The sequence below is a fragment of the Clostridium yunnanense genome (assembly GCF_016595795.1).
Lineage (GTDB): Bacteria > Bacillota > Clostridia > Clostridiales > Clostridiaceae > Clostridium_AR > Clostridium_AR yunnanense.
In genome coordinates, this window is the sequence record NZ_JAENHN010000059.1 from 1 (window position 1) to 57,671 (window position 57,671).

57 protein-coding genes and 1 pseudogene are annotated in these 57,671 nt (G+C 32.0%); 42 read left to right on the top strand and 16 right to left on the bottom strand.

Annotated features, from left to right (window positions below; all coding sequences use genetic code 11):
* Positions 1 to 331 precede the first annotated feature (331 nt).
* From JHL18_RS21110 to JHL18_RS21135, 6 genes are all read left to right on the top strand, one after another.
* Entirely contained in the window at positions 332 to 2,032 is a 1,701-nt protein-coding gene (locus JHL18_RS21110; protein WP_200272911.1) for a molecular chaperone HscC, read from the top strand.
* A complete protein-coding gene (locus JHL18_RS21115; RefSeq protein ID WP_200272913.1) occupies positions 2,032 to 3,936 on the top strand; it encodes a hypothetical protein in 1,905 nt (634 codons plus the stop codon). The genes JHL18_RS21110 and JHL18_RS21115 overlap by 1 nt, the downstream gene beginning before the upstream one ends.
* Before the next feature lie 437 nt (positions 3,937 to 4,373).
* On the top strand, positions 4,374 to 5,573 hold the full coding sequence (locus JHL18_RS26090) for a 3'-5' exonuclease (RefSeq protein WP_243278082.1): 1,200 nt from the start codon (positions 4,374 to 4,376) through the stop codon (positions 5,571 to 5,573).
* Between the two features lie 176 nt (positions 5,574 to 5,749).
* On the top strand, positions 5,750 to 7,120 hold the full coding sequence (locus JHL18_RS21125) for a S41 family peptidase (RefSeq protein ID WP_200272915.1): 1,371 nt from the start codon (positions 5,750 to 5,752) through the stop codon (positions 7,118 to 7,120).
* Between the two features lie 209 nt (positions 7,121 to 7,329).
* Positions 7,330 to 8,133, top strand: a complete 804-nt coding sequence (locus JHL18_RS21130; protein ID WP_200272917.1) for a hypothetical protein — start codon at positions 7,330 to 7,332, stop codon at positions 8,131 to 8,133.
* A gap of 26 nt (positions 8,134 to 8,159) precedes the next feature.
* Positions 8,160 to 9,062, top strand: a complete 903-nt coding sequence (locus tag JHL18_RS21135) for a CPBP family intramembrane glutamic endopeptidase (protein ID WP_200272919.1) — start codon at positions 8,160 to 8,162, stop codon at positions 9,060 to 9,062.
* A gap of 126 nt (positions 9,063 to 9,188) precedes the next feature.
* Here JHL18_RS21135 and JHL18_RS21140 read toward each other — a convergent pair whose 3' ends face one another.
* Positions 9,189 to 10,235: a beta family protein gene (locus JHL18_RS21140; RefSeq protein WP_200272921.1), complete on the bottom strand. Its 1,047-nt coding sequence runs from the start codon at positions 10,233 to 10,235 to the stop codon at positions 9,189 to 9,191.
* A gap of 171 nt (positions 10,236 to 10,406) precedes the next feature.
* On the opposite strand from JHL18_RS21140, the gene JHL18_RS21145 reads away from it, so the two are divergent.
* Positions 10,407 to 11,270 carry an RCC1 domain-containing protein gene (locus JHL18_RS21145; RefSeq protein ID WP_243278084.1) on the top strand — a complete coding sequence of 288 codons (864 nt, stop codon included), beginning with the start codon at positions 10,407 to 10,409 and terminating at the stop codon, positions 11,268 to 11,270.
* A 305-nt stretch (positions 11,271 to 11,575) separates the two neighbouring features.
* Here JHL18_RS21145 and JHL18_RS21150 read toward each other — a convergent pair whose 3' ends face one another.
* The 4 genes from JHL18_RS21150 to JHL18_RS21165 form a co-directional block, all read right to left on the bottom strand.
* Positions 11,576 to 12,358: a class I SAM-dependent methyltransferase gene (locus tag JHL18_RS21150; protein WP_200272923.1), complete on the bottom strand. Its 783-nt coding sequence runs from the start codon at positions 12,356 to 12,358 to the stop codon at positions 11,576 to 11,578.
* A gap of 63 nt (positions 12,359 to 12,421) precedes the next feature.
* The gene (locus JHL18_RS21155) at positions 12,422 to 12,667 is read right to left on the bottom strand and encodes a YoaP domain-containing protein (RefSeq protein WP_200272925.1); all 246 of its coding nucleotides are present in this window, start codon (positions 12,665 to 12,667) and stop codon (positions 12,422 to 12,424) included.
* An 88-nt stretch (positions 12,668 to 12,755) separates the two neighbouring features.
* A complete protein-coding gene (locus tag JHL18_RS21160) occupies positions 12,756 to 12,983 on the bottom strand; it encodes a hypothetical protein (RefSeq protein WP_200272927.1) in 228 nt (75 codons plus the stop codon).
* A gap of 281 nt (positions 12,984 to 13,264) precedes the next feature.
* Complete coding sequence (locus tag JHL18_RS21165) at positions 13,265 to 13,606, bottom strand: hypothetical protein (RefSeq protein ID WP_200272929.1); 342 nt, start codon at positions 13,604 to 13,606, stop codon at positions 13,265 to 13,267.
* Between the two features lie 611 nt (positions 13,607 to 14,217).
* Between JHL18_RS21165 and JHL18_RS21170 the strand changes: the two genes are divergently transcribed.
* From JHL18_RS21170 to JHL18_RS21195, 6 genes are all read left to right on the top strand, one after another.
* Positions 14,218 to 14,580 (top strand): DUF2089 domain-containing protein, encoded by a 363-nt coding sequence (locus JHL18_RS21170; protein ID WP_200272931.1) that lies wholly within the window; start codon positions 14,218 to 14,220, stop codon positions 14,578 to 14,580.
* Between the two features lie 21 nt (positions 14,581 to 14,601).
* A complete protein-coding gene (locus JHL18_RS21175) occupies positions 14,602 to 14,970 on the top strand; it encodes an SHOCT-like domain-containing protein (RefSeq protein WP_200272933.1) in 369 nt (122 codons plus the stop codon).
* Positions 14,971 to 15,039: 69 nt separating this feature from the next.
* Positions 15,040 to 15,300, top strand: coding sequence for a hypothetical protein (locus JHL18_RS21180; protein ID WP_200272935.1), 261 nt, complete (start codon positions 15,040 to 15,042; stop codon positions 15,298 to 15,300).
* A 418-nt stretch (positions 15,301 to 15,718) separates the two neighbouring features.
* The gene (locus tag JHL18_RS21185; RefSeq protein ID WP_200272937.1) at positions 15,719 to 16,288 is read left to right on the top strand and encodes a bifunctional transcriptional activator/DNA repair enzyme AdaA; all 570 of its coding nucleotides are present in this window, start codon (positions 15,719 to 15,721) and stop codon (positions 16,286 to 16,288) included.
* A 5-nt stretch (positions 16,289 to 16,293) separates the two neighbouring features.
* A complete protein-coding gene (locus JHL18_RS21190) occupies positions 16,294 to 16,764 on the top strand; it encodes a methylated-DNA--[protein]-cysteine S-methyltransferase (RefSeq protein WP_200272939.1) in 471 nt (156 codons plus the stop codon).
* A complete protein-coding gene (locus JHL18_RS21195) occupies positions 16,751 to 17,353 on the top strand; it encodes a DNA-3-methyladenine glycosylase family protein (protein ID WP_200272941.1) in 603 nt (200 codons plus the stop codon). The genes JHL18_RS21190 and JHL18_RS21195 overlap by 14 nt, the downstream gene beginning before the upstream one ends.
* Before the next feature lie 178 nt (positions 17,354 to 17,531).
* Here the strand turns inward: JHL18_RS21195 and JHL18_RS21200 are convergent, their stop codons facing one another.
* Genes JHL18_RS21200 through JHL18_RS21210 form a run of 3 tightly spaced genes read right to left on the bottom strand, consistent with a single transcriptional unit; the run spans position 17,532 to position 18,505 of the window.
* Positions 17,532 to 17,777, bottom strand: coding sequence for a DUF2178 domain-containing protein (locus tag JHL18_RS21200; RefSeq protein ID WP_200272942.1), 246 nt, complete (start codon positions 17,775 to 17,777; stop codon positions 17,532 to 17,534).
* A 9-nt stretch (positions 17,778 to 17,786) separates the two neighbouring features.
* On the bottom strand, positions 17,787 to 18,308 hold the full coding sequence (locus JHL18_RS21205) for a hypothetical protein (RefSeq protein ID WP_200272944.1): 522 nt from the start codon (positions 18,306 to 18,308) through the stop codon (positions 17,787 to 17,789).
* A 2-nt stretch (positions 18,309 to 18,310) separates the two neighbouring features.
* Complete coding sequence (locus JHL18_RS21210; protein WP_200272946.1) at positions 18,311 to 18,505, bottom strand: helix-turn-helix transcriptional regulator; 195 nt, start codon at positions 18,503 to 18,505, stop codon at positions 18,311 to 18,313.
* A gap of 315 nt (positions 18,506 to 18,820) precedes the next feature.
* On the opposite strand from JHL18_RS21210, the gene hcp reads away from it, so the two are divergent.
* On the top strand, positions 18,821 to 20,467 hold the full coding sequence (hcp, locus tag JHL18_RS21215; protein ID WP_200272948.1) for a hydroxylamine reductase: 1,647 nt from the start codon (positions 18,821 to 18,823) through the stop codon (positions 20,465 to 20,467).
* Positions 20,468 to 20,946: 479 nt separating this feature from the next.
* On the opposite strand, the gene JHL18_RS21220 is transcribed toward hcp, so the two are convergent.
* Positions 20,947 to 21,534, bottom strand: a complete 588-nt coding sequence (locus JHL18_RS21220) for a TetR/AcrR family transcriptional regulator (protein WP_200272950.1) — start codon at positions 21,532 to 21,534, stop codon at positions 20,947 to 20,949.
* Between the two features lie 235 nt (positions 21,535 to 21,769).
* Here JHL18_RS21220 and JHL18_RS21225 point away from each other — a divergent pair, with 235 nt between their 5' ends.
* The 14 genes from JHL18_RS21225 to JHL18_RS21285 all read left to right on the top strand — a co-directional run bounded on the left by JHL18_RS21225 (position 21,770) and on the right by JHL18_RS21285 (position 39,067).
* Positions 21,770 to 22,672 carry a ketopantoate reductase family protein gene (locus JHL18_RS21225; protein ID WP_243278085.1) on the top strand — a complete coding sequence of 301 codons (903 nt, stop codon included), beginning with the start codon at positions 21,770 to 21,772 and terminating at the stop codon, positions 22,670 to 22,672.
* Between the two features lie 374 nt (positions 22,673 to 23,046).
* Positions 23,047 to 23,835, top strand: a complete 789-nt coding sequence (locus JHL18_RS21230; protein ID WP_200272951.1) for an AraC family transcriptional regulator — start codon at positions 23,047 to 23,049, stop codon at positions 23,833 to 23,835.
* Between the two features lie 167 nt (positions 23,836 to 24,002).
* Positions 24,003 to 25,124, top strand: coding sequence for a glycoside hydrolase family 88 protein (locus JHL18_RS21235; protein ID WP_200272953.1), 1,122 nt, complete (start codon positions 24,003 to 24,005; stop codon positions 25,122 to 25,124).
* A gap of 888 nt (positions 25,125 to 26,012) precedes the next feature.
* Positions 26,013 to 31,670 carry an InlB B-repeat-containing protein gene (locus JHL18_RS21240; RefSeq protein ID WP_200272955.1) on the top strand — a complete coding sequence of 1,886 codons (5,658 nt, stop codon included), beginning with the start codon at positions 26,013 to 26,015 and terminating at the stop codon, positions 31,668 to 31,670.
* On the top strand, positions 31,670 to 32,533 hold the full coding sequence (locus tag JHL18_RS21245) for a hypothetical protein (RefSeq protein WP_200272956.1): 864 nt from the start codon (positions 31,670 to 31,672) through the stop codon (positions 32,531 to 32,533). Before JHL18_RS21240 ends, JHL18_RS21245 begins: the two co-directional genes overlap by 1 nt.
* Positions 32,534 to 32,543: 10 nt before the next feature.
* A complete protein-coding gene (locus tag JHL18_RS21250; protein ID WP_200272958.1) occupies positions 32,544 to 33,599 on the top strand; it encodes a mechanosensitive ion channel family protein in 1,056 nt (351 codons plus the stop codon).
* A 26-nt stretch (positions 33,600 to 33,625) separates the two neighbouring features.
* Positions 33,626 to 34,507 carry a mechanosensitive ion channel family protein gene (locus JHL18_RS21255; protein ID WP_200272960.1) on the top strand — a complete coding sequence of 294 codons (882 nt, stop codon included), beginning with the start codon at positions 33,626 to 33,628 and terminating at the stop codon, positions 34,505 to 34,507.
* A 312-nt stretch (positions 34,508 to 34,819) separates the two neighbouring features.
* The gene (locus tag JHL18_RS21260) at positions 34,820 to 35,200 is read left to right on the top strand and encodes an RrF2 family transcriptional regulator (protein WP_200272962.1); all 381 of its coding nucleotides are present in this window, start codon (positions 34,820 to 34,822) and stop codon (positions 35,198 to 35,200) included.
* Positions 35,201 to 35,347: 147 nt separating this feature from the next.
* Positions 35,348 to 35,977, top strand: a complete 630-nt coding sequence (locus JHL18_RS21265) for a class I SAM-dependent methyltransferase (protein ID WP_200272964.1) — start codon at positions 35,348 to 35,350, stop codon at positions 35,975 to 35,977.
* A gap of 203 nt (positions 35,978 to 36,180) precedes the next feature.
* Positions 36,181 to 36,309, top strand: a complete 129-nt coding sequence (locus JHL18_RS26390; protein WP_274600989.1) for a hypothetical protein — start codon at positions 36,181 to 36,183, stop codon at positions 36,307 to 36,309.
* 224 nt (positions 36,310 to 36,533) lie between these two features.
* Entirely contained in the window at positions 36,534 to 37,103 is a 570-nt protein-coding gene (locus JHL18_RS26095) for a hypothetical protein (protein ID WP_243278091.1), read from the top strand.
* 53 nt (positions 37,104 to 37,156) lie between these two features.
* The gene (locus JHL18_RS21275; protein ID WP_200272966.1) at positions 37,157 to 37,891 is read left to right on the top strand and encodes a DUF429 domain-containing protein; all 735 of its coding nucleotides are present in this window, start codon (positions 37,157 to 37,159) and stop codon (positions 37,889 to 37,891) included.
* A 234-nt stretch (positions 37,892 to 38,125) separates the two neighbouring features.
* On the top strand, positions 38,126 to 38,581 hold the full coding sequence (locus tag JHL18_RS21280) for a GNAT family N-acetyltransferase (RefSeq protein WP_200272968.1): 456 nt from the start codon (positions 38,126 to 38,128) through the stop codon (positions 38,579 to 38,581).
* Between the two features lie 135 nt (positions 38,582 to 38,716).
* Positions 38,717 to 39,067 carry a DUF2200 domain-containing protein gene (locus JHL18_RS21285; RefSeq protein ID WP_200272970.1) on the top strand — a complete coding sequence of 117 codons (351 nt, stop codon included), beginning with the start codon at positions 38,717 to 38,719 and terminating at the stop codon, positions 39,065 to 39,067.
* A 174-nt stretch (positions 39,068 to 39,241) separates the two neighbouring features.
* Here the strand turns inward: JHL18_RS21285 and JHL18_RS21290 are convergent, their stop codons facing one another.
* Both JHL18_RS21290 and JHL18_RS21295 read right to left on the bottom strand, forming a co-directional pair.
* Entirely contained in the window at positions 39,242 to 39,793 is a 552-nt protein-coding gene (locus JHL18_RS21290; RefSeq protein ID WP_200272972.1) for a Uma2 family endonuclease, read from the bottom strand.
* A gap of 149 nt (positions 39,794 to 39,942) precedes the next feature.
* Entirely contained in the window at positions 39,943 to 40,572 is a 630-nt protein-coding gene (locus JHL18_RS21295; RefSeq protein ID WP_207753081.1) for a CYTH domain-containing protein, read from the bottom strand.
* A gap of 322 nt (positions 40,573 to 40,894) precedes the next feature.
* Between JHL18_RS21295 and JHL18_RS21300 the strand changes: the two genes are divergently transcribed.
* The 3 genes from JHL18_RS21300 (at position 40,895) to JHL18_RS21310 (ending at position 43,728) form a co-directional block, all read left to right on the top strand.
* Positions 40,895 to 41,212 (top strand): PadR family transcriptional regulator, encoded by a 318-nt coding sequence (locus tag JHL18_RS21300; protein WP_200272976.1) that lies wholly within the window; start codon positions 40,895 to 40,897, stop codon positions 41,210 to 41,212.
* Complete coding sequence (locus JHL18_RS21305) at positions 41,212 to 41,778, top strand: DUF2812 domain-containing protein (RefSeq protein WP_207753082.1); 567 nt, start codon at positions 41,212 to 41,214, stop codon at positions 41,776 to 41,778. The genes JHL18_RS21300 and JHL18_RS21305 overlap by 1 nt, the downstream gene beginning before the upstream one ends.
* Before the next feature lie 525 nt (positions 41,779 to 42,303).
* Positions 42,304 to 43,728 carry a VanZ family protein gene (locus JHL18_RS21310; RefSeq protein WP_200272980.1) on the top strand — a complete coding sequence of 475 codons (1,425 nt, stop codon included), beginning with the start codon at positions 42,304 to 42,306 and terminating at the stop codon, positions 43,726 to 43,728.
* 93 nt (positions 43,729 to 43,821) lie between these two features.
* Here the strand turns inward: JHL18_RS21310 and JHL18_RS21315 are convergent, their stop codons facing one another.
* The gene (locus JHL18_RS21315) at positions 43,822 to 44,739 is read right to left on the bottom strand and encodes an SDR family oxidoreductase (protein ID WP_200272982.1); all 918 of its coding nucleotides are present in this window, start codon (positions 44,737 to 44,739) and stop codon (positions 43,822 to 43,824) included.
* A 109-nt stretch (positions 44,740 to 44,848) separates the two neighbouring features.
* On the opposite strand from JHL18_RS21315, the gene JHL18_RS21320 reads away from it, so the two are divergent.
* The 7 genes from JHL18_RS21320 (at position 44,849) to JHL18_RS21350 (ending at position 51,539) form a co-directional block, all read left to right on the top strand.
* Complete coding sequence (locus JHL18_RS21320) at positions 44,849 to 45,811, top strand: helix-turn-helix transcriptional regulator (protein ID WP_200272984.1); 963 nt, start codon at positions 44,849 to 44,851, stop codon at positions 45,809 to 45,811.
* 507 nt (positions 45,812 to 46,318) lie between these two features.
* Positions 46,319 to 47,287 carry a mannose/fructose/sorbose PTS transporter subunit IIA gene (locus tag JHL18_RS21325; RefSeq protein WP_200272986.1) on the top strand — a complete coding sequence of 323 codons (969 nt, stop codon included), beginning with the start codon at positions 46,319 to 46,321 and terminating at the stop codon, positions 47,285 to 47,287.
* A gap of 52 nt (positions 47,288 to 47,339) precedes the next feature.
* Positions 47,340 to 48,146: a mannose/fructose/sorbose family PTS transporter subunit IIC gene (locus JHL18_RS21330; RefSeq protein ID WP_200272988.1), complete on the top strand. Its 807-nt coding sequence runs from the start codon at positions 47,340 to 47,342 to the stop codon at positions 48,144 to 48,146.
* Positions 48,147 to 48,163: 17 nt separating this feature from the next.
* Complete coding sequence (locus JHL18_RS21335) at positions 48,164 to 49,075, top strand: PTS system mannose/fructose/sorbose family transporter subunit IID (protein ID WP_200272990.1); 912 nt, start codon at positions 48,164 to 48,166, stop codon at positions 49,073 to 49,075.
* Positions 49,076 to 49,370: 295 nt separating this feature from the next.
* Positions 49,371 to 49,745 (top strand): DUF956 family protein, encoded by a 375-nt coding sequence (locus JHL18_RS21340; RefSeq protein WP_200272992.1) that lies wholly within the window; start codon positions 49,371 to 49,373, stop codon positions 49,743 to 49,745.
* 222 nt (positions 49,746 to 49,967) lie between these two features.
* Positions 49,968 to 50,648: a DUF5680 domain-containing protein gene (locus JHL18_RS21345; RefSeq protein ID WP_200272994.1), complete on the top strand. Its 681-nt coding sequence runs from the start codon at positions 49,968 to 49,970 to the stop codon at positions 50,646 to 50,648.
* A gap of 21 nt (positions 50,649 to 50,669) precedes the next feature.
* The gene (locus JHL18_RS21350) at positions 50,670 to 51,539 is read left to right on the top strand and encodes a methionyl aminopeptidase (RefSeq protein WP_200272996.1); all 870 of its coding nucleotides are present in this window, start codon (positions 50,670 to 50,672) and stop codon (positions 51,537 to 51,539) included.
* A gap of 145 nt (positions 51,540 to 51,684) precedes the next feature.
* Here JHL18_RS21350 and JHL18_RS21355 read toward each other — a convergent pair whose 3' ends face one another.
* Positions 51,685 to 52,302 carry a HutD family protein gene (locus JHL18_RS21355; RefSeq protein WP_200272998.1) on the bottom strand — a complete coding sequence of 206 codons (618 nt, stop codon included), beginning with the start codon at positions 52,300 to 52,302 and terminating at the stop codon, positions 51,685 to 51,687.
* 397 nt (positions 52,303 to 52,699) lie between these two features.
* Between JHL18_RS21355 and JHL18_RS21360 the strand changes: the two genes are divergently transcribed.
* Both JHL18_RS21360 and JHL18_RS25740 read left to right on the top strand, forming a co-directional pair.
* Entirely contained in the window at positions 52,700 to 53,239 is a 540-nt protein-coding gene (locus tag JHL18_RS21360; RefSeq protein ID WP_200273000.1) for a hypothetical protein, read from the top strand.
* Positions 53,240 to 53,417: 178 nt separating this feature from the next.
* Complete coding sequence (locus JHL18_RS25740; protein WP_207753083.1) at positions 53,418 to 53,900, top strand: hypothetical protein; 483 nt, start codon at positions 53,418 to 53,420, stop codon at positions 53,898 to 53,900.
* A 161-nt stretch (positions 53,901 to 54,061) separates the two neighbouring features.
* Here the strand turns inward: JHL18_RS25740 and JHL18_RS21365 are convergent, their stop codons facing one another.
* Positions 54,062 to 54,931 (bottom strand): SDR family oxidoreductase, encoded by an 870-nt coding sequence (locus tag JHL18_RS21365; protein ID WP_200273002.1) that lies wholly within the window; start codon positions 54,929 to 54,931, stop codon positions 54,062 to 54,064.
* Positions 54,932 to 55,284: 353 nt separating this feature from the next.
* Between JHL18_RS21365 and JHL18_RS21370 the strand changes: the two genes are divergently transcribed.
* Positions 55,285 to 55,626: a winged helix-turn-helix transcriptional regulator gene (locus JHL18_RS21370; protein ID WP_200273004.1), complete on the top strand. Its 342-nt coding sequence runs from the start codon at positions 55,285 to 55,287 to the stop codon at positions 55,624 to 55,626.
* A gap of 229 nt (positions 55,627 to 55,855) precedes the next feature.
* Here JHL18_RS21370 and JHL18_RS21375 read toward each other — a convergent pair whose 3' ends face one another.
* Positions 55,856 to 56,059, bottom strand: coding sequence for a hypothetical protein (locus JHL18_RS21375; protein WP_207753084.1), 204 nt, complete (start codon positions 56,057 to 56,059; stop codon positions 55,856 to 55,858).
* 411 nt (positions 56,060 to 56,470) lie between these two features.
* Between JHL18_RS21375 and JHL18_RS21380 the strand changes: the two genes are divergently transcribed.
* The gene (locus tag JHL18_RS21380) at positions 56,471 to 56,980 is read left to right on the top strand and encodes a ClbS/DfsB family four-helix bundle protein (RefSeq protein WP_200273008.1); all 510 of its coding nucleotides are present in this window, start codon (positions 56,471 to 56,473) and stop codon (positions 56,978 to 56,980) included.
* 230 nt (positions 56,981 to 57,210) lie between these two features.
* Here JHL18_RS21380 and JHL18_RS21385 read toward each other — a convergent pair.
* Positions 57,211 to 57,465, bottom strand: a pseudogene (locus JHL18_RS21385) (GyrI-like domain-containing protein); the annotation flags it as partial.
* Between the last annotated feature and the right edge of the window lie 206 nt (positions 57,466 to 57,671).

Genomic DNA, 57,671 nt, shown 5'->3' on the forward strand with positions numbered 1-57,671 from the left:
TATTTGCATGCATATTTTCCGATTACTTTCCTTATTCCGATTGCACTTCCAAAGCTAATTGCTAAAAAAGAAGCTATCACGTTGTGTAATAGCTTCTTTAATCACTCTTAACTTAATGACATTGAGTGACCATCTTCAGCAACTTTTTTATTTCCATTGGAACTAAAATTACACTATTTATTAATTTATACAAGGTAGAGTGCTCTTGAAAAATATGTTACAATATGTATATTATAGTCTAAAGTTGTGATTTTAATGGAAATTATAATTTAGACGAAAAATTGCTTAGAAATAATGTAAATATATTAGAGAATTGGAAGGGGAAGATTTTATGCCTGCAATAGGAATTGACTTAGGAACAACAAATAGTCTTGTGGCTTATTGGACTGAGGATGGGCCTAGAATAATACCAAATATACATGGGTCAAACCTTACGCCATCTGTGGTTGGGGTTGATGATAATAATGAAATACTTATAGGAGCAGTTGCAAAGGAAAGGCTTATAACTCATCCGCATATGACTGCGTCTGTATTTAAACGATATATGGGAACAAATAAAGAGTACAAGCTTGGTAAATATTCATTTACACCAGTGGAATTATCCTCATTTATATTAAGAGCTTTAAAAGAGGATGCGGAAGCTTTCTTTGGAGAAGAAGTGAAGGAAGCAGTTATAAGCATACCTGCTTATTTTAATGATACCCAAAGAAAGGCAACAAAACAGGCAGCAGAGCTTGCAGGCCTTAAGGTGGAAAGGCTTATTAGTGAACCTACTGCAGCAGCTATAGCCTATGGTCTTCATCAAGAAGAGGAGGAAACTCAATTCATAGTTTTTGACTTAGGTGGAGGAACCTTTGATGTATCTATATTAGAATTATTTGAAGGAGTAATGGAGGTTAGATCCATATCAGGAGATAACTTTTTAGGAGGAGAGGATTTCACAAATCTTTTAGTGTCTTATTTTATAGATAGTGAAAAGCTTGAAGTGGAAGCTTTAAGTTCAATGGAGAAATCCGCACTTTACAAACAGGCGGAGATTTGCAAGAGAGCAATTGGTGAAAACAATTCGGGAACTATGACTTTTACTTTCGGTGATAAAACCTATGAAAAAGTTATAAATAAAGATGAATTTGATAAATTAGCAACTCAGCTATTATTTAGATTTAGAAATCCTATTGAACGTGCTTTAAGGGATGCGGAGCTTAGTCCTAGCGAAATGGATGCGGTAATTCTTATAGGTGGAGCAACTAGAATGCCTATAATAAAATCTGTAGTTAGTAAGATGTTTGGAAAGCTGCCATATACAAATATAAATCCTGATGAAGCGGTTGCTTTGGGAGCTGCAATTCAGGTTGCCTTAATGGAGAGAAATGAGGCTTTAAAAGAAATGGTACTTACTGATGTATGTCCATACACTCTTGGAGTAGAAACTAGTACTAGGCATAGTGATGGAACTATAGAATCAGGATACTTTCTCCCAATCATTGAGAGGAACACAACTATCCCTGTAAGCCGAGTAAAATCCCTTGTTACCATAGTGGATAATCAATCCATAATGCAGATATCTGTTTATCAAGGTGAAGGCCGTAAGATTAACGAAAATCTATGGCTTGGAGAATTTGAGATAAATCTTCCAAAAGGTCCAGCAGGAAAAGAAGCGGTTGATTTAAGATATACCTATGATATCAATGGGCTTCTAGAAGTAGAAGCAAAGGTACTATCCAGTGGTGAAGTTAAAAGCGTAGTTATTGAGAAGAATAAAGGAACTATGACAAAGAAAGAAATTGAAGAAAGATTAAAGGCCTTGAAGGATATAAAAATCCACCCTAGAGATAAAATGGAGAATAAACTTCTGCTTGCAAAAGGAGAGAGGTTATATCAAGAATCTTTACGAGATAAACGTCAATATATAGCAAGCTTGCTTAAAGACTTTGATGGAGTTTTAGCAAGTCAGGATGATAAAGCTATAAAAAAAGCAGCAAAGGAACTAGAAGGAAAATTAAACCAACTGGAAGGGTGGCTTGATTATTAATGAGCATGTGGCAGGTGCTTGAAATCGAACCTACTGGAGAAGTGAAGGAAATAAAGAGAGCTTATGCAAAGAAATTAAAAAAAACTAATCCAGAAGATGATCCAGAAGGATTTCAGGTCCTTAAAGAAGCATATGATAGTTGCTTAAGATATGCTAAAAATCATAAGAAGAATATAGGATATAACGATTTATCCTTAAGAGGTGAAGATTTAGACACTGTTCGTTCTGAAGCGTTCAATGAAAATGACAATGGTGATATTTATAATGAAAGCAATAATCAAAGATTTGTTGATTTAAAAATAACAAATGAAGAGGACAACTTAGACGATTATAACTATAAGACACCTCCTCGCATCAATATAAAAGAGGAGGAAGTTAATCTTGGCGAGCAAATTGATGTTTTCTTTGAAAAGGTACAGGCTTTATATGACGATTTCGTTAAGCGCGTTGATCTAAAGTATTGGAAAGAACTTTTAAATGATGAAGTAATGTGGAAATTCGAACTTAGGAATCAACTTGGTGATAGAATGGCGGATTTTTTAATAGAGAATTATTACCTGCCAAGAGATGTATTTAAGTTGCTTGGTGAGAGTTTCCAAATCGATGAAGAAAAATGGCATACTCATTATGATTATCCAAGGGAGATAGTAAACTACATATTTTTGCAGTTAAGTAATGAGGACAGAATTACAAGATATAACTATTTGGATGACAATGCAAATGTTGATTTTAGTAAGTACGTAAAATATAGAGAAGATGCTTTTATCGCATTAATGAACAATGAACTGGGCAATGCAAGGAAGTTCATTGTGCTTGCAGAAGAGATATATGATAAAGATCCATATTTAAAAATCATGAATAGTGAATATTATATTAGGGTTAATGATGATAGCACTGCTCGTGATAACTTTAATGCTGCGAGAGAGTTAGCAAAAGATGACATTGCAATATATTTATATCAAGCGAAAACCTATACTTATGCTAAGAAAATCGATAAAGCTATAAAAGTTTATAGATTCTTAGTGAATGGTAATCCAGAGGATTTAGGCTTAAGGGAACTGTTAGGAAAAAGTTATATTGAGAATTCAGATTTTGTTAATGCAAGTAAAGTCTTTAGAGAGACTTTGCAAGTAGAACCAGAAGATAGAGTTGCTAGAGATTATCTAACTAGAATACTTCGTTATGCGAGAAATGAAAATAATTCTAAAATTATAAGTCGTGATTTAAAGAAAGAATGCAAAAACATAGAGAAAGCTTTAAGTGCAAGGAAAATAGAGAGAGATTTAAAAGCAAAAAAGTTAGATAAAGATTTAAAAACAAAGAAATTAGATAAAGACTTAAAGGCAAAAAACATTAATGTTAAATCAGGGGAAAAATCTACAAATGGACGATTTTCATATCGCCTATTTGGATATTTGGCTTTGATAGCTGGAATTATAAAGGCTCTATTTGTTATTGGAAAAAATGTATCTTCTGAAACTATGGGCAATATAATAGTATTACTAATATTAGCAGGTATTATGTATCCTTGCTTTAAGTATTTCAAAAAGGCAAGATCTAGAGATATACAAGGTAAAAAAAGATTCTTTTATATATTTTTAAATATAGTTGTAGCAATAGTGGCATTAATAGATGGGTTTCTTTTAATAATTGGTGTGCTAGATTTAATGGGTCCAATTGGAAAAAATGAATCATCTTCTAGTAGTGGAGTTATAATAGTATTACTAATATTAGCAGGTATTATGTATATTTGCTTCAAGTATTTCAAAAAGGCAAGAACCAGAAATATACAAGGCAAAAAAAGATTGTTTTATATATTTTTAAATATAGCTGTAGCAATAGTGGCGTTAATAGATTTCTTGTTTTTAATAGTTGGTGTGCTAGATTTAATGGGCTTAGCTTAAATATATAATACTTCAAGCCTTGGAAAGTAAAGTATCAAAAAGTCAATTTGGTGATTTAAAAGTCACAGGATTGGCTTTTGTATTTATAAGTTAGTTATTTTTAAAAGCATAAGTGTGATTTTTGCAAGATTCTATAATATAGGCTCTTATTTTTAACATTTAGCAATCACCAAAGAAGGCAAAGTCATGAAATCAAGCTTATCTTTTTGTGAAAAATCAAGCTCGTAGCGGGGAGAACACTAAGGTAATACTAGGTAGGAATAGAAACAATATTAATTTGATATGTGGTGGTTTCTACCATATAATAATTATATTAATAAGAATAATGAAAGTTAAGATGATTAAGAATTAGAAGGGTTCTATTACGAAAATTAAAGTTAACCTTAGGCATGGATAACTTAGTATTTGAAGTTGGAAACCTATAAAGGAGAAAATATATGATAGAAACTAAAAGAGAATGGAAGACTTTTGAATCCATGGAGGAAGAACTTGAGAAACTTAGAGACTGGCATTTAATATCTCCAAAAGCTTCGGAAGTAAAAGCCTTTTATTATAAAGGTGCTTATACAGACAAGCATATAGAATGTAAGGTTGCTGGATATGTAGATGATAATGAACTAGTGCTTTATGTTGATGGAAAGCTTCATAGTATTCATCCAGATTATTTCTTGGACATGCAGAAAAAAGATTTTTCACTATATGGTTCAATTGAAGAACCGGGATTAGATAAAAATAAAAAAATAGATGAAACTAAAAAAGATAAAAAAACAGATGAAAGTAAGTTGAGTAATAAAAAAGCGGAGAAAAAAGAGCGATTTATAGTAGTTGATATAGAAACACCTCATAGCTTTTCTCCAAAAGACGGAATAAGGGAAGTAGCAGCTACAGTCGTTGAAGATTATGAAGTTATAGACAAGTTACACTTAGCAATTATTACTGATGAAGAAGAATATAAAAAAGGTTATGGCGCAGGCCTCGAGAATATCGAGGAAAACGAAGCTTTAAGAGAAGAATTCAAAAATTTCCTTCTTAAATATAAGTATCCACTAGTAGCTCATAATGCTAGCTTTGATAAAAGTTTTCTTGATTTCTGGAACTGGGTAGATAAAGATCAGGTATTTTATTGTAGCATGAATACAATAAGAAAGATGGAAAAGTTAGATAGTTATAAGTTAAAGGATTTATTAGAACATTACGGTATAAAAGATGGCCAAGAGCATACTGCAATGCAAGATGTATTAGATTTATTAGAACTCTTGAAAAAACTAAAACCTAAAAAATGGAGCAAATTAGGTGGAAATACTAGTGCTAGTGAAACAAAACCTAAAAGAAGTTTCATGTTTGATAAAGAAGAAAGAGAAGAAAATAAAGCTAGGCTTGAACGAGCTAAGGAAAACATCATAGAGGATATATTACATAGTAAAAACATAGTATTTACGGGAGAGACCGTGAAAGACAGAGTAGAGCTTTCAGAACTTGCTATTATGTATGGTGGAAATGTAAAAAGTGGTGTAAGCAAAAAGACAAATATTCTAGTTGTAGGCGAGAATCCAGGAAGTAAACTCAGTAAAGCACAGGAGCTTGGAATTGAAGTACTGTCTGAGGAAGAGTTTTTAAATCTCATAAATAATAAATAATACAGACAAAGATAGAGTAGAAATACAGCTAATTAAATAAATACACATAAAAAGCAGTTAAAGAAAGTCTCTTTAGCTGCTTTTTTATATATTGCATACAATAATCAACATCGTATTGAAAATTATGGTAAAATATATATATTATAAATCCATAAATGATTATATAAATTTTCAAAGTGGAGTTGGTTATTACGAAATTTAAGTTAGGCAATATAAAAATTAATAAAATATATCTAGTTCTTATAACAGCAATTATTTTAACAGCAATAATATTTACTATTGAGGCTGTTAAGTTTAAAAAAGCTGATAAAGCTGTGAGTAAAGATTACCCTGCTAACAAAGTAATTAAGGACTTATCCCAAGAGGAAAAAATAGAAGACTTTAATTATTTATATAAAGTGATAGAAGAGAACTATCCCTTTTTGGAAGTTAATAAAAGAGTGAATAATATAGATTGGGAGAAAAATAAAGAACTGTATATTCAAAGGGTAAAAGAAACTGAAAATGATACTGACTTTTTTATGGTTTTGCAAGGAATATTAAATGATTTAAATAATGCACACACCTCTATGTATAAAGTAAATGCTGAAGAAATAAAGGATCTTTTAAAAAAGAAAGATGAGATAGATAAAGAAAAACATAAATACAACTGGCATGAAAGAAATACACTTGATATATTACAGAACAAAACCTTTCTAGAAAGAAACAATATAGATGCTAGTAATAAAAATCTCGATGATAATAAATCCAAGGATAATGGAAAGCAGGAAGCAAGAGAAAGTACTCATGGCGATAATATTATCGCTAAAGATATAGTTGAAAATAAGGTTGGCTATATACGGATAAAGTCCTTTGATGATAGTAGTATGGAAGAGGATGAGAAGGCTCTTAACAAGTATTTAGAAAAAGTAAGTGATTACAAAAGCCTAATAATTGATATAAGAGGAAACAGAGGTGGAACGGATGCTTATTGGAAGAAGGTTTTATTTCCAAGGATTATTAATAAACCATTTTCCAGTACAACATATAGCTTTTATAGGGATGGCGACATTTCAAAAGAGTATTTAAGATACACTTATGGTGATGACTTAAAAGGGGTAGGCGTAGTAAACAAGGATTTAATAAGCAAGCTTCCTAATCTTCCTAAAGAAGTATTGAGTGATTTTAAATATTACGAGACTGATGAAGATGAGATTAGTCCTAAAGCTTCAATAAATTATAAAGGAAATATATATTTACTAGTGGACAAATCAGTATATTCTGCGGCAGAATCCTTAGCGGTTTTTTGCAAACAAAGTAAACTAGCTACTTTGGTAGGAGAAAAAACTAAAGGTGGAGCCAATGGAATCGGTCCAACCACAGTAATGCTGCCTAAAAGTGCGTTTTTATTCGAATTTGAGACAGCTCTTGGTACGCATTTAGATGGAACCTGTGATGAAGAGTTTAACACTGAACCGGATGTTTATGTTAAGGATTCAAGTATAAATGAGGATTTGCAGATAGATAATTGTATTAATGAGGTACTAAGATTAGAAAAAATCAATTAAAATTAAACTTAAAATAATGCTTTCAATTAAAGTATGAAGTATTATTTTAATAAATCACAATAATATGTAGCATGGCTATAAAGATGTATCAGTTCAACCGGAGATCTATTTTTAAAACTCTTACTGATTTTTGTGAGATGATTTTAAAAATAATAGATTATTACAAAGGGTACATTTATAGATATAAAATGCGGAAGAAGGATGAATTTATGTTCAATATTGAAGCAATAGTAGAGTATTTATTACCATATGCGTTAAAGTTTGAGGAATTGTATAACTATGATATTCCAAAGGATAAGGATCTTATGTTGTTAAAAGAAAAGGGCATAATTAGCTTTGAGCAATGTCAAGAGCTGCAGCAGATGGAAAGTAGTTTTGAGAAAAATGCAGAACTAAAATTGATGGTATCTTCTGGTTTAAATAAGATGGATTCGATTCAAGATAGAAAGCTAGTTTATAAATGGATAGTATCTACCTGGGGTGGGATAAACTCAATTAATGTTGAAAAGCTAAACTCTTCAGTAGAGGATTTTCTAAAGAAAAGGGCAGAGGGAGCTAATTACTCCAAAATAGAAAGCAGAGCAAGTGTAACAAAGGTTTTAAGTTTTATTGATCCTGAGAAATACATTATTTACGATACAAGAGTGGCATATTCTATTAACTGGATACTTCTAAAAACTAATGCTTCTGAGATGTTCTTTCCTATGTCAGAGGGAAGAAACTCAAAGCTTACAGGAGTAAATATTGAAACTCTAATAAGGCTGTCTAGAGCTAGTGAGTATTTAAATAATTTAGAGGATAAAAAAGTTATGAGTAAAGTTGATAAGAAAGTATTTATAGAAGATGCTTTGGCTTATCCAATGCTTTGTGACTTGATATCTGATATTAATGATAAACTTTGGAATGATGACAGGAGAAAGTATCCTTTCTATACGGAAATGCTTTTGTTTGCAATAGCTGACAATATAATATTTGAGGATATTTTGAAGACTTGCTGCATAAGTTTTGCTTAAAAATATTGAAGGGTATAACAGTTTTTATGGAGAAGATAAATTTTAAATTAAAGAAAAACACATTGTTTACAAAGGCTCATAGCAAAAAGATCAAATATAATATTATTACTATAATCATCACCTATTTTTGTTTATGGCTGGTAGGATTATTTCTAGGACGTTTGATTTATAATGGACTACTTGCATTAGTAACTGATAAAGCAAGTGACGTGCAAAGTTACATACAAGTAATTAGAAAGATTGTAGTATGTGGTGTGCAGATTACATTGTTTTTTATATGGGTTAAGTTTGTTGAGAAAAGGCCTATAAAGACAATGGGGTTTAGTGCAGAGCGTCCTGCATTAAGCTATATATGTGGCGTGGTTGCTGGCTTCTTATCAATTCTAATAATAACTGCCTTATTAATAATTTTTAAGGTTGTACAAGTAAAAGGAATAAATACAAGTTTTTCACCCTTACTATTTATATTAATAGTTATTTCATGGATGGTTCAAAGTTCAGCGGAGGAGATTGCTATAAGAGGCTGGCTTATTCCTAGCTTAGGCAATAAAAGCACTCCATTTACCTCAATAGTTATTACTTCAATAATCTTTGGAATACTTCACTTATTTACTTCAGGAGTAACGATATTATCTTTTATAAATCTTATTTTATCAGGAGCTTTCTTTGCACTCATTGCCATATACTATAACAATATTTGGGGAGTTCTAGGTTTGCATTTTATGTGGAATCTTACTTTGGGAAATATCTTTGGATTTCCAGTGAGCGGTTTTTATGGTTATGGAGAAAGTATATTGCTTACAGAAGCGACTTCGGCAAGCTTTCTTACTGGGGGCACTTTTGGGCCAGAAGGTGGATTTATTGCGACGGTTATTGTGCTAATTGGGATCTTTGTCATGGGGTTTAAACTTTATTGTAAATATAAGTAGAGATCACTTAGATATTTAATTTAAAGAACTAATATGAGCAGGAAAATGTAATTTTATGATTATAAGATGAATTTGGAGCATGGATGAATATGTTTAAATATATTCATCCATGCTCCAATTTATATTCTATAAAACCTCATCCATTGATTTTATATAGTGACATATAGTTAGTGTCTTCCATCTAGGGGCATAATTGATTTTCACTTTCCCCTGTAGCATTCTCTCGATTAAGGTGCAGCCATAGCAGGAGTACTTATGATTTTTAGGGATACTTGCCCAGTAAGATGAAAAAGTGTATTTAGGTAATACCATGGTTTCAAAGGATCTAACTTTTTTGTAGAGACCCTTATATCCAATGTAATTGTTTGATAATGCAGAGTAGTGGATATATGCTGGGCTTGAAACGGGGATGTTTTCTAAATTAGAAACCTTTATGCCTGCGAAGTCACCAAAAGCATCAAATTTATATTTTGGGCTATTATATAAAACTATAAGATCAGTACTTGCGTCCTGTATAATCTGATTGTCTATAAGTTTAGTGTTTGTTAATTTATCAGGAAGTGCTGAATGCAGTATTACAGTGGTATATCCTAGTGTATTTTTCAACGTATTAATTTCTGAATACATGTGGAGTAGAGATGGATTATTATGTTTTTGCTGAAAGATATCAAGTAGAACAATATCTTGTGGTTTCAAAACTGTTTTTAATTCATCAATTATTGAGTTGTTATAAGGTACAAAAATTCTAAATGCAAGCTTCTTGTAATTAGGTCTTAGTAATCTTACTTGCTCTACAATAAGTTCTTTAATATAAGGAGTATTAGGATTATAAGATACTACAGGTACTAATCTTCCAGGGCAAATATCTGATAACAAATTTAAATAAATACATCTCATAATCTGATTTTCATAAATATGAGAAAGAAATTCGCTAACAGAACTCTTTGTTCTTTTAGATAATTTAATATACATAGGAATGTCGACAAAAAAAGGATTGGTCATATTATTAAATAATTGCTTACTAAAGGCTTTAAGATCTAATTTTGAATTCTCACGAGGCTTATCTGATACTAACTCAATAAGTGGCATTACTTTAGTTGATGTCTTTTGATATTTCAGTGCATCTCTCTCAGCTGTCAAACTTCTTAGCACAGGTACATATTTAAAAGTCATAGCAGTTCCTTACACAATTATTTCCTTAATGTAATATGCTGCTTAAATCATAAATATGCTATAATAATAAATACAATTATGAGAATAAAATAGAGCCATATTCAAAATATAAAGAATTAACTTGTTATATATGAGGGTTAATATAAAAAAACAAAGATCTAAAGAGACTTAATGATGAAGAATGTAAGAGGTAGTTACATGAGTGATGTAAGAAAGACCATAGCGGCAGGTCATCGCCATACTATTGGTATTAGATCAGACGGAACGGTTATGGCTAAAGGTGATAATAAATGTGGACAATGTGATGTAAGCAGCTGGAGCGACATTGTTTCGGTGGATGCAGGTAATGTTCATATGGCGACGAACACGGGCAATTCTCATACAGTGGGACTTAAGTCTGACGGTACTGTGGTGGCTGTAGGGTGGAATAAGCATGAGCAATGTAATGTTGATGACTGGCAAGATATAGTTGCAGTTGCAGCGGGTTGGCGTCGTACTGTTGGACTTAAACAAAATGGCACGGTGGTTGCAGCAGGTCGAAATAATGAAAGTCAATGTGAGGTAAGTCACTGGACTGATATTGTCGCAGTAACAGCAGGGGATTGGCATACAGTTGGACTTAAAGCAAATGGCACAGTTATGGCTGTGGGTAATAATAGATATGGTCAAGGCAACGTAAGTGACTGGACAGACATAGTAGCAGTAGCTGCAGGGTATCTTCATACGGTTGGTCTTAGAGCCGATGGTACAGTGGTTGCTACAGGTAAAAATAATGAAGGTCAATGTGATGTAAGGGATTGGAACGATATTGTAGCTATAGCCGTGGGGAGTAGTCATACCATAGGTCTTAAAGCTGATGGGACTGTTGTGGCTGTAGGCTGGAATGAGTATGGACAGTGTAATGTTAGTAGCTGGCGATATATAGTGGCAGTTGCAGCTGGATGTGCTCATACCGTAGGTCTTAAAGCTGACGGCACTTTTGTTGCTGTAGGAGATAATGAATATGGTCAATGCGATGTAAGCATATATAGATAAACCAGTTCCAAATAGAATCTATATTTGATAAGCCTATTACCATTTATAGTTATCAAAATTATTATTTAGTTTTATTACATAGAACTGGATTATCTATTCCGCTGAACTGATAAACTACTTCAGTCATTAAACCCCAAATAAAGCTTTCGATGGTTCTACGAAGCTTTATTTGGATAAATTCTAATATGAAGTAGTTTATCTATAGATGTACCACTTCGAACCGAAAATTATTTTTGAAGATCTCACGGCTTCTGGTAGGAGAATTTACAAATAATATATTTTATTACGAAGTGGTTCATCTTTAATTATGGTTTTCTCGCAAGCTGTAAATCAATGGTATCATAAATTGTGATTTGACCGCCTAGAGTATCAATAGCTTCTTCAATTTCTGAAAAGAATTTTTTTCTAGTATTTTGTTCAATTGCAATATGGTCGGAATAAGTACCGAGAAGTGATATGTATTCTTTTGCGCCAAAAGACCTTGTTCTATGATATAATTTGTAGCTTATATCAACAAATCCGTATTTCTGTGCTATATCTGCACGTTTTTTTGCATTGTCCTTACTGTACTCATTAGGAGCAACACCATCAGGCATATATACAGAATAGATTTTTTGTAATGCTTCGTGAATTTCTTCTCTGCCTTTATCCTTATATGGATGGTTAGCGAAACGAGCAAAGACTCCGCCACTTTTTAGCATTTCATAAACCTTTTTGTATCCGATTTCTTCTGGTACCCAGTGAAATGCAGATGCAGAATAAATTAGATCGTATAAATTATTGTCGCACACAAAATCTTCAAATTTAGTTGTTACAGTTGAAAATTTAGGGAACTCCTTGAATTTTTCACGACATAATTGAGCCAAGTTTTCACCATATTCCACAGCAGTTAATTTACACCCAGTTTTTAAAATTGGTAGTGTTGCCTGTCCTCCGCCAATACCAATTTCGATAACATTACTGGATTCATTAATTGGGATATACTTAAAAATATCTTCGTACAGCTCCGAAACATATCCTGGTCGCATTTTTTCATACCTTTCGGCTTCTGTATTAAACGTCCATTCCAACCCTTTGATTATTGACATAATTACACCTCCATAATAAATACTCTTTTATTGGCAATCAGATATAACTCCATTTAAAACTACCTAAACTTGTCCGCTTTTTAGAATTCCTATATATCTTTGTTTATCAAAAATCCTATGTGTTAAGAACTTACCATCTACTATAATATTAAAAGTTCCATATGGAGATGGCGAATTTTGAGCCTCTATATGATTATCAATTTTATGTAACCTAATATCCAAGCTACATTCCTTTGCCGCTTCAGTAATATTCTTAATTGGACATTGGTCAGAATAAAGTACCGTTATTCCTTTTCCATTTATAATCATCTCCTTGCTATATAAATCAATCTTTTATGTTAACTAACCGTTGCGTCATAAATTACTACTGAGAACTATCATTATACTTATATTAATATTATCTTAAAAAAACACGAATTAGCCCTGATATTGCAGTTATTGACATTCCTAATACTTCTAATCTTTGATTTTTAACAAGGTTTAACATTATATCTTCAGGAACAAAATCCATTTCATCCATTTGATCTAATTTTTTTGATATTTTCCGTAGTTCTATAAATGAAACTAACATTAAAATTAGACCTAACGCAGTAGTAACAAAAGTAATAATTATCCACTTATTCACGATGTTTTTATTCCTCCTATGTTGTATTACTTTTTAAATACTTATACCACTCTGATTTAATTACTTGTAATTATACCATTAAAAACCAATTAAACCCAAGATATAATATAGTTAGTTGAAAATTATAACATTACTTTTTTACTTCTACACTGAATTCTCAAAGGGTATTGTTCATATTTTAAAATTGATCTGTTATATGTCATTATTCTTGCATTGAGACATAAAAAAACGCATTATTCATTTCTGAATAATGCGTTTTTTTATATTTTTCTAGTTTTTGATTATTGATTAATTCTTGATTGGTTTTTTGAAATCAATAGCAATATCCCAGAAAGTACAAATAATATTGATGTTACTATATAAAAAGTCCCAAATACTAAACCAATAATGGCATCTACTATTAGAATTATTCCTGATTTTTTCGAATTCTTTTTTGAATTTATAGACATCATAATTCCTAAAACTGCTAATCCAAAAATGACAAAAGAAAATACAATCATACTATATGAGGCTAAATCATTAATTTTATGCAAAGTAGTTATGCCTCCATACAGTACTAAAATCGAACTAATAACACCTATGACGCCTCCTATAATTCCTAAAATAGTCCCTAACTTTTTCATAAAAAATCCCCCTAATGATGTAATTAAAAAATAAATCCTTTTCATATTATACCATGGTATATTTTAATTCTTAAATCTAATATACTCCAATTAATTTAAATGAACTAAATATAATTACTCAAATGTTGATATATCACATGTTGTAACCTATGTGTATATTTTTTTACCTTATTAACTTATGTATTAAATAAATGTTGGTGTTTTATAGCTTGTCCTTTTATAGCAGTAACAACATTTATTTAATACATAATATAAGGCCTTTTTTATATTCTTAGTTTCAACAGTTACGTGGTATTAATAAGAGTTTTAAAAATAGATTTGGGATTGAAGTGGTACATCTTTAAAGGATTTCTACATCGAACAAGTATAACTTAATAGTTGAGTTAGGAATCCTATAAATCAAGTAAAATACAATTATTGATAATGAAGTTTTCTAACACATTTTACAGTAATATCACTGAAATATATATAAATAATTAATATGCTTATCAATAAAATTAATATTAAAATTAAAATAATTAATATATAAATTAAAAATTATAAAATAAATCAATAAATATATTGAAATTATAAATAATGGTAGTATAATAAAACTATGGAGAGTGATTTGTATGGCTTATAAAGTATTAACTCGATGTCCTGTATGTAGTTCAAAGCTTACAGTTACAAAGTTAAAATGCAAGAAATGTAATACTGTTATTGAAAATGACTTTGAACTTTCGAAGTTTTCTTACCTTACTGCGGAGCAACTAAACTTTGCAGATGTTTTTATAAAATGCAGAGGTAATATTAAAGATGTTGAAAAGGAACTTGGAATATCTTATCCCACAGTTCGAAGTAAAATTGAAGATCTAATTGTTTCATTAGGTTATGCACCTATTAAAGAAAAAGAAGACAACAGTTCTGAAGTGATTGACAAGCTTGAAAAAGGAGAGATTACAGCAGAGCAAGCGATAAATTTATTGAAAAAATAATTAAAAAGGGGATTGAATTAAATGAATGATGAAGTTATGAAAGTTTTAAAGATGCTTGAAGAGGGTAAAATTGACGCACAAAAAGCAGGAGAGTTAATAGATGTTTTATATGCTTCTAGAAGTGAGGTTCCTGCGATAATTAACGCTGATAAAATGCTAAAGATCAGAGTTAACTCCCAACATGGAGATAACGTAAATATAAATGTACCAGTTAAATTTATAAGAACCATAGGTGGCGCTATTAAGAGAATACCTAAAATAGAAGGCGTAGAAGGTATGGAGGATATAGATATTCAAGCTATTCTTCAGGCTGTAAGTGATGGACTGGACGGTACGATTGTAGATGTAAAAAGCGAAAAAGGGGACAGCGTTGAGATTAGTGTTGAATAACAGCATTAAAGGCACAGGCATTAATAATTCTTCTGTGCAGAAAAAGGAATGCAGAAGGGGATATGTGCAATGAGGATTTATATAAGAGAAAAAAGTGGTAGAAAGTTTTTTATTCCAGTACCTTTAAGTATTGCAAGTTTTGGCTGTAGGATAGCGTCCTTTGCTATAGAAAAGTCAGGAAAACATCTTAGTCAAGAACAAAGGGACATAATTGATTGCATAGATTTTGATGAGCTTGCAAGGAGTATAAAATATCTAAGAGGCTATAGAGGCTTAAAATTAGTGGAAGTTATCTCAGCAGATGGAGATGGAGTAACCATAACTCTGTAAATAAAATATTATAATTTTTAGAAGGTGGTTTTATATAGAGAGGCTTATATAAAGCTGCCTTTTGTTATTTGTTTTAATATGTTATATTTTGAACTTAGGCTATGTTTTAGAACAATATTGATATAGTTATTTATCCTTCAACATAAAATTACTTAATGAAATATAGGAAGATAAATAGTTTAATTTGATGTAAAATATGTTTGTAATAGGACTATTTTTTGAGAGATAATAATTAAACAAGCTTATGTACCAGGATGTGCATTAATGATTTATAAACCAGATCTGGCTAAGAAAGTATTATTATATTTTAAAATGAAGATTTAGGAAATACTTTAATGGATATAGAGAGTCTTGAGCCTAATATATGGTGCGATTGATTACAAAGATTTTTAGATGAACATTGATGAGGAGAAAGCCTATGAAGAAATATATTAAAATTTTAGACAGTGAAAAATGGCAAGCAGTTATCAGTTGTGACAGGAAATATGATGGTCTCTTCTTCTATGGAGTAAAGACAACAGGAATTTTCTGCATACCATCCTGCAAGTCTAAGACTCCAATACGTGAAAATGTGATTTTCTTTGATAATCCAGTAAAAGCTTTGGACAGTGGGTTCCGTCCATGCAAGAGATGTTGTCCAGATAAGGTTGATTTTCAACCTAATTTAGAGTTAGTAGAAAAGGCTGAAAATATATTTCATACATATTTTAATAAACAAGTTGATTTAAATGATATCTCAAAGGAACTTGGTGTTAGTGCAAACCACTTAAGTAGGCTTTTTAAACAGCATACTAAGTTTACTCCTACACAGTATATTATTAAGTTAAGGGTAGAAAAAGCAAAAGAATTTCTAAAGCAAAGCGATATGAATATTCTTGAGGTTTCTTATGCAACTGGTTTTAAGAGTTTATCTAATTTTTATAAATGTTTTAAGGAACAAACTGAGTTAACTCCAAGTGAGTATAGGAAAAGTAGAGGTGATCTGTAGTGCATATGTATTTATATGAATTTGAAATTGGTAAAATCGCTATAGCAGAAAATGATGGGAAAATAACTAATCTATATTTTCAGAATGATAAAATTCCTGAGGATATGAAAGTAAATGAAACTCCTATATTAAAGGAAGCTGCCAGGCAACTTGAAAGTTACATTGAAGGGAATCTTAAAGAGTTTTCTTTGCCTTTGGAACCACAAGGAACACCTTTTATGAAAGATGTTTGGTTAAAGCTTTGTGAAATTCCCTATGGTGAAACCGTAAGTTATAAGAGTATAGCTACTAAAATATGCAATCCTAAAGCCTCTCGTGCTATAGGCCTTGCAAATAACCGCAATCCAATACCAATATTTATTCCATGTCATCGTGTTATTGGTGCTAATGGTTCCCTTATTGGTTATCGTGGAGGAATTGAACTTAAAAAAACACTACTTGATATGGAGAGGGCAAAAGAAAATGCAGATTTTTGAATATGGAGAAAAAGAGATAGAATACTTAAAAAGTAAGGATAAAAAACTTGGCGCGGCCATAGAGAAAATTGGAATGATAAAACGTAAAGTTACTCCAGATCCATTTGAGGCACTTGTTTCAAGTATTATTGGCCAGCAAATTTCAACTAAGGCTGCAGAAACTGTGTGGAACAGATTATGTGTTCTACTTGAGAAAATTACACCAGAAACTATTGAGAAAACAAGTTTATCTGACATTCAAAGTTGTGGTATGACCTTGAGAAAAGCTGGATATATAAAGGGAATTGCAAGTGCTGCTGTTTCTGGTGAAATAAACTTTAATGAACTAAATGCTTTAAGCGATGAAGAAATTATAAAAAAGCTATCAGCACTTAATGGGATTGGCGTTTGGACAGCTGAGATGCTACTGATTTTCTCACTTTGTCGTCCTGATGTGGTGAGCTTCGGAGACCTAGCTATCCGTAGAGGTATGATGAATTTATATGGGCTTAAAGAACTTCCAAAGAAAAAGTTTGATACATATAGAAAAAGATACTCTCCTTATGGTTCTGTTGCATCATTATATCTATGGGCACTTTCAGTGATATAAAGAGTGACTACTCCATAAGATAGATATATAAAATAGATGAAAATAAGGGTGCCAAGATTAGTGATAGCTTTTGCTTTTTGTGATAGAATGAAGTCCTTGGTTGTTTAATACAATAAATTTATATGAGCATTAGAGTATACTAAGCTCGAAATAAAAACGAATCTACTAATGAAGCATCCTACTTTTTCATTGGTATTTTATTGAGTAAATGAATAATCACAAATATAACTATCATTAATAATAAAAGTGAGGCTTCCCAGGTAATTGAATATAAGTTTTTTGTGATTTTAACTTTAACTAGCATCTCAATTAAGAATATTCCGAGTCCAACTATGAGGGTTATGATAGCGGCATTTCCGGTTACTTCAATTGTTCTTTCATCACTGCCTTTTGCATAATTTTTAAGTTTTCTTTTAAAAAACATAATAACCTCCTATTTGTCTAGATTCTCATTCCACTTATTGTACTTCTTGATTTTTCGTTCTTTTAATAAAGTATCTATTATAAAAATCACTGCAGAGCCCAGTATAATACTTAAAAGCTGATTTACCCAAAATTCTAGGTTTCGGGTTACATCCTGTTTTTTAAGAATGTAATCCATTATTAAAGAAAATACTGTTAAGCTAATAGCGAATATAACAGATTCCTTAGCATAGATTAGTAATCTTCTTAGTTTTGATTTTCCTGTATTTTCAGCACTTAGCTCTTCTCCATTGTTTTTTCTTGGTAGTGTCGGTGAGTAGCTTCTGTTAAATCTTTGTACTATAAGGAAAGTGAAGGTAACGGAAAGTAAAATTATTAACTCACCTAATGTGCTTGAATAGTCATGAGTTACAATTATCTTAATTATCATCTCTAGGGTGCAGATAACATAAAAAAGTCCTAATACTGCTGTAGCGGTTTCTTCTAACTTTTTTTTACTTCTTTCATCCATAATAAATTTGCTTTTGCCCATTTCTACTCCTCCCAAAATAAATCATTTAAGGTTTTACCAAGCGCTTTGCATATGGCTATGGCTAGTTTTAGTGTAGGGTTATAGTTGCCAGCTTCAATCATACCTATGGTTTGCCTTGTAGCGCCCACAGCTTTGGCCAGTTCATCCTGTGACATATCTTTTTCAACTCTAGCCATTTTCAATCTTATGTTTTTCATGTAAGCTATAACCTCCTGTTCCATATTATGTATATATAGTATAATATGTTATACTAAATGTCAAATATATTTTGCATTATGCAAAATATATAGGGTATACGACATGGATAAGGGGTAATAGAAAGACGAGTGGCCACTTTGTAAATTGAAAAGCAATATTTGAAAATTACAATTGAATATTTATAAACGAAGTGACAATTTTGTTAATATACACCTTTGTTTTTGAATTTTCTGATAATTTATTGCATATATTGCCAATGTTACTGTAAAATATAGAAGTAAAGTCAAAAATATTGAATTGAAAGGATTGATATTATGGTTCAAGAAATGTTCTGTTATCAATGTGAACAAACTGCCGGCGGTAAAGGATGCACTAAAATTGGTGTATGTGGTAAGACCCCTGACATTGCAGCTATGCAAGATTTATTGATTTATCAGTTAAAAGGAATTAGTCTATATGCTAATGAACTTTTAAAAAATGGTGAAGTAATAGATAAAAGTGTAGTTTCTTTTGTAGAGGATTCATTATTTATGACCTTGACTAATGTTAATTTTGATCCTGCGGATCATAGGGCTAAATTAAAAAAATCTCAAGAAATCAAAGAATCTTTGCGTGAAAGAGTACAAGCTGGGAGAATACAAGCTCCTGAAGCATTATATGATTTAAGCGACTCTACTGAAGTTATGTTTGAAGATGCTAAAAAAGCTGGAATCATGTATGATGAGAATTTAGATCCTGACATTCGTTCTGTTAGAGAGACTATAAAGTATGGTCTAAAAGGAATTGCTGCCTATGCACATCAAGCAAGATTTGTGAAATACAATAATGATGAAGTGGATAACTTCTATTTTAAAGCTTTAGCTGCTTTAACCGATGACGCTTTAACCTTAGATGACTTAATTAAAGTATTAATTGAAACTGGAGAAGCCAGTGTTAAAATCATGGAACTTCTTGATACTGCTAATAATAGTCTTTATAGCGCGCCAACTCCTACAAAAGTAAATGTTAATAGAAAGAAAGGTCCGTTTATAGTCATTTCAGGACATGACTTAAAGGATTTAGAAATGCTGTTAAAGCAAACTGAAGGTAAAGGTATAAATATTTATACTCATGGCGAAATGTTACCTTCTCATGGATATCCTGAATTAAATAAATATGCTCACTTAGTAGGTAATTTCGGAAGTGCATGGCAAAATCAACAAAAAGAATTTGATAATATTCCTGGTTGCATCTTAATGACAACTAACTGTTTGATGAAACCAAGAGATTCTTATAAAGATAGAATTTTCTCAACAAGTGTTGTTGGATGGGATGGAGTTAAGCATATAGATAAAGATGAAAATGGATATAAGGATTTTACTGAAATAATAAATAAAGCCCTAGAATTAGGTGGTTTCGAAAAAGATGAGGAAGTAAAAGAAATTTTAGTTGGGTTTGGGCATAAAGCAACTTTAAGCCATGCTGATACAATAATAAATGCAGTTAAAGATGGTAAAGTTAAACACTTTTTCTTAATCGGAGGTTGTGATGGTGCTAAACCTGGAAGAAACTACTATACAGAATTTGCTGAAAAAGTTCCAAAGGATTCAATTATTCTTACCTTAGCATGTGGAAAATATCGTTTTAATAAACTACAGTTTGGCGAAGTTGCAGGACTTCCACGTTTATTAGATGTTGGACAATGTAATGATGCTTATTCAGCAGTTAGAATAGCTTTAGCTCTAGCTGATGCATTTAAATGTGGCGTTAATGATTTGCCTTTATCAATAATACTTTCTTGGTATGAACAAAAAGCTGTTGCTGATCTTTTAGCGTTGCTTTCATTAGGAGTAAAAGGAATGTATCTTGGGCCAAGCTTACCTGCATTCTTAACACCAAATGTATTACAATTCTTAATTGACAATTTTGATATAAAGCCAATAAGCACACCTGATGCGGATTTGAAACAAATATTAGGATAAATAATAGTTTTTAGAATACATAGCAGCCAAGAATAGATACTATCTTTCTATTCCTGGCTGCTTGTTTAAATTATGCTCTTTTGTAAATCCACAATATACTAATCCTATTTCGTTATATTTTATTTTTTATGTCCTCAAGTAAGTTATTTTCACATTTTTCTTCATAAGATCTTCTTCACTGCTCTGTGATGATTTCTTCTGCGTTAGGAGATTCATAGTTACCAATCTTAAAATTAATAACTTGGAGCATTTTAGTGAGCCTTTCTGTGCATCCGCCTTTCAGAGGGCATATGCGAAAAAGCTGACTGGTGAATATATTTTACTTTTACTGTATAGCCTAAGAATATAGGTTATACGCTTGAAATCACTATGTTTATCTATCTTGTAAATTTATTTTTCACTAAAACAGATTAATGGGGATGTGGACTTATGCTCAACATATATTGGCATAAATCTAAATCCATAAATAAATGGAGCCATTAAGAATGACTATTACTATATAATTCTAACCCCTTCATTACATATGTACTAGCAAGATCTAAAAGCAAATCAGGACTATTATCTTTGCCTTCCTTAAGCCAAGAATAAGCAGCACTATAGATAGCAGAGCATGTCATTGCTGAAATAATCTTTATATTTAAGTTATCTAGTGTAGAGAACGTAGCATCCTTTGAAAATATATTCTCTATCATTTGTTGAAGCATTTTTCTAATCTTTTCATCTACGAGCGTAGCAATGGACTTTGAATCTAATCTGCAGGTCTTATAGAAGGATACAATATAGTCGTAGGTCATTAAAATAAGCTGGCTGCAGGTTTCATCGTTAAACTCCTTCGAATGTAGAACTTTTTCAGGAATCATTTTGTTAAAAGCTACTTCTGTTATATCTTCAAGTAAAGCATATTTATCTTCATAGTGAGCATAAAAGGTAGCTCTATTGATAGAAGCCCTTTCTGCGATATCTTTTATGGTAATTGAATCAAAGCCTTTCTTTTGTAATAAAGCACTGAAAGCTTCTTTTATTAATTGGCGTGTGCGCAAAACTCTTGGATCTTCTTGATTTACCATATATATCTTCCTTTCAAAACATCAAATATTAAAATATGTTGCCTAAGCAACTTTTCACTCAATCTGATTATTGTACTCTTATGAACGTCGTACTATTATACTATCATACAGATGTTGCTTAAACAACATGTAAAGATGAACTGCTTCTATATGAAAGATATTTTCAAAATTCCTTTATCTTCTAAGAGGAGAGCTGAATATAAGTTTTAAAATAAAGTGGTTCTTCTATAATTTTTTGAAGGGATGGATAACAATGAGTATAAAACAAAAAAGGATTTTGGTATTTGGAGCTGGTGTGGTTGGTAGTATATACGCACTTAGATTTGCACAGTCCGGACTGGATGTAACATTGCTTGCTAGAGGAAATAGACTAGAAGCACTTAAAAAAGATGGACTACTATATAACGATAATGGCACCGTAAAAACAATAGAAATTAAAATAATAGAGAAACTTGAAGATGACGATATCTACGATTTTATATTTGTTCCAGTGCGTTATGATCAGGCGGAAGAAGCATTGTCTACAATTATGAATAATAAGAGCAAAAACATTATCACCTTGACCAACACCATGGGATATGAACCTTGGCTTGAAGTTGTAGGAGAGAGATTGCTTCCTGGATTTCCTGGTGCAGGTGGAGATATCAAAGATGGAGTCCTGTATGCACAGTTTGGTACTGAAAAACACCAAGGAACTATCTTTGGTGAAATAAATGGGCAGGTTACCGAAAGAGTGAAAGAGCTTGCACAAATATTTGAAACAGCTGCTTTGCATTATGAAATACAAAAAGATATTAAAGCCTTCCATATCTCACATACTGCCACAGCCATAGTAATCAAACATTTTTATGTAAGTGACGGCATGATGGATGTAGAAACGGCAAAGAGTGAAAGTGCTCTACTTAAGATTGCCAAAGAGCTTAAAGAAAATTTACAAAAGGTAGAGCAATCAGGGATTCCAGTGATTCCACCTGAAACTAAGTTAATGGGACAGTTACCTGAAAATAATATTATTGAAATGTATCGCACTATGCTGAGCAATGATTTCACCATTGATGTATTGCTTGGAAACCATGCTGTAAGTGCAAAGAAAGAAATAATGATGTTGGATGAGATGTTTAATAAACAGATACTTTAAAGAAGTAAAAGTCCTTCAAACCAGCATTATATAAGTAAATTGTTAAAAAGTTATATTTTTAAAAACTTAAAAATTTAAAAAGTTAACGATTTAACATGTAAACAATAAAAAAATTAATGAGATTTAATCTGCAAATAATTATAGAAAAAGTACTAAAGTTTATGCCATATGCTCCTTTATAATAGACAGTGAAGAGGATAAGACTGCAACTATAGAGGAGCATTTTATATATAAAAAAGCAGGATGTGTTAAGTTATAGCTGAATAGGATATTGTAAACACAAGAGAATTTGTTAAAATAAGACTATAATTCAAATAAACAATGGATTATATGATAAGTGGTAATAGAACAATTGATTAAATTAGGAGAAAACTATGATAAAGGTAAATATAGGAGGGTGTAACAATCATCATCCTCAGAATTTTGTGGTAAGACATGTTGAAGGTAGTAAAGATTATTTGCTACTGATTACAAAGTCAGAGACCTCTTTTTCGATTGATGGAAATGAATATGAGACACCTCCAGGAACCATGGTTTTATTTGATAAAAATGTGCCTTCTAACTATAGAAATAAAAGTGGTGAATATATAAATGACTGGTTGCACTTTGATTTTGAAGGGGAAGAGCCGCCTTTTGAAGAGCTTAATATTGTTTTAAACAAACCGGTGGTACTAAATGATATTACATCTCTGTCCTTGATCCTAAATTTAATTATTAATGAAATGCATTCAAAAAGTCCATACAAGGAGGATATTTTAGATCATTATGTAAAAATACTACTATATCGTCTTTCTGAGCAGCTCCAAAATAAAAACGATTCCATAAAATCACAGCCTTTGTATCAAAAGTTATTGGAACTAAGAGCTAAGATTTATAATAACCCCCAGGAGAAGTGGACTATTACTAGAATGTGCAAGGAGCTTAAGATTAGTTCTTCTTATATGCAGCACATTTATAAACATACATTTCAGACAAGCTGTATGAATGATGTAATCAATGCAAGAATAGAGCAGGCTAAGTTCTATCTTTTGCAGTCTGTACTTAGCATAAGAACTATTGCTGAGAATTGCGGTTATGAAAGCGATATTCATTTTTCAAGGCAGTTTAAGAGATTTACTGGTATGTCGCCAAGGGATTATCGGGATACCATGATATCAAGATAGGATAAGCTAAGTTATAAATATTTGTAGATCTGTAGAAACAGTTATTTAGGCTAAGGCTTGGAGTAGTTTATCTGTTCAGAGTAATAGATATGAAGTAGATATCTTTAACTATAAAATTTATTATATAAAAGTTTTAACTTTAAAAAGCTATGGGAGGAAAAGGGTATATGAGTGAATTAAATTGGGTAGAGGAGACTTTTGAGAAAATAATTAAAAAATCTGAAATTGTTGTAGGTCGTAATAGAGAGAACATACCTTATACAATCATTGATGGCAGATTTGACGACATGGCGAAAAGTAATTTTTGTTGGTGGACCAATGGTTTTTGGGGAGGTATGATGTGGCAGTTATATCACGCTACAAACAATGCTTTGTATAGAGAAATCGCAGAGAATAATGAAAAAATACTGGATAAAAATCTTATGGAGGCAGAGGGGTTAGATCATGACAATGGTTTTAAGTGGCTTCCTACATCTGTTGCTAATTACAGATTAACAGGTAATACTGCTTCTAAAAACAGAGCACTGCTTGCGGCAAATAATATGGCTGGAAGATTTAATCCTGCTGGTTCCTTCATACGGGCTTGGAATGACTGGGGGGAAACCAAGAATACAGGTTTAGCAATTATTGATTGCATGATGAACCTTCCTTTGCTTTACTGGGCATCAAAGGAAATAGGTGATCCGCGTTTCAAGCAGATTGCCATGCTTCATGCAGATACAGCAGAAAAATACTTTATAAGACCAGATGGTTCTGTAAATCATATTGTTGAGTTTAATCCAGAAACTGGTGAATATATTAAATCCCTTGGCGGTCAGGGTTATGGAGAGGGTTCTTCTTGGACTAGGGGACAGGCTTGGGCTTTATATGGATTTGTTTTGAGTTATATTCATACAAAGAAAGAAGAGTATTTAGGTGCATCACTTAGGGTTGCAAATTATTTTATCGCCAATATACCAGACAGTGGGCTAATACCTGTTGACTTTAGACAACCAGAGGATTGTACTTATGAGGACTCAACTGCAGCTGCTATTGCTGCCTGTGGATTATTAGAAATCTCAAAGCAAGTAAAGGAAGCTGATAGAATAGTTTATGAGAAGGCTGCCACTAAATTAATAAAAGCTTTGGTAGAGGAAAGCTGCAATTGGGATGATCAGGTTGATAATATCTTAGAAAAATGTACAGCGGCTTTTCACGATAAAAACCATGAATTTTCAATAATATACGGAGACTACTTTTTTATTGAAGCAATCTGGAAATTAACCGATAAGGAACTTTTTATCTGGTAATAAAGAACGTTAAAGATGCTGTCTCAGCTAAAAACATTGGACTTTACAGAACAGAGCTGTTCACTATTGGTTCAGTTAAGTATACAAGTAAGAAAAACTGTAGAGGTTACAGTCGTGTTATTGTTAACTTAAAAAACGGTACAAATAAAACTGTATTGTCCTCAATTTTTGACTTGAAAGAAAAGCAAACCCATTTAGCCCTAGGTATGCCTTGCGAATCTGAATATTTAATTTATAGATTAGAATAAGCGATAATATTAGTAAAAGGTGAAAAAATTAGCAGTCCTTCGTTTATAATTGATACTTTAAAATTATTAGAACAATAAAATAAAAACAGTAATAATATCTACAAATATTGTTACTGTTTTTTCTATATATATTTTGTTTTATAAACATTGATAGAGAGTTTTGATAAAAATAAAGAAGAACGTTGATTATAAGATACTTATTAATTAGATGAAAAACTTTCCAAAACGGAGTTTCTTCTTTAATTTATCCATATTATGAACATTGTATTAACTAAAGTTCCATGATAATATATAATAAATTGTTGAAAATTGAAGTAATATGGAAAATAATGTTGAAATAATAAAGAAATTTATCCTATATGAACCCAAATAAGTAAGCTATATTGTGAGTACAAGCTGACGCTTATGCTGTGCCCCGTGTAACTATGAGACTTCACCTTAGATAAGGATCAGTGGAAGTTAAAGAATTATTGGGTTATATAGGATTTTTTTATAGAAATTTAATTAGTTTTTGCCATGAAATCATTGCTTCAAGTGATTTAGTGGAAGATATAAATTTTTAATTAAATAAGAAATAATTTTTAGAACTATAGCAAGATAATCTTTATCAAAGACTTATTATCAACGAGGGAGAAGAAATATGGAGACAAAGGTACACAAAAGCAGAGAAAAAAGTTTTATGGAGAAAGTGTTTTCCATATTACTTTCATTGATTTTCATAGTAACGATATTGCCGCCAACTAATGCTGTGTCTGCGGATGAAGAGATTATGAGTGTGGTGATGGGAACACCTACTTGGAGTAGTACAATTGATTACAGTTTTAAGGATGCAGTGGTTAAAGGCACAAACATTACTTCTATTATGATTAAAGGGACAAACTACACAGGCATTATGTCAGTTCCTTCTTCACCAGCGGTTTCTGCAACCTTAAGAAATACCTCAGGAACTACCACAATGCAGACTTATGTGTTTAGTTCTGGTATTACTAGTGTACAGGCTCAGAATTTTATTAGAGGTATCGTGTTTAGATTTACACCAAATGCAGTGGTTACTATTACTGTTGATGGTAATAAGACAAACTTACCACAGGGGGCTTCAATTACTCAATTAAATCCTCCAAATGATGTAAATAATCCTCATTATTATATGTTTGTAAATAATATTGTTCCATGGCAGGAGGCGTATAACACCGCAAAGCAATATAACTTCATGGGAATGAAAGGTTATCTTGTAACTATTACTTCACAGGCTGAGGATCAAGTACTAACAAACATTTCAGCATTACCAGCATGGGCGGGAGGAACTCGTCTTACAAAGGATAGCAATAAAACCGCCATATTGGATGACGATTTTATAAACCCACTGGATATAAGCAATGAGGGAAATGTTTTCTATTGGGCCACAGGACCAGAAGCTGGAGGAATATTTTATTTAGGAAAGTATGCAGGTGGTAGATCCTTTGGATATACTAACTGGACTCCTGGTGAGCCAAACTATGTAGATGGTAAGGAAAACACCCTTCAGGTCAATTACATGTATCAAAATAATAGGGCTTGGAATGACTTACCTGTGGATTATGCTGCATCTGAGCTACTTAGTGGATACTTCGTAGAGTTTTCAAAATATGATAAAGGAATGGATCAAAGTTATTCTGCTATAAAAAGCAGCAGTGCAAGCTATACAATGCCAGCAAGTGGACCTGCACCGGCTCTTGCCAACTTCCTTATGTTTGGAAATTTTGATTATAATGGTGAGAGAAAGGGTTTATTACCTATAATTTCTGGTGTGAGTCTTACTTTGAATACAGATTATACTATCTTGTATACTGGCAGAAATTCAACGGTATATAACAGTGCTGATGCACCAATATATCCAGGGCAATATACAATAAATATAATTCTAACTCCTGCAGGTTTGCAAAAGGCTTTTGTAGAAAATGAGCTTTCAAATGACTTTGAGATAACAAAAGCGGTTTTAACTCCATCAGGTATTGCTAATCCGCAGAAGAATTACGATGGAAATACCTCATTACCAGGTGGAAGTGTAACTTCTTATTTAGGCAAAATTGGAAATGACGATGTAGGTATAAACTATGCTTCAGCTCAGTTTGATAATGCAAATGTTGGAGATGGAAAATCAGTAACTGTATCAGGGCTTAGTCTTACTGGAATGCAAAGCAGCTATTATACATTGTCAGCGAGCTCATTTACAGTAAACAATGGGCAGATAGTTGAGAGTGTACCTGGTGAGGTTACAAATCAAATGTTTGATGATAAGACTGTAACATACAATGGAGAACCACGGACTAATGTTTTATCCGCCTTGCCCATGGGAGTGTCAAGTGTAACATATAGCTATGAGGGAATAGGGCTTACCTTCTATGGACCAACAGAAGTTCCACCTAAAAATGCAGGTATTTATAGTGTAACAGCATCATTTACAATGCAGACAGGGTATAAACAGCTCGCAGCAGTTACAAAAAAACTTACTATAAATAAAGCAGAACAATCTGGACTTACCATCACTGGTATACCAACTTCTAACATAACCTATGGAGATACCTTTAGTGTAGGAACTTCAGGGGGAAATGGAGATGGAAAGGTAACTTATTCATCTACCAATACTGATGTTGCTGTTGTAGAAGGAAATGAAGTGAAAATAATAGGTGTTGGATCCTTTGCGATTACAGCTAATAAGGAAGAAAGTTCTGATGGCACTTACAACCCAGTAAGTTCTACAAGTTCCAATTATACTACCGTAAAGAAAGAACTAAAAATTGCTGGCCTTACTGCGGTAGATAGGGAGTATAACGGAACAAACATAGTGGCTCTTACTGGTGGTAGCTTAGTAGGAATAGTAGGCAATGATGATGCTAATTCCGTGATGCCTACAATGGGAATAGGTTCAAGTAAGGATGTAGGGCTTAGAACAGTAGCCTTTGAAGCTCCTGTGCTTACAGGTACAAAGAAGGATAATTACTATCTAGTACAACCTGAAGTTAAGGTTAATATAGCTAAAAAAGAAGTGAAAATTAACGGAGTAACTGCTTCTAATAAGGTTTATGACGGAAATGCTTTAGCAAAGCTCACTAATAACGGAACCTTGTCTGAAAATTATGATAGTGAGAATCTAAAAATAACAGTAGGGCAAGGAAACTTTATAAATAAAAATGCAGGAAAAGACTTAGAGATTAGCTTTACTGGATTTGCACTAAGCGGTACAGAAGCGGCTAACTACAACCTTTCAGTACAGCCTGGAAATATAAAAGCTAATATAGACAAGGCGCAAATAACAATAAATCCAACTAGTTCACAAAGTAAATACTACGGCGAGAAGGATCAAGAGCTGCAATATAAGTATGAAGGAAATACTACAGGAGAAACACCGTTCTTTGAAAATAAATTAACCCGTGAGTCTGGAGAAACCATTGGTTCTTATGAAATTTTCCTTGGAGATCTCGTACTTAAGGATAATGGTACCTTCCTAAAAGATAACTATGACCTTGTACTTAATAAGGAAAAGGTACTGTTTAAAGTATTAGAGTACACTACAGACAAGAATGGTGCATTAAATCCAGCACAAGGAAAAGAAAACTGGCATACTGGACAGGTTGTATTAACTGCACCTGAGGGCTATGAAATAAGTGATAGTAATGCTTTAGAGGGTAATACGTGGAGTAATACTATTAACCTTGATAGTACAGATGGAAAAGAGAAAATTTACAAATATTACCTGAGAAATAATTCTACAGGAGCAATAACTACCACTGCTAAAGAGGCTTTGTACAAAGTTGATAGTCATGTACCTAAGATAAACAAAGATGAAATAAAGTATGACACTGTGAATGATGGTGTTTTAGCAGGTATAGGAAGGTTCTTAAGCTTTGGTAACTTCTTTAAAAAATCCTTTAGGGTAACTTTAGATGTTTCTGATGTTGGTGACAGCACTGCTTATAGCATAGAGTATATCGTAAAAGATGCTGATGGAAATGAGCTTTTAAAAGGAAGCAGTAAGGTTGAAGATAAAAAAGCAATCCTTGAATTACCTATGGATCAGATAAAGGACGAACAAGTAACTATTGAAATTTATCCTGTTGATGTTGCCGGTAACGAAGGTGAAAGAATACTATTAAAAGGTAAAACTTCAGATAGTACCTTATGGTATGTTTCAGATAAGACTCCTACTGTGGAAGACTTTAAGCTAAAGGACGCAGTGATGAATGATGGACAGGAGATAACGGATGTTTCAGCTACTGTAACTGCAAAGATTAAAGATGAGGGGGGAATATACAAGGTTAGTTATAAGTTTGATAGCTTTACTAACTATGTGGATATCACAGAAGGTTTTGGAAAAAGTGAAAAGCTTACTAAGGAATATACTTTCACTAAGCAATTTAATTCTTCAGGTGAACATTACCTTGAGTTAAAGGTTGAAAATAACTCAGGAGTTACTACGATTAAGAAGATACACTTTACTATAAAAACTCCGGAATCAGCTAAAAAGCTAACTATTTCTGCTAATGGAAGTGCTTATTTTGAGGGAGATTCAATAAAGGTCAAAGATCTAGAATATAACGTAAGTGGTCTTTCAAAAGACGAAAAGGTTCAGGATATTTTAGATACTTCAAATGTGATGGCAGTTATTGATGACAAGATAGTCAGCGGTGACAGCATAGTACTTACAAAAGGTGCTCACACTTTAAGCTTTAACAATATTGCTGCAAAAGGCTATAGCATAGTTTACAACAAAGCTGAGCTCATGGTTTATGAAAAACTTACTGTAAGCTTTAAGGATAGCGACGGAAAAGAGCTCTTAAAGGACGCTTTTGCTCAGAAGGGACAACTTTTAAACATTCCAGATGAGCCAGTAAAAGCTGGTAGTGCCTTTGTTGGATGGTCCACTGAAAAAAATGGAAGTAAGCTTTGGAACTTTACTTACGATAAAGTTAATAATAACATGAATCTATATGCAGTTTGGAGCAATAAAATATACAGCGTAACAATGAGAACCAATAATGGAACACCAGATGTTATTTATAGTTCTGTAGCTTATGGCAAAAGGTTAGCAGAGCCTAAAGTACCAACCTTAGAGAATGCAAGCTTTGCAGGATGGTATCAAGATAGTAGCCTTACAAAGCCTTGGAATTTTGAAAAGGACATAGTAAAGGGCAACACTACTATTTATGCTAAGTTTACAAAAGATACTTATACCGTAAGCTTTGCTCCTGTAGGAAGTGAAACTCTAAAGCCTATTACTGGCATTAACTATGATCAGCTTGTAAGACCTATTCCAAGCAAACCAGAAGATAGAGGAAAGCTTTTCGCTGGATGGTATCTTGATAAAGAGCTAACACAGCCTTTCGAGTTTGCCTTTGATACAGTTAAAAGCAATATAACCTTATATCCAAAATGGGTTGATAAAACCTATACTATCTTCGGTGGTGTAACTGATGCTTCTGGTAACATCATGAAAGAAACAAAGGTTGAAATACTTAAAAATCAAACTGTTCTTGCAGCTGCAACTACAGATGAACATGGATTATTTAGATTTATACAGGTGCCTAAGGGAAGTTATTCTCTTAGAGCTACAGATGAAAAACGAAATGTAGCTATGAATATTAATGTTGAAGATAAGGATCTTATGGAACTTGTGCTTGCATTTCCATCCAGTGCTGTTTCTGTAGCTCCATCAAAGGAAAACAGTACAAAGGGAATATATGTTGACAAGCTTGATAAAATCTTTGACTTTACAAAAGCAAATTATCTAACCGTTACAGAGCAGAAAACCCTTAGAAATGGGGGCAAGGTTGAGGTAAAGGTTGATACCCTGGATGAACAGAAGATATCACCTGAAAAAATTAAGGAAGTGCAGCAGTATATCAGTTCTCTTGGAAAGGTCTCTGGCGAACTTTACAATGTAGAAATTGAAAAGCTCGTATATGACAACACTGGAAAGGTATCAAAGGGATATATCAGTGAAACCAATGAACCGATAACCGTTAAGATTAAGCTTACAGCTAGCAGTAAAAATAAAAACAATTATCAGATTGTTAGAGAGCATAATGGAGAAATGCAGATGATTTCTAAGGAACCTGTAAACGGAGAGTACTTTGAGGTTAATGGAGATGAGCTTATCGTTCACTCTAAAAAGTTTTCTACCTTTGCAGTTGTCTTTGATAAGCATTACGCACCTATGATAAGCTGGCTTATTGCACTTATCCCACTAGGACTTCTAATTGCACTATTATACACTAAAAACAAAATTAAGACTTCTGAAAAGATAGGTGGTGAGAGTTAATGGATGATTTTATTGTAAGAGGTGAAGAAAAGGAAAGTGTTTTAGATAATGATCGTGTGATACATGATGAATCCTATGCAGTGGTATCTGAGGATAACGCTTCAAAGGTTGATGAAACACATAGCCATCACGAAACTAGAAATGAACAACATGATTTACATAGTATAGATGAGGACGATAATGAGGGCATGGGCAAAGGTTCGTTAAGGGAAAACATGCAATCTATCACTGGAATATTTGCATCCGTTGCTGTCACCGCAGTAGTGGCAGTAACAGTTGCCTTTAGTGATGCACCAGTAGTCAACATAGCCTCCTTTGATGTTGGAAAAAACTATGTTGAGTACTCAGCTGATATTAATAACGAAACCGGTAAAAAACTTCTAATAAGTGTGAGCAGTGATGATAAAACCTATGAGAAAGAAGTGGATACAGGTACAGTTAGCGATATGGTAAAGGACCTTAAGCCTGATAAGAAATATACTTTTTCAATAAAGGCTGTAGATGGTATAAAGCGTACCTTTTTAACTAAAAGCTTTAGAACAATGAAGAGTGAAAAAGAGTATGAACCTAAGATATCAGGAATAACAACAGAGCGAAATGACTCAGATAAGAAGTTATACATTAAATTTGAAGTTTCTGATATTTATTCTTATTATTCAGGGTACAAGCTAATACTAAAGGATAATGGAAAAGTAGAGGGGGAAATCCCAATACCTGATATTACAAAAAATACGGTTTTAAGCTTAGAGAGCTATTCAAAACCACAATATACTGTTGAACTAATAGCAAATTCCTCTATGCCTAGCGACCGTAATAATAATATTAATCAAAAAACTGTTTACAGTGCAATTATTAAAAATTGAGGTGCGATAAATGAGTGAAAACATAAAGAAAGAAAAAAAGAAAAAAACTAAGGTTGAAATAATATCAATGATTATTAATATTTTACTTTATATGTCCATTGCTGCTTTTATTCTAATAGGAGTATTTGCAGAGAAACTATTTGGACCAGATAATATTTTTACACAAAATATCGGTTCAATTTTTGATATTAAGGGTAATTTAATGGACAATCTGCCTAATATTTTAAAATGTATGACATATATAATACTAGTATATTTCTTAAGTAAGTTAGCAAGATATGTTTTAAATAAGCTGTTAAATGTTTTTAAAAAGGGTAAGACAGCAATAAATCTTTTAGATAGCTTCATAAAGTATGGCTGCGGTATCGCTATAATATTCTTATTTTTAGGGGCTGTAGGTGTAGATACAACCACATTACTTGCCAGTGCAGGTATACTTGGATTAGCTGTAGGCCTTGGAGCACAATCTATCATTGAAGATGTTATTGCAGGCTTGTTCCTTGTATTTGAAAAAACTTTTGTGGTTGGAGATGTAGTAATAGCAAACGGCTTTAGAGGAACCATCAAGGAAGTAGGTATCCGTACTACTAAAATAGTAGATATTGGAGGAGACACTAAGGTTATAAACAACTCAAAAATAACTGATGTAATAAACATGACAAATCACCTTTCGCTAGCAGTATGTGACGTAGAGATCGAATACGGTGAATCACTTGAAAGAGTTGAAGCTATTCTTGCTGAAAGATTAGAGGAAATAGGTTCAAGAATAACAGGAATTGTTGAAGGCCCATTTTATAAGGGTGTTGGTGCATTAAACACTAACGGTGTAAGCCTTAAGATTATTGCAAACTGTCACGAAAAGGATAAGTTCCAAATAAGAAGAGAACTTAATCGTGAGATCAAGCTTTTATTTGATGAATGCAACATTGACATGCCATATCCGCACATAGTGGTAAATGATAGTACTGAATTTTCAAAGCCAACTAAAGAAGACATAAATAAGGCAAGAGAATTCATGCTTAGGCATAAGGAATTATCAAAGCATATAGAGAATGATATACATTAAGATAGGGTACAAGGAGTGTGAGAAAAATGGCTGCCAAGAAAAAAGGTAAGCATCTGCTGCTGGCAGTGGCAATCTTTTGTCTGGTAGTAGCGTTAGTTTTTATGGCGTTCTACCAAAAGACATTTGGAACAGAAGCTGTAAGTGTCAAGGCATTTAAAATTGTATCAGAATTACTTTTTGCTTTTATTTTAACTGCTGTTGTAAGAACGCTAGTACAGATTGTTATCAGAGATTTTGGCACAAATGAAATGATAACTGAGTTTTTAGGATCTGTGATCATTTGTATTTTGTTCTTTAACATGACCTTTAACTCCTTGGTAGTACTAGGAGTTAACCCTAAGGCTTTAAAATCAATCAGTTCAGTAACAGCTTTAATGGTAGGGATAGGAAGCAAGAAGATTATTGCTAACTTACTAGCAGGAGTATTTATTGAAGTTGAAGATCTAATACATCCTTTTGACTTTATTATTATTAAGAAGTATGCAGGACTTGTAGTAGACAAAAATTTATTTTATGTCACCTTAGAAGATGGAGATGAAAACAGAAAAAAGATTAAAAGCAAAGACTTTGTAAATTTCAATAATGCATCCTTCAATTTGAGTACTATCAACATAGATGCAAAGGTATCAGTTAAGGTGCCCTTTAAAGAGATTGAAGCAATCGTGAAAGCTGTTCTTGAAAATCCAGAGGAAAAATATCCTTCCTTTGTAGATAAACCTGAATTTCAAGGCATTGAGAAATTTAGCGATGGCAAAATGCATTTAAGATTTACGGGAAGATGTAAAGGTAAGGACAGAAAGAAATCAATGGTCAGTCTTACATCTCAAATAGCAACACAGTTTAAAAAGAATGGTATTGGAATCTTGTTGCCGCAAATGGAAGTTATTAGAGGAGTGCGAAGAACTTAAAAATATAAATTCTATTGCTTAACGACACATCCGTATATAACAACAAAACCTTTGGAATCAAGTAATTGTGATTTTAAGGGTTTTGTTTTATTGTTTTAATTATAAGAAAAAGCTATGTGCTAAAATATACTTAAGCTCTATAATAATTTGGCTCTGTTTAATAATAATGTTGAAGATAGAGTTTGTACGTTTAGATAAAAAATATAATAAAGATTACTTGATTATTAATAAGTATTGACTAAAAGTATAAACAGATATATTATAGACAAATACAGTCTGTAATATCTGATTAAGCATACATGGAGGTTTAGCATGAAATATACAAAAGCTACTAATTATGCATTGCATATAGTTGCATATATGATTAAGTATGATAAAAGAGATAATTTAAGTTTGCAACCTTTGGCAAACCATTTAAATATTTCGCCTAGTTATTTGTCAAAGATTTTAACACAGTTAGTAAAAGCTAATATAATTCAATCAACCCCTGGTGTAAATGGTGGTTATATTTTGCGTAAAAACAAAGAAGATATTTCACTTTTAGATGTAATTAAAGCAACTGAAGGAAGTAGCCCTATGTTCATCTGTGAAATGGATGAAAATCATCAGTGCAAAATCCAAAGAGCAATGGAAGAAGCAGAAAATGTAATGGAAACGTATCTTAAAGATAAAAAACTAATTGAAATTATATAAAAACGCTTTAATTTCCTAAGTGTTTTTATATTTTAATTATAGATAAATACAGTCTGTAATATGCTCGATTAAAATAATTATACTTTTATTATAAATAAGATTTACGTTAATAATAAAATCACAAAAAGTTTTAAAGGAGATGTTTATATGTCAGAGTTTTGGGAAAAGAGTTTTGCAGAAAAGCAAGCAATGTGGGGCTTTGAGCCATCAAGTACTGCAATTGTAGTAGCAGATTACTTTGCTGAAAATAATCTAAAGGATATCTTAATACCAGGTATTGGGTATGGAAGGAATGCAAAACCATTTATTGATAATAACATGGAAGTTACAGGAATTGAAATTTCTAAGACGGCAATTAATATAGCAAAAGAAAATGGAATTAATAATAAAATTTATCATGGGTCAGTATCAGATATGCCTTTTGAAAATAAACTCTATGATGGTGTAGCTAGCTTTGCGCTTATTCATTTGTTGAATGAAGAGGAAAGAAAAAAGTTTATTAATGATTGCTATAACCATTTAAAACCAGGTGGATATATGATTTTTACGGCTGTTTCAGAAAAAGCTCCAATGTACGGTAATGGCACGAAGCTTGCTGAAAATTATTATGAAACAACCTATGGGGTAAAACTGTTTTTCTATAATTCTAAGTCTATAGAGAGAGAATTTGGAGATTATGGCCTTATAGATTTTGTAGAGATTGATGATATATATAAGGATAATCCAGATAAACCTCCAGTAAACTTTTTAATGATAAAATGCAGAAAAGAGATATAAAACTGAGTAATATTGTTGTGAGAAGAGGTGCTTTTAGAAACAACTGGAATAATAAATCTATTTTGGCTATAATATAAAGATAAACTACTTGGATTAAAAATATATTAAAAAAAACTCTCACTGGTTCTGGTGAGAGAATTTTAAAATAATAAGTTTTACTACGAAGTGATACATCTATGGGAAATATTAAAGGGGGGAATAATATGTTTAATAAAGATAGGAATGAATCTTCAAGTGATGAAACTACTATATTAAATATTATTGAAAGTCAGGACTTCAAAGATTTATTTATTGATAGAGATATAATAAAAGGATATTTGATTGAAAATTAACTTAAGAATAAGACCCTATAAAGTAGAGCTAATTAATTTGAGGCAGAATACCTCCTTTTATTAATCATGGACTTTATAGGGTCCATTTTATATGTAAGTGACCTTTTTTATTCTATTGGCGTATGTATTAAATAAATGTTGGTAGTTTATAGCTTGTCCTATTAGATATAAGTAACAACATTTATTTAATACATAGTATAAGGCTTTTTTTATACTAAGACCAAGTGAACACCTTTTCATGTTATTCTGCTAGTATTGTCTTTGGAGTTACGTACAATGTATTACACTTGGTATATATTGCACTTTTTTCATCCAGTCTTTTTGGATTAATTATAGCGTTTAACACTATAGATAAAACACAAGTTGAACATAGAATGGGAGATAAAGTTTCGTCTAAAGGTGTTTATATGTTTTTACTGTTAACGGGAATTTCGCTTATTGTAGCCTGGCTTCCAGACATCATTAAATCTTTAGTATCAGGACGTTCTTTAGAACTAATTGAAGTATATACAACACAAATTACATATGTTTTGGATATGGAGATAATTGCGCCAACAGCTTTAATTTGTTTATCTGAATTGAAGAAACGAAGTAGTGTTGGATATATTCTGCTACCATTGTTGTTAACAGTATGTACTATTGTTGGAATAATGCTTCCTATTCAAACAATATTTCAGATAAAGGTAGGAATCTCGCTTCCCATTGGTGCTATTGTAACAAAGATAGGAACTTTTATTGTCTTGGCATTATTTGCGCTATATTTTAATCTGAAATTTTATAAAAATATAAGATAATCAATATAACACTATTTTAAAGTTTAGCTTAAGATAAAAGGAGAGTGTATATTTTGAAATTCATAGGAATAGACGTTCATCTACGTTCAACAGTCACCGCTGTAATAGATGAATATTTAAATATTATAGAAGTTAAAAATCTTTCTTTGGAAGAGACAGTAGATAAAGTGTTAGAGTATAAGCCTCAAATAGTTTCAATAGATGCACCATCAGGCCTAAATACTGGGCTTATGAATGATGAAAATTATAGAGCAGCCTTAGGACGTAAGATAAATGGTCACTATAATAAGAAGGTGTCTGAATATGAACTTTCAAGAAGAGGAATCAATCCTTTCCCTACACCAGATTCAATTGAGAAAGTAAGACTTAGGAACGATCTTTCATGGATGGAGAAGGGGCTTTGGTTGTATGAAGTTCTCAAGGAGAAAAATTATATTCTTTTAAATCAAGATAATTATATGGACAATAGAGAAAGAGGCTTAGTTGAAGTTTTTCCTCATGCTTCATTTTCAGTGTTGGCAGGACAGTTGCCTTTTAATAAAAATACTGAAGAAGGCTTAAATCAGCGTTATCTACTTCTTAAGAATACTGGAATAAGTAACCTAGAGGATATTTTGAGTAATGCAAAGAAAAAGGATAAAGATGATTTTTTAGATTCTATTGCTGCAGCCTACACTGGCTATTTAATTTATAAAGATTTAGGTAGTTTTGTAGGGGATGTGATGGAAGGGCAGATTGGACTACCTGATAAAATGATTAGGGATTCCTATAAGAGGATGAAGAAGTAAGACAAATATTAAAATCTAATGTTTGATTGTTGCTAATACAGCTATTAGGCTTAAGACTACAAGAATTAAAACATTTAGACTAACATATTAAGTATAGGCAAAATGTTCTATATTGTATTTTTCTAGTTTTAGGTAAAATGTTATACTATATTACAATATATTTACGAAAAATATTATAATATAGGAATGAATAATATATGGTAAAATGGGTAAAGCCAAGGGGAGAGGGTACGTATGGATAATGAAATACTTTATAGATTAGCTGATTCTATGGACGCTGAAAAATTTAAACTACTCAATGATTTATTTAATGGTCCAGATACAAATGATATCGAGGATATTAGAAAACATCTTGGTAATATTGAAAGTGAAAGAGTTTTGGTAGCCGAATATAAAGGTAATTTAATTGGATTTTGTTGTGGTCAATTAATTAAGTCAGTATGCTATAAAACTTATAGTTTTGAATTAACTGAGATATATGTTGAAGAGGATTATCAGAAAAAAGGAGTTGGCAAAGGATTAATAGAACATGTAGAATTTTATTGCAATAAAAATAATATCAGAAAGATTGAGCTATTAACAGGTAGTCAGAATTTTAATGCTCAGAGCTTTTATGAACATTTAGGTTATACCAAAACTAATCAGATACATTATAAAAAAAGAATAAGTGAATTGAATGAAAAAGTCTAATCTTGATGCCTGATTTAAAGATAGAAAAAATGTATTAAAAATAACCTAATAATATAGAGTGGGAACTACAAGAAAAGGATTAATCTTCAAGGTTTCATGCTATAATAAATAAAATAACAAAAGTGAGGATATATCATGGAAAAACATAAGATCTATACAATGAGTGTAGCAAGTGTCTATCCCCTTTATGTTGCGAAGGCGGAGAAAAAGGGACGTACAAAAGCAGAGGTAGATGAAATCATCTGTTGGCTAACAGGATATAGTCAAGAACAGTTAGAAGATCAACTTGAAAAACAGGTGGATTTTGAGAATTTCTTCTTGGAAGCACCTAAGCTTAACCCTTCCAGAACTTTGATTAAAGGTGTAGTTTGTGGTGTACGAGTAGAAGATATTGAAGAACCTACTATGAGAGAAATCCGCTATTTGGATAAGCTAATTGATGAGCTTGCAAAGGGAAAAGCAATGGATAAGATTTTGAGAAAATAATTATTTTAAATATAAAGTTTTATTACGGAGTGGCACATACATAACACTGACTCTTTATGCTAGGTATAAAGAATCAGTGTTTTTTGGTTAACTGATATAGTAGTGAAAGCTTAGAAATTCAAAATTAATATTATGTAAGAGGACCTAGTTATTTACTAGGTCCTCAATTAGTAATTATTGAAATATATCTTGTAAACTAATCTTCAAATCAATAAATACTGTGCTTATATATTCATCGTTGCCTTTAAATACATTGGTAATTCTATATTGTCCGTCTTCTAATGAATACTGAATGATTTTTCCATCTTGCTCAACTAGATCATATTCCTGAACACCATACTTTTGATATACCGCAAGCTTAGTTATATAGTCATGAGAGGAGGTACTTTTAGATACTACTTCAAACACAATCTTAGGCGGAGATATGAAGCTTTCTCCTTTTCGTGTAGCATCTTCACACATAACAAATATATCTGGCTTATATTTTCTAAGTTCATTTTCAGATTCAAAAATTACTTCAATTTGTTCATCAAAGGGTTCGCATTTAGTCCCCGCAAAAAAAGCATCTAGCTTTGATAATATCTTTCTTTTGATTCTATTATGTTCAATAGAAGTGGTCGAGCTTAGAGTAATAAAGCCATTATCATATTCAGCTTTACCATCGTATTTAGATTGGATTTCTTCAAAATCCTGTTCTGTATAGTATTGGCTATAACTTATATCCATATGATTAACCTCCATATTCTTTCTTAAGTTCTCCACAATAATCTCTTTTAATTATAACAAAGTAAGTAAAGTAATGTAAGGCTTATGCTAAGTTGAAAATAGAAATATCATACCTTTTAAGGGATGAGGAGAGTTATACTTCATATTTTCTACGTAATAATATCTTCCATATCTTTTAATTTATTAAGGCGTCTTAAAAATCTACTAGTTTTTGAAGTTTTATCTTTTTCGTAGTTTATCTCTAACTCTCTAAAGAAATTAAGCAACACACCATTACAGAATGTTAAATCGCTGCATTCCCATTCAACCTCATAATCTTCTTTTCCTAAATAGTTACTAATATCTAAGCTTATTAAATCATCAATATCATCGATAGAATAATTAGTTCTATTGGTTTCTAGTTGTCCTATTATTGTTAGAGACTTTATATCAATAACTTCATTTAATCTATTATCTATAAATTCTACTATCTCCTTATTACAATGAATACCGTGTTCAATTAAGTTTTCCATATTAACATGTGTTAGTTCTATTGTTTCTTCCATCTTTATATGTGCATGCGCCATAATTTCATTATGGGCTATTGGGGATTTTAATGTTAACTCGATTCTATCATTTAAAACATCTCTAATTCGTAGTCTAATCGCTCTACTATTTAATTCTAGGAATTTATTATCTATATAATAATTAATTTGATTAAAAGAATCCTTTTTAATGTATCTATCTTCAAGAAACTCTTTAAATTTGTGGAAATTATCTTTATTCAATATGTATTTCAATTCTTTTTCAATAATCTTCAAAAATCATCACCCTCTTTAAAATAAGTTAATTAAATTGCTGCTATTATATAAAGCACTAATATTGGTCTTATATGATTTCTCCTATTCTATATATTAACATAATATACCATAAGTGGCTATATAGCTAGATCTACACTTTTACAACAAAATAGAATTTTAGTACCTCGGCCTTCTATAATAATGAGTTGATGATTTTACCATACATTTATGTTAATTATTGACATATATATCGCGCTGCTATATAATTTAATTACGATATATAGCAGTGCGATATATCGAGGTGAAATTCTGGAGGCATAATATGAAAGATAAAATTAAAAGAGTATACATTCCAATGACAGAAACAGGCTTTTATATACTGTACTGCCTGCAGAACGAAATGCATGGTTATAATATAGTGCAGAAGGTTAAGCAGATGACAAATGGTGAGATTAACATAAGTGCAGGAACAATGTATGGAAGTCTATCAAAAATGGAGAATGATGGGCTGATTCAGTTTACCAAGGAAGAAGAGAAACGAAAATTTTACATCATCACAGAACTGGGTAGTGAAGTCCTTACAATCGAATTAAAAAGGATAGAACGGTTATATAGAAATAGCAGAGGTGAATATGTATGATGGAATCTAAAATAGAAAATAAAATCTTTGGTATTGCGGAGTTTGAAGAAGAGGAAAGATGGCTGGAAGAAGAGCACAAAAATGGGTGGAGACTTGTTAAAACCAATGGAAAAAGGTATCAGTTTGAAAGATGTGATTCTGGTGAGTGGGTTTATCAGATTGATTTTAAGGAAAAAGATGCATCAGATGAAGAATATATTAAGCTGTTTAAAGATTGCGGCTGGGAATATGTATTGCAGCATGATAAGTGGCGTTATTTTCGCAGGAAAAAAGAAGATGGTATCGACTTATCAATTTTTAGTGACAGATTTTCAAGGATGGATATGTATAGCAAAATAATTCAAAGCAACAGACTTATAGTTACCGTAGCTTTGTTTATAATTGCGTGTGTAATAGAATACTTATCATTTTTTACTACAGTATTTAAAGGAGAGGGCGGTAGCTATTTGGTTGACTTTTTTAAAGCTGCAACGCCTTGGATTGGCTGTGGATTTTTTGTGGCTACCAGTTTTTCAGTTAAGCAGTATATAAAACTCAGAAGTATGATTAATGAGTTTAAACTATAGATTAAAAAAGCCTTTGAAATCACTAAAAGAGCTGATCAAAAAATAAAGATTGTTCTCTAGGTAGGTTTAAGGAAAAAGTCTACGTTATACCTTTCAAGGTTAAGAATAGAACAAATAAATGAGTTTTGTAGGCCTGGGCGTCAATATAAATTGCTCAGGGCTATTTTTATTTTATAGAAAACTGTAAATATTTAATATGTCTGAAGCTACAAATTTCATGGGCTTAGGTGGGTGCTTTAGTGGATAACGTAAAAAGATACATCCGCATGCTAAAAATCCTCATATTAATTTTTAAATACAGATCCTCAAAAAACTTATTAGAGAAGGTCACTTCTGTAAGCTTTTTATAGATTAAGGCAATGAATAATAAGTAATGGATAAAATAGGTTGAGTATGCAAAATTTACGATATATGTTATTATAAGTAGTGTGGCTTTTAGTAAGATGTTAAGATTCATTATAAATACTAATTACCAAATAGTTACTAAATTAAAGAAAATGCGCTAAACAGAGAGGATAAAAGAAGATGAGAATTTTAGAGGTTATAGGAATTGCAAAGAAGTACCTTTTAATAGGAGGTGCAGGAATTTTATTATTATCCATTATAATGAGCATTGCATATTTTATTATATATAAAAGACTTCTAAAAGGAACAAAGACAATAAAAGTAAGACAAGCTGTATTATACTGTATGCTTTTACTTTACACAATTATAGTATTGGGAGCTACGGTTGGAATGAGATCTTCAATGAATGATAGCATAAATATGCATTTATTTAGCTCTTACATAGAGGCTTGGAATAATTTTTCGAAAGTAAATTGGAGATACATAATATTAAATATATTAATGTTTGTTCCACTAGGTTTTATGCTGCCTATGACTTTTATTAAGTGTAGAAAATGGTATATGACTTATTTTATAGGCTTTTTATGTACAGTTGCAATAGAAATTATTCAACTTGTAACTGGAAGAGGAGTCTTTGAATTAGATGATATGTTTAATAACACATTAGGCTGCATGATAGGCTATGGGATTGTAATGATTTTTATACTACTTATAGTGGATAAACATAAGAAAGCAAGTTTAATTGATAAGAAAAGATGGACCAGAAGCAAATGGCTAACTATATGTAGTCTGCAAATACCACTATGTATTACAATTATAGCTTTTAGCATTATATTTATAAGCTACTCTAAGCAGGAACTGGGAAATCTAAGTGCTGCCTTTAGCTATCGTCAGAATATGGCTAATACAAACATAAGCACAAAAGTAAAGTTTAAAGACATAGGAAGTAAAGCATATGTTTATAAGGCTAGTGTTGGAACTAAGGAAGATACCTTGAAGGTTGCCAGTAAAATACTAGGTGCAGTAAATACTAAGGTGGATGAAGCTCGTAGTGATGCTTATGATGAGACAACATTATATTATTCAAAAGATAAAAATTGCTCAGTATGGGTATATTATACTGGATTAATAGCAAGCTATAGTAATCTTGATCATAATAATTCTGCTGGATTAATTGGATTAAAATATGAGGAAGTAAAGAAAATACTAGAGAAGTTCCCTATTACATTACCTGATAAAGTGGATTTTGTTGATAAAGGTAAAGGGAGGTATGAAATATCAGTAGCTATGGCCAAGATAGGAGACAATATTCTTGATGGAGAATTAACATGTAATATTGCAGATAATAAAGATGTAGTGAATTTTGATAATAGAATTATATCCTACAGTAAGTATAAAGAATACGAAATTATATCAGAACAAGAAGCCTATAATAAGATTTTAGAAGGAAAGTTTAATGCATATTCATTAAAGGATAAACTAGAGATAAAAGATGTTAAACTAGTTTATAAGGTAGATAGCAAAGGGTTCTATCAACCAGTTTATGAGTTTACTTTAGAAGATAAAGATAGAGGAAGTATATTAATACCGGCACTAAAGCAGTAGTGAAGGAATTAACTAATAGTATAGAATATAAAAGTATTGGCGCTTTTTAAAATCAAATGTTAAATGATTTAAAAAACGCCTTTATTTATTCAATTATCTATATCCAAGAGCATTAGCAGGTTTACCAACACTCTGAACTTCAGTTATATATCTCCAACAATCAGGTTGTGAACCATCAAGATCATAAAAATTATAAACCTTTGCCATTTGTCCACTAGAAAGTGACTGACCGTTCCACCTTGCTAAGTCTGGGTCTAATGCAAGAGCAGCAACAGCGCGACCTACATAGCGAGGTGTTTCTGAAATGATAAAATGAGGCTCTTTTTTAGTAGCATCACGCCAGTTTTCCTCATTTACATCAAATTGATCTAACATCATTTCTGAGCGAAGCCACCCAGGAGTTAAGGCTACAGCAGTACATCCATATGCTTCAAGTTCTTTAGACTGAGACCATGCTATCCTAAGAATAGAGGATTTTGACAAGTCATAAAATAGAGATAAACGGTAATTTTCTGCGTTATATTCAGCTGTACCATCAGTGATTTCAACAACAAGACCACCCTTATTTTTTATTAGTAAGGGGAGTGCGTAATGACTGGTAATAATGTGAGTATCAATAGCAAGTCTTAAGATACGAAGACCATCTTTAAGTGAATGTTTCCATACGGGTACATTCCACTCAGCTAAATATTCTGCTCCCCACACATCATTTACAAGAACGTCCAACCTTCCATGCTCTCGTTCGATTCTTTCAATAAGACTTTGAACTTGGTCCGGATTTAGATGATCAACTTGAACAGCAATCCCATGTCCACCAGCTTTATCTACAAGTTCAGCTGTTTCTTCAATTGTTTCAGGACGGTTATACTCAGAACGTTGCATACGTGTAGTACGCCCAGTAACATAAACAGTAAAACCAGCTGCACCTAACTCGATAGCAATACCACGCCCTGCACCACGGGTAGCTCCAGCAACCAAAGCAACTCTTTTATTAATAGTATTTTTAATCACAAATTTTCACTCCTCTAAATTAATATGTTATGATAAGTATAACAACATATCATTGACATCATATTGTCAACAATATATATTTAATGATAAAAATTCGGGAGATTTTTTAATGAGAGTTCATAGGTTGATTTCAATTTTGTTATTAATAGAGTCCCAAGGGATGATAAAAGCTCGAGAAATTGCTGATAAGCTTGAAATATCTTTGAGAACTGTTTATAGGGATATCGATTCTTTGTGTGAAGCAGGTATTCCATTAGCCACAACTCCTGGTCCAAATGGTGGAATATATCTTATGGAGGGTTATTCAGGAGGGATAGACTATCTTCAAGAAGAGGAAATTATAAATATTTACATTAACAGTATCGGAATAATACCTGATAAACAAAGTGATATGGCTATGAAACTAAATAATGCATTAATGAAATTGCAAAAAAGATTACCTCCAAATCAAGTATCTGAGTTAAATAAGGTTAAGAAAAGATTCCATTTTGATGACACACTTTGGTGGGGGGAAAGCCATGGGCTAAAATATATTGATATTATTATATATGCTGTCCTTCAGTCAAAGAGGCTTGAAATTACATACACCAAATACAATGGGGTAACGTCAACAAGAAGGATCCATCCATATGGTATAGTTGTAAAAAGGATGGATTGGTACTTAATAGGGTACTGTGAAAAGAATAAGAACATAAGAACGTTTAAGTGTGAACGGATAATAGATAGTAAAGTTTTAAATGAATCCTTTGAATTACCTGATGATTTTGTTATTGAGGAATACTGGAGAGATTCTGAAAGCATGTTTAAAAACTCATGTGTTCAGAAAGAAAAATATCCTGTAGTTATTAAGTTAGAAAAAAATAAAGGTCACCTACTTGAAGAACTAGAGGTACTAGAAATTAATGTGGATAAAGATTATATAATAGCAACTATCAATATGTACAAATATCAATTTGCAGTGGATGATATTATGAAAATTGTTAGATATGTAGAAATTATCAGGCCTATTGAATTAAGAACTTTTGTAGAAAGTGAGCTAAATAGAATTTTAATGAAGTATAAGGATTTGTAAGTGTAATATAATAATCAGGACTACGTAGTTATTGTGTGAAAAACATCATGAATATTTAATTGTATTAGGCAAGCTATCGTAGATAGAATTAAGAAAACTACAGATAATTGCTTACAGTTCTTTGCAGTGTAGGTGGAATTTTAATATGGACAAAATAAAAAAATGAAAATTTTTTTTAAAAATATGTTGAAACATGGAAAGAATAATGTTAATATGGAAACGTACTCAAACGAGAAACATTTAGATATGGTTCTTAAGTAGATTACAATAAAAACTTAATATTCGACATGTTACTGATTCGATTAGGCATGAGCGTAGTTAAATAAAATTATTTAATATTGGTTGTGAAATCATATGTTTATACTTTTATAACGTTATTATTTATTCTTTATGATTAAATTTAGTGTATAAACAGTGTGATAAAATACCAACCTATATTATAGATTTTATTTCGATGCTCATGCTTTTTGTATTTGTAACAAATATATAATTAGGAGGTATAAAAAAATGGTAGGAATTATTCTTGCTAGTCACGGCGAATTTGCTCAAGGCATATTACAATCTGGTTCAATGATTTTCGGAGAACAAGAAAACGTTAAAGCTATTGCGTTAATGCCAAGCCAAGGACCTGATGACCTTAAAGCAAAAATGAAAGAAGCAATCGCATCCTTTGACAACCAAGATGAGGTTTTGTTCTTAGTTGATCTTTGGGGCGGTACACCATTCAATCAAGCAAATGCTCTATTTGAAGAACATAAAGACAAATGGGCAATTGTAGCTGGTTTAAATCTACCAATGCTGATTGAAGCATATGGTGCACGTTTATCAATGGGAACTGCACATGAAATTGCAACTTTCATTGTAAACTCAGCTAAAGAAGGAATTAAGGTTAAGCCTGAAGCGTTAGAACCAGTAACTGCTAAAGCTGCTCCAACTCAACAAGCTAATGCAGGTGCTCCAGGAAAGTTTGAGTATGTTTTAGCTAGAATTGACTCACGTTTACTTCATGGTCAAGTAGCAACTGCTTGGACAAAGGCTATGAACCCTACAAGAATTATTGTAGTGTCAGATGATGTATCTAGAGATAAGCTTCGTAAGAACTTAATAACACAAGCTGCTCCTCCAGGAGTAAAGGCTCATGTTATTCCAGTAGATCACATGATCAAACTTGCAAAAGATGACCAACATTTTGGAGGTCAACGTGCAATGTTACTGTTCGAAAACCCACAAGATGTTCTTAGAGCAGTAGAAGGTGGAGTGCCTTTGAAGACAATCAACGTTGGTTCAATGGCTCATTCTATAGGTAAAGTTCAACCAAGTAAAGTACTTGCTTTCAATCAGCAAGATATCGATACATTCAATAAACTTAAAAAAGCTGGACTAAATTTTGATGTTCGTAAAGTACCAAATGATTCAAAGGGAAATATGGATGAAATACTTAAGAAAGCACAAGACGAGTTAGCTAAAGTTAAATAATTTAATTATTTAAGTAGTCTAATTTATTTAGAAAAAAGGAGGTTTAATAATCGTGACTTTAAATATAATTCAAATAATATTAGTCATTATTGTAGCATTTCTAGCTGGTGTAGAAGGTATATTGGATGAATTCCAATTCCATCAACCATTAGTTGCTTGTACATTAATCGGGTTAGTTACTGGTAATTTATTACCTTGCTTAATCCTAGGTGGTACTCTTCAAATGATAGCCTTAGGTTGGGCAAACATAGGTGCTGCCGTAGCACCAGATGCTGCATTAGCATCTGTTGCATCTGCAATAATTCTTGTTCTTGGTGGTCAAGGTAAAGAAGGAGTTGCTTCAGCAATCGCTATTGCTGTTCCTCTAGCAGTTGCAGGTTTATTATTAACAATTATCTGTCGTACTATTGCTACAGCATTCGTACATTTCATGGATTCAGCTGCTAAAGAAGGAAATCTTGGAGCTATTGAATTTTGGCAAATAGCTGCTATATGTTTACAAGGTGTTCGTATTGCAATACCTGCAGGTTTAATATTAGCAATTGGTGCTGACCCAATACGTACATTACTTGCTTCTATGCCTGGTTGGTTAACTGGTGGTTTAGCAATCGGTGGTGGAATGGTAGTAGCAGTTGGTTATGCAATGGTAATCAACATGATGGCTACAAAAGAAGTATGGCCATTCTTTGCAATAGGTTTTGTACTTGCAACTGTTTCACAAATCACACTTATCGGATTAGGTGCATTAGGAGTAGCTTTAGCTCTTCTTTACTTAGCACTTAGCAAACAAGGTGGTTCTGGTAACGGTGGAAATTCAAATACTGGTGACCCAATCGGGGATCTTATAGATAGATACTAAGAAGGGAGTGTACGAAAATGTCAAAAGAATTAAAATTAAGTAAAAGCGATCGTATTTCTGTTTGGTTCCGTTCATTTTTCCTTCAAGGTTCTTGGAACTATGAAAGAATGCAAAATGGTGGATGGGCATATGCAATGATTCCTGCTATCAAAAAGCTATATACAACTAAAGAAGATAGAGCTGCTGCATTAGAACGTCACTTAGAGTTCTTCAACACTCATCCATATGTAGCTTCTCCAGTTATTGGTGTAACTTTAGCTTTAGAAGAAGAACGTGCAAATGGTGCACCAATAGATGATGTAACTATTCAAGGTGTTAAGATAGGTATGATGGGACCTTTAGCTGGTATCGGAGATCCAGTTTTCTGGTTCACTGTAAGACCAATATTAGGAGCATTAGGTGCTTCACTTGCTATCAGTGGTAATGTACTTGGACCAATAATATTCTTCGTAGCATGGAATATTATCCGTATGGCATTTATGTGGTATACACAAGAGTTTGGTTTCAAAGCTGGATCTCGTATCAGCGACGATTTATCAGGTGGTTTATTACAAGATATAACAAAGGGAGCATCTATCCTTGGTATGTTCATACTAGGATCATTAGTTAACAGATGGGTATCTGTTAGATTTGCACCAGTAGTATCAACTGTTAAATTAAGTGATGGTGCTTTCATAGCTTGGGATAAGCTTCCAGCTGGAGCACAAGGTATACAACAAGCTTTATTACAACAAGCATCTGGTATGTCATTAACTGATAGTAAAGTTACAACATTACAAGGTAACTTAGATTCATTAATTCCAGGACTTGCTGGATTAATAATCACACTTATCTGTATGTGGTTACTTAAGAAGAAAGTATCTCCAATCGTTATAATCCTTGGATTATTCGTAATTGGTATAGTTTTCCACTTAATCGGCTTAATGTAATATTTTTAACTAGCCTAGGCTTTTAGCCTGGGCTTTTGTTAACATTTAAAGTAGTTAAATATGTACTATTTTATAATAAAGTATAGTAAAAAAACAATTTTTACAAATTAATAAAGTGAATTGAGAAATGTATGTAATTTTTATTAGACTTTATAGACATAATACTTCATATTGTAATCTTTAAAATAATACTTTGTAGGTTTATAGAAAGCATTATTTAGACTACTTGATAGAAAAATATAAAGAATATATAATAACAATAAATGTGCGTATAAGTAGAAATGAGGTAGAAAAAATGGTTCAATCACTTAATACAAAGGTGGATTTAGTAATTGATGCAACAGCTTTTACTGGACTTTCAGATTATGGTAAAATCATGATCGGAGACAAAGGTTTTGAATTTTATAATTCTCGAGATGCTCACAAATTTATTCAAATTCCTTGGGAAGAAGTTGATTACGTAATTGCTTCAATTATGTTCAAAGGAAAATGGATTCCACGATATGCAATCAGAACAAAGAGAAACGGTACATATACTTTTGCTTCAAAAGATGCAAAAAAAGTACTTCGTGCTATTCGAGTTTATGTTGATCCAAGTCATATAGTTTCATCTCTAAGTTTCTTCGATGTGGTGAAACGATCAGTGAAATCAATTTTCAAAAAAAACTAGGTTAATATTATTATTAATCTAGTTTTTTTTCTATTGCATAATTATTAAAAAGCAAAAAATTAAGTTAGGCTTTGCGTGATTAATGGAACCCTTGACAGAGATGTTGAGGGTTTTCTGGACCCCTTCATCCTAAAGAAGCTACTTATAGTTGCAAATATTGCTATATTTAGTTGGTAGAGGTTTTTAGGTAGTTGGAGTATAATAATTTATGAGGTGAGAGAAATGAGTTTTAAAGAACAATTGCAAACATTGAGAAAATCGATGGGATTATCACAAGAGAAATTAGCTGAAATTATGGGAATCTCAAGGCAAGCAGTTGCAAAGTGGGAAGTAGGTCAGTCATATCCAGATATAGCAAAACTAATAGCATTAAGTGAATTCTTTAACGTAAGTATTGATAAACTAGTAAATGACTATGAGGAAAACTGTAATTTGTCTATAGAATCCAATAAAGTTAATAATATAAATGATGATGCAATAGATTTTTTACTGAGAGCTAAAAAAACCACATATGCGGCAAATGGTTCAGAGGTTAAAGCTTCAAGACCAAATTCTCATGATTTGGAGTATGTAGAAGGGGATTTTAAATACATCGACACATATCTCGGAGGGAAACAATTTTCAGGTGAAGAGGCAATATGGAATAAAGATATTCCATTATGGGCAATGAATTATTCTGGAAGAGTATTAGATGAGGCATTTTCGGGAAAGTTTTTAAAAGAAGTATTAAGCTTAGTATCAAAGGAAAATCCTTATCGCGGACCAATTATGTATGAGAAAGGTCAATATCAATATCACTGCATAATTAATGGAGAATTTGAATGGTTTCAGGGATATGAAGAGATATATTTCAATTACAATAAAGTCTATGAATGCTTTTTTCATGGTGGAAAAATTAAATAATAAATAAATGGAGAAGAAATTATGATGATGAATAGAAATGAGTCTTGCTGGTGCGGCAGTGGTTTAAAATATAAAAAATGTCACTTGAGTTTTGATGAAAAATTAATTGATTTAAGAGACAAAGGATATATAGTTCCAACAAGAGATTTAATAAAGACAAAAGAACAAATCCAAGGTATAAGAGAAAGTGCCAAGATTAATAATGGGCTTTTAGACTTAGTTAGTGCAAGTATTAAAGAAGGTATGACAACACAGGAAATAGATGATATAGCATATAACTACACAGTGGCAAATGGAGGAATTCCAGCAACTCTTAATTATGATGGATTTCCCAAAAGTATCTGTACTTCAATAAATAACGTGGTATGTCATGGAATACCTAGTAAAGATGTAGTGCTTAAAAATGGAGATATTATAAATGTAGATGCGACAACTATACTTAATGGATATTATTCAGATGCATCAAGAATGTTCATGATTGGAGAGGTAACAGAAGAGGCTAAGAGATTGGTTGAAATCTCTAAGGAATGTTTAGAAAAAGGACTACAAGCAGTGAAACCGTGGGGATTTTTAGGCGATGTAGGAGCTGCAATTCAAGAATATGCAGAAGGAAACGGATACTCTGTGGTTAGAGATTTTGGGGGTCATGGTGTAGGCTTAGATATCCATGAAGAACCATATGTTGCTCACTATGGAAAAAGAGGAACAGATATGATCTTAGTTCCAGGTATGGTATTCACAATTGAGCCTATGATAAATGCAGGAAGCTATGAATTATTTATAGACCCAAATGATGGATGGACTGCTCTTACTAAGGATGGAAGTCTTTCAGCTCAGTGGGAACACACAATCCTTGTAACAGAAGATGGCTTGGAGATTATTGCAAGATAAATTTGAGGAAAGAGTTAATAACAGATGATATTAATAAAAGAGATCATAGACATTAAAGGCTTAGTGTGGAAACAGTAAGCCTTTTTTGAATGTATTTTTATGTATTTTTAGCTCCATATATTTAAACATAACTAAATTATTTTAATTAATCACCATAAATTATACTTACTATTATATCCGTATTTTCAGAAGTATTATTACAAAGCATAAATTCATGAGTATGGTCTGAATTTATACAGTTAAGTAGAAGTAAATCATCCTCAACTGCTTCAAAAGTATTACCGTTAATAGTAGAGCAAAAGCCACCACTTACAGTGTAAAAACAAACTGCTATTAAATCTTTATTTAGTGGAGTTTCATATTGGAATTTAAGCTGGCTACTTGGATTAATATTTAGATGAAATAGTTCCCCAGTATAGTTTTCCCTAGTCATTAAGTTAAAAACTGAAGCCTTACCATAAGTTTTAGTTTTCCAATCTCCCATAAAATCATCTTGTTCAAAAGGGTTAAGTACCTTTTTGTACTTATCTTCATGGTATAGTGTTAAAGTACCTTCTATAACCATTAATTTACGTGAAACCTTTGTTAGATTGGTAAAAGTAGATTCTAGTATATCAATCTTAGCAACTCCTAGTCTCCATAAAAAGTTTTGACTGGCATAATCAGAATTTTGCGGAGAGGTTGTCAGTTCTGTTGCCATACCTCCAGACCAAAAGGTTGGTTTATAGTTTTCCTGTCTTAGTAATTCTGCATTGTATTTCATATATTAATTGCACCTCTTCTTATATATAAATAGATATACTGATTCACTTTCATAGATAAAATATTTTAATATTATTAATAAGCATAATTATCGGCTCGGATTTTCTTGAAGCTAGATGCTCCGTATGGTTTATGTCTATTATATTGAAAGATGTACAGATAATCAATTATGCAAGGAAAGCTTCTAAGTTTAAATAAAATATATTTCACCAAGATAAGGTTATTATAAAAGCTAGTTTACATAATGAATTAAAAGAAGACTTATTGGAGTATAGTTGGGTATGAAGTAGTGCATTTATGGTATAGTTTAACTGGGATAAATGATTAGAAGGAACATTTAATAGAAAATTACAACCTAAAATATTTTTAATAGTATACATGGTATTAGGGGGAACGGTATGGAAAGCAAGAAAATAGTTGTGATATTTCCAGGTGCAAATTATAGCGCAGATTGTCCATTGCTATATTATGCAGGATTTAAGTTTGAAACTAGTGGATATGAAAAAGTAGCTATTAATTATGGCGATTTTACAAATAAATATAACTCTTTAGTTCAGTTTATAGAAGTGGTTAAGAGTGATGTACTAGCAAAACTTAGTGCTATTGATTTAGCTCAATATGAGGATATAGTATTTGTTTCTAAAAGCATGGGCACAGCAGTAGCAGGGTGGATTGAGGAAAAGCTATGTATTAAAGCAAGACATATATATTTAACGCCTATTGGAGAAACTTTACCTTATATTAAGAAGGATAAAGATATTATTATTGTAGTTGCTGGTACAAGAGATAAACTATTAAATACCAATATTCTTAAGGAACACTGTATGAAAGAAAATATTCCTTTAAAATTAATAGATGGAGCTGGTCACAGGTTAGAAGTGAAGGGTGATATAGACAAAAATATAGAATTATTAAGAGAGATAGTATCAACTTATTAAGACTTAAAAGAGTTATCCGCCTAGTTTTTAATGGAACTGGAATATCTATCTGGATAATCAATTATGGCAGAGCATTAGGCTTAAGATAAGTTTGTAAGGTGTACTTGATTATTATGTTTTAACTGAGATATAATGGAAATGTTGTATCTTACAGTTTTAGAAGGGGTGAGAATCAGGTATGACATACTTATTTTTAGGATTTAGTTTATTAATAGCAATTTTATTAATAATCTCCACAGGCATTTTTTATGAGCACCACGATAAAATTAATTTTAATATGAAGAAGCGTTTAGATAAAATGTTAAAACTTATTTATTTTGCACCTATAATTGTTTTATGTATAATCATTGTTTTAACTTTTACTTACTTCAAATCAAAAGGCTATATTAGGATATCCCACGCATGGCTTGTGGTTAACTTTTGGATATGTAGTGTTATATTCTATTATATCAGTATAGTAATGGCGAAAATTAAAAAGATAATTATAATAGTTCCTTTTATTGGGATGATAGCATCTGTAGCCATTGCGATAGTTTTAACACCTTTATCAAACTATGAAAATGTGTTTCGGGATACTAACTTAATAATTCCAAATTTATTTGGATTAATTATGCTAATAATATCTTATCATTCAAACAATAAACTTTTAATAAAAAAATAAAAAATGATTTTTAATACTTAAAATGTAATATGCAAAAATAAATTGACTTGCCCAAAATGGACAAGTCGATTTTTATTTGTAGGATCTCTCTATTATTTAAATTAGAGGGAAATAGGGTGTTTTACTACTGAAATTAGTAAATTCAAGTTTTTAAAATAACTCTATTTATTGGAAATAGCATTAGCAATTTGTGTAAGTGCCTCAATGATTGGTGTTGGTTTACGACCAAGAAGTTTTTCAAAATCATTACTATTTATATCTAGTGCTCCATCTCTAATAGCTTTTTGTATGTCTAGAAGCATAGGTACTACAAAATCAGGTACTCCAGTGCTTTTCATAGCTTCACCATAAGCGGCATCATCCATTTGGTGAACTGTTACCTCTTTACCTAATACAGATCCAAGGTTAGCTGCCAATTGTTCTTGAGTCAATGGTTCTCCTGAAAGTTCAAAGATTGTATTTTCGAAGCCATTTCCTGATAGTACCGCTGCAGCAGCCTCTGCATAATCCTGCTGTAATGCCCAGCCTACCTTACCAGTACTAGCAGAAGTTAACCAAGGCGCACCTGCAAGTACTCCTTGAATGCTTCCGATCTCATTCTCTAAGTACCAGTTATTTCTTAGGAAACAGTAAGGTATGCCTGTTCTTAGTATAGCTTCTTCTGTGGCACGATGTACTGGAGCTAGAAACAAAGAACTTTCACTTGCATTTCCTACGCTAGTATATGCAATGAACTTAACGTTAGCCTTTTTTGCTGCAGTCACTGCATTTGAGTGTTGTCTTATTCTTGTTTCATTGTCACCGTCAGCTGAAATAATCAAAAGTCTGTCAACTTCAGCAAAGGCTGTGGTTAGTGTTTCAGGATGATCGAAGTCACCTTGTCTAACCTCAACACCTCTATTTCTTAAGCTTTCTGCCTTCTTAGGGTCACGAACACTAACTGCAAGATCACTTGCTGGTACAACCTTTAATAAGGCTTCCACCACCTTTGAACCTAGCTTTCCTGTAGCACCTGTTACTAATATTTTCATATTTTACACCTCCATATAGGTTTTATTTGTTTATCAAAAATTTCAGTGATATAATTAACTATACACAAATTATATTTGCCTACATAAATTAAAACAAGTACAATTATTTTTAATACATAGTATCTTAAAAGATACTATAGATGTACCAGTTCGAACCGAAATTTATTTTTAAAACTCTCATGGGTTCTGATGAGAGAATTTAAAAATAATAAAGTTTATTACGAAGTGGTATATCCATATAGAGTTCCTAGCTCAACTATCAAGTTATACATATCCGAAAATCCCCAGAAGCCGCGATTTTCGAACAAGTATAACTTAAGTTTCGACATAGGAACTCTTTATAAGGAGGATATATGTTAACACAAGAAGAATTATTTGGAAGATGCCCATACGCAACTGCACAAAGGATATTATCAGGAAAATGGGCAGTGATTATTCTACATCATTTAAGTGAAAAAAAGCTTAGATTTAATGAACTACAAAGACTTTTGCCAGAGATAACACAAGCTACACTAACTAAACAACTACGTGCTTTAGAAGAATATGGTGTGGTTACTAGAACTGTTTATGCTCAGATTCCCCCAAAGGTAGAGTACGACCTTAGCGACATTGGCAAGGAATTTACAGAAGTTTTGGACAGCCTTAAAGTTTGGAGTGACAAGTATATAGCTTTTTGTAATTCTAAAGAAAAATAGAGTTGCAGGAGATATGGCAAAAATTAAAGCTAGCCCCTTTTTGGCTTATAAAAGTAGGTGTTATATAGGGATATTTAAAGATAGATAAACTACTTAATATTAGAATTTATCCTAGGAGTTTAAGGACTGAAGTAGTTTATCTATATATAGTGTAAAATTTCAATACAATAAAAGTGGGTTGATACAGATGAATCAAATTGTCTCATCTTGCATCAACCCATTATAATATTTAATATTCATTCTTTTTAAAAAATACCATCTCTCCAAAAGTTAAGCCGAAAGAACAAGCTATAGGTAATAAGATTTTATCATTTAGTATTAATTCACCTTTAGTTAAGTAAGTAAATAGTACGTTGAAAGCCCAAAGTACAAAAGAGACAATAATAAACTTTAGCAGCATTTTTCTTATCGTGCTCATGCTTAGCTTTCTCATATTTAACAGTATAGAGATTATAAAATATATGGCTGCCAATAGTAGACATATAACATAACTTACTATGAATTGGATGAGAAAAGGAAATTCTATCTTCTTATATACAATAAATAATGTTATCACTGTCCATATTAATAATATGATATATAGGATTTTCTTAATATTATCACGCATGTCTTTTATGTCTTCTCCTTTAGTTAATACTTTAATTTAGGTATAATTTCAATTAAGTTATAATTAATATAGACTTAATTATAGCATGAATTTCAAAATAATGTATATAAGTTTTCGAACAAGAGAATTAAAAAAATAATAAGTTTTATTCCAAAGTGGTACATACTTTATACTTGAAGGATATCACTCCAATTATGGTTGAGATCAATGAGTAAATTTTTAATAATGAGGTGTAAAATGATAGAATACCAAAATAGACAAGAATTAATTTTAGAAATTTCAAGTCGTGCAAAGTTATTCATAGAAGAGTTTAATGATATTGATGAAAATGATAAAGATAGGTTAATTGAAGGTGTTGATAGAACGCCTACTCAAATGATTGCATATCAGCTGGGGTGGATGAAGCTTATTCTAGATTGGGAGAAACAAGAACAACAAGGACTTATTGTTATTACTCCAACTTCGGACTACAAGTGGAATAACCTCGGTGGATTATATGAAAGTTTTTATAAACAATACAATGGATATACGCTTAATGAATTATGCATTATTTTTATAAAGGTAGTACAGGAGATTATCCAACTTATTAACAGTTATACAGATGAAGAATTATTTCAGCAAGGTGGGAGAAAGTGGGCATCATCAACGCCTTCAAATTGGCCTATATGGAAGTGGATACATATTAATACTGTTGCTCCGTTCAAGTCCTTCAGAACTAAGATACGAAAGTGGAAGAAGTTGCGTTGAATATAAGGGCTTACAGTAAGATAAATTTTATTACGAAGTGGTTCATCTAAAGATGAACCACTTCAATCCGAAACCTATTTTTAAAACTCTCACAGGATTCTCCAGCTTATTTTTACTATAAAAAAGATATAAAGTTTTAATGCTAACTAAATCTAGCCATTTCAAATACTTAAATAGTTTCTAAGCCATCCAGCTAAAAGACTTATTCACCCTACAGGTTTTCGTAGAGATTATAATTCATTTTTTAATACTGGTACATAAATATCCATTACAGCACCGATAGCTGGATGGCACCTTTCATCATAATATTCAAAATCTATTTTTGTCTCATCAAATATATAGTCACTATCTTTAAACCAATCTTCAAATATATACTTCCAAGTCTGCTTAATCACGTCAGCAAACTCATTATCAGAAGCTTCAGCGCCGGTATTAGCTGGTATAGTTGTGAAAACAGCATAAGTTGCTTTTGGAACCTCTACTGTAAATTTAACAGAACTGTTCCTAATTTGCTAAAGTTGAAGTAAAAAAATTCTATAATTTGATAACTCCCTTACCAAAATATAGATTTTATTCTATATTCAAATTAGATAATTATATAAATATCTAAATTTTATCAACAGATTATAGAAAATATTTACAGTAAAAATAGTATATGGTATGATTATCACATAATTTATGAAAGGAAGTG

Excerpts from the sequence above, each read along its gene's own strand:
- JHL18_RS21300 (WP_200272976.1), top strand. The coding sequence starts at position 40,895 with ATGAAAGATAAAATTAAAAGAGTATACATTCCAATGACAGAAACAGGC.
- JHL18_RS21265 (WP_200272964.1), top strand. The coding sequence starts at position 35,348 with ATGTCAGAGTTTTGGGAAAAGAGTTTTGCAGAAAAGCAAGCAATGTGG.
- JHL18_RS21205 (WP_200272944.1), bottom strand. The coding sequence starts at position 18,308 with ATGGGCAAAAGCAAATTTATTATGGATGAAAGAAGTAAAAAAAAGTTA.
- JHL18_RS21285 (WP_200272970.1), top strand. The coding sequence starts at position 38,717 with ATGGAAAAACATAAGATCTATACAATGAGTGTAGCAAGTGTCTATCCC.
- JHL18_RS21370 (WP_200273004.1), top strand. The coding sequence starts at position 55,285 with ATGTTAACACAAGAAGAATTATTTGGAAGATGCCCATACGCAACTGCA.
- JHL18_RS21365 (WP_200273002.1), bottom strand. The coding sequence starts at position 54,931 with ATGAAAATATTAGTAACAGGTGCTACAGGAAAGCTAGGTTCAAAGGTG.
- JHL18_RS21240 (WP_200272955.1), top strand. The coding sequence starts at position 26,013 with ATGGAGACAAAGGTACACAAAAGCAGAGAAAAAAGTTTTATGGAGAAA.
- JHL18_RS21245 (WP_200272956.1), top strand. The coding sequence starts at position 31,670 with ATGGATGATTTTATTGTAAGAGGTGAAGAAAAGGAAAGTGTTTTAGAT.
- JHL18_RS21170 (WP_200272931.1), top strand. The coding sequence starts at position 14,218 with ATGGCTTATAAAGTATTAACTCGATGTCCTGTATGTAGTTCAAAGCTT.
- JHL18_RS21185 (WP_200272937.1), top strand. The coding sequence starts at position 15,719 with ATGAAGAAATATATTAAAATTTTAGACAGTGAAAAATGGCAAGCAGTT.
- JHL18_RS21135 (WP_200272919.1), top strand. The coding sequence starts at position 8,160 with ATGGAGAAGATAAATTTTAAATTAAAGAAAAACACATTGTTTACAAAG.
- JHL18_RS21260 (WP_200272962.1), top strand. The coding sequence starts at position 34,820 with ATGAAATATACAAAAGCTACTAATTATGCATTGCATATAGTTGCATAT.
- JHL18_RS21360 (WP_200273000.1), top strand. The coding sequence starts at position 52,700 with ATGGAAAGCAAGAAAATAGTTGTGATATTTCCAGGTGCAAATTATAGC.
- JHL18_RS21180 (WP_200272935.1), top strand. The coding sequence starts at position 15,040 with ATGAGGATTTATATAAGAGAAAAAAGTGGTAGAAAGTTTTTTATTCCA.
- JHL18_RS21150 (WP_200272923.1), bottom strand. The coding sequence starts at position 12,358 with ATGTCAATAATCAAAGGGTTGGAATGGACGTTTAATACAGAAGCCGAA.
- JHL18_RS21130 (WP_200272917.1), top strand. The coding sequence starts at position 7,330 with ATGTTCAATATTGAAGCAATAGTAGAGTATTTATTACCATATGCGTTA.
- JHL18_RS26090 (WP_243278082.1), top strand. The coding sequence starts at position 4,374 with ATGATAGAAACTAAAAGAGAATGGAAGACTTTTGAATCCATGGAGGAA.
- JHL18_RS21140 (WP_200272921.1), bottom strand. The coding sequence starts at position 10,235 with ATGACTTTTAAATATGTACCTGTGCTAAGAAGTTTGACAGCTGAGAGA.
- JHL18_RS21350 (WP_200272996.1), top strand. The coding sequence starts at position 50,670 with ATGATGATGAATAGAAATGAGTCTTGCTGGTGCGGCAGTGGTTTAAAA.
- JHL18_RS21375 (WP_207753084.1), bottom strand. The coding sequence starts at position 56,059 with ATGAGAAAGCTAAGCATGAGCACGATAAGAAAAATGCTGCTAAAGTTT.
- hcp (WP_200272948.1), top strand. The coding sequence starts at position 18,821 with ATGGTTCAAGAAATGTTCTGTTATCAATGTGAACAAACTGCCGGCGGT.
- JHL18_RS21325 (WP_200272986.1), top strand. The coding sequence starts at position 46,319 with ATGGTAGGAATTATTCTTGCTAGTCACGGCGAATTTGCTCAAGGCATA.
- JHL18_RS26390 (WP_274600989.1), top strand. The coding sequence starts at position 36,181 with ATGTTTAATAAAGATAGGAATGAATCTTCAAGTGATGAAACTACTATA.
- JHL18_RS21340 (WP_200272992.1), top strand. The coding sequence starts at position 49,371 with ATGGTTCAATCACTTAATACAAAGGTGGATTTAGTAATTGATGCAACA.
- JHL18_RS21310 (WP_200272980.1), top strand. The coding sequence starts at position 42,304 with ATGAGAATTTTAGAGGTTATAGGAATTGCAAAGAAGTACCTTTTAATA.
- JHL18_RS21250 (WP_200272958.1), top strand. The coding sequence starts at position 32,544 with ATGAGTGAAAACATAAAGAAAGAAAAAAAGAAAAAAACTAAGGTTGAA.
- JHL18_RS21355 (WP_200272998.1), bottom strand. The coding sequence starts at position 52,302 with ATGAAATACAATGCAGAATTACTAAGACAGGAAAACTATAAACCAACC.
- JHL18_RS21210 (WP_200272946.1), bottom strand. The coding sequence starts at position 18,505 with ATGAAAAACATAAGATTGAAAATGGCTAGAGTTGAAAAAGATATGTCA.
- JHL18_RS21190 (WP_200272939.1), top strand. The coding sequence starts at position 16,294 with ATGTATTTATATGAATTTGAAATTGGTAAAATCGCTATAGCAGAAAAT.
- JHL18_RS21230 (WP_200272951.1), top strand. The coding sequence starts at position 23,047 with ATGATAAAGGTAAATATAGGAGGGTGTAACAATCATCATCCTCAGAAT.
- JHL18_RS21345 (WP_200272994.1), top strand. The coding sequence starts at position 49,968 with ATGAGTTTTAAAGAACAATTGCAAACATTGAGAAAATCGATGGGATTA.
- JHL18_RS25740 (WP_207753083.1), top strand. The coding sequence starts at position 53,418 with ATGACATACTTATTTTTAGGATTTAGTTTATTAATAGCAATTTTATTA.
- JHL18_RS21290 (WP_200272972.1), bottom strand. The coding sequence starts at position 39,793 with ATGGATATAAGTTATAGCCAATACTATACAGAACAGGATTTTGAAGAA.
- JHL18_RS21115 (WP_200272913.1), top strand. The coding sequence starts at position 2,032 with ATGAGCATGTGGCAGGTGCTTGAAATCGAACCTACTGGAGAAGTGAAG.
- JHL18_RS21320 (WP_200272984.1), top strand. The coding sequence starts at position 44,849 with ATGAGAGTTCATAGGTTGATTTCAATTTTGTTATTAATAGAGTCCCAA.
- JHL18_RS21195 (WP_200272941.1), top strand. The coding sequence starts at position 16,751 with ATGCAGATTTTTGAATATGGAGAAAAAGAGATAGAATACTTAAAAAGT.
- JHL18_RS21110 (WP_200272911.1), top strand. The coding sequence starts at position 332 with ATGCCTGCAATAGGAATTGACTTAGGAACAACAAATAGTCTTGTGGCT.
- JHL18_RS21280 (WP_200272968.1), top strand. The coding sequence starts at position 38,126 with ATGGATAATGAAATACTTTATAGATTAGCTGATTCTATGGACGCTGAA.
- JHL18_RS21305 (WP_207753082.1), top strand. The coding sequence starts at position 41,212 with ATGGAATCTAAAATAGAAAATAAAATCTTTGGTATTGCGGAGTTTGAA.
- JHL18_RS21235 (WP_200272953.1), top strand. The coding sequence starts at position 24,003 with ATGAGTGAATTAAATTGGGTAGAGGAGACTTTTGAGAAAATAATTAAA.
- JHL18_RS21155 (WP_200272925.1), bottom strand. The coding sequence starts at position 12,667 with ATGATTATAAATGGAAAAGGAATAACGGTACTTTATTCTGACCAATGT.
- JHL18_RS21165 (WP_200272929.1), bottom strand. The coding sequence starts at position 13,606 with ATGAAAAAGTTAGGGACTATTTTAGGAATTATAGGAGGCGTCATAGGT.
- JHL18_RS21220 (WP_200272950.1), bottom strand. The coding sequence starts at position 21,534 with ATGGTAAATCAAGAAGATCCAAGAGTTTTGCGCACACGCCAATTAATA.
- JHL18_RS21200 (WP_200272942.1), bottom strand. The coding sequence starts at position 17,777 with ATGTTTTTTAAAAGAAAACTTAAAAATTATGCAAAAGGCAGTGATGAA.
- JHL18_RS21145 (WP_243278084.1), top strand. The coding sequence starts at position 10,407 with ATGATGAAGAATGTAAGAGGTAGTTACATGAGTGATGTAAGAAAGACC.
- JHL18_RS21380 (WP_200273008.1), top strand. The coding sequence starts at position 56,471 with ATGATAGAATACCAAAATAGACAAGAATTAATTTTAGAAATTTCAAGT.
- JHL18_RS21335 (WP_200272990.1), top strand. The coding sequence starts at position 48,164 with ATGTCAAAAGAATTAAAATTAAGTAAAAGCGATCGTATTTCTGTTTGG.
- JHL18_RS21255 (WP_200272960.1), top strand. The coding sequence starts at position 33,626 with ATGGCTGCCAAGAAAAAAGGTAAGCATCTGCTGCTGGCAGTGGCAATC.
- JHL18_RS21175 (WP_200272933.1), top strand. The coding sequence starts at position 14,602 with ATGAATGATGAAGTTATGAAAGTTTTAAAGATGCTTGAAGAGGGTAAA.